Origin of the sequence: Cellulomonas sp. (assembly GCF_036279715.1) — a bacterium.
Taxonomy (GTDB): Bacteria; Actinomycetota; Actinomycetes; order Actinomycetales; family Cellulomonadaceae; genus Cellulomonas_A.
In genome coordinates this window covers 1-42,108 of sequence record NZ_DASUIR010000086.1, presented here as the reverse complement: position 1 = coordinate 42,108, position 42,108 = coordinate 1, and the positions used below count along the sequence as shown (strand labels likewise).

The 42,108-nt window shown below is 73.0% G+C and carries 43 protein-coding genes and 1 riboswitch; of the genes, 40 read left to right on the top strand and 3 right to left on the bottom strand.

The features are described 5' to 3' along the window. The 5 genes from VFW79_RS08980 to VFW79_RS08960 form a co-directional block, all read left to right on the top strand. Window positions 1-445 (top strand): chorismate synthase (locus VFW79_RS08980; RefSeq protein ID WP_329676969.1); only part of this gene is annotated, 445 nt, incomplete at its 5' end. Between the two features lie 76 nt (window positions 446-521). After that, window positions 522-2,384, top strand: a complete 1,863-nt coding sequence (locus tag VFW79_RS08975) for a hypothetical protein (protein WP_329676968.1) — start codon at window positions 522-524, stop codon at window positions 2,382-2,384. Window positions 2,385-2,412: 28 nt separating this feature from the next. Then, window positions 2,413-3,009, top strand: a complete 597-nt coding sequence (locus VFW79_RS08970) for a shikimate kinase (protein WP_329676967.1) — start codon at window positions 2,413-2,415, stop codon at window positions 3,007-3,009. Continuing rightward, on the top strand, window positions 3,006-4,148 hold the full coding sequence (gene aroB / locus VFW79_RS08965) for a 3-dehydroquinate synthase (RefSeq protein ID WP_329676966.1): 1,143 nt from the start codon (window positions 3,006-3,008) through the stop codon (window positions 4,146-4,148). Before VFW79_RS08970 ends, aroB begins: the two co-directional genes overlap by 4 nt. A gap of 25 nt (window positions 4,149-4,173) precedes the next feature. Then, window positions 4,174-4,617, top strand: a complete 444-nt coding sequence (locus VFW79_RS08960) for a type II 3-dehydroquinate dehydratase (protein ID WP_329676965.1) — start codon at window positions 4,174-4,176, stop codon at window positions 4,615-4,617. Window positions 4,618-4,651: 34 nt separating this feature from the next. Here the strand turns inward: VFW79_RS08960 and VFW79_RS08955 are convergent, their stop codons facing one another. Then, the gene (locus VFW79_RS08955; RefSeq protein ID WP_329676964.1) at window positions 4,652-5,569 is read right to left on the bottom strand and encodes a type IV toxin-antitoxin system AbiEi family antitoxin domain-containing protein; all 918 of its coding nucleotides are present in this window, start codon (window positions 5,567-5,569) and stop codon (window positions 4,652-4,654) included. 214 nt (window positions 5,570-5,783) lie between these two features. On the opposite strand from VFW79_RS08955, the gene VFW79_RS08950 reads away from it, so the two are divergent. From VFW79_RS08950 to nusB, 4 genes are all read left to right on the top strand, one after another. Next, complete coding sequence (locus VFW79_RS08950; RefSeq protein WP_329676963.1) at window positions 5,784-6,464, top strand: hypothetical protein; 681 nt, start codon at window positions 5,784-5,786, stop codon at window positions 6,462-6,464. Then, window positions 6,461-6,937, top strand: a complete 477-nt coding sequence (locus tag VFW79_RS08945; protein ID WP_329676962.1) for a hypothetical protein — start codon at window positions 6,461-6,463, stop codon at window positions 6,935-6,937. The genes VFW79_RS08950 and VFW79_RS08945 overlap by 4 nt, the downstream gene beginning before the upstream one ends. 138 nt (window positions 6,938-7,075) lie before the next feature. Next, window positions 7,076-7,639, top strand: coding sequence for an elongation factor P (gene efp / locus VFW79_RS08940; RefSeq protein WP_329676961.1), 564 nt, complete (start codon window positions 7,076-7,078; stop codon window positions 7,637-7,639). Between the two features lies 1 nt (window position 7,640). Next, window positions 7,641-8,057, top strand: coding sequence for a transcription antitermination factor NusB (gene nusB / locus VFW79_RS08935; RefSeq protein ID WP_329676960.1), 417 nt, complete (start codon window positions 7,641-7,643; stop codon window positions 8,055-8,057). Here the strand turns inward: nusB and VFW79_RS08930 are convergent. Next, window positions 8,035-10,380 carry a putative bifunctional diguanylate cyclase/phosphodiesterase gene (locus VFW79_RS08930; protein ID WP_329676959.1) on the bottom strand — a complete coding sequence of 782 codons (2,346 nt, stop codon included), beginning with the start codon at window positions 10,378-10,380 and terminating at the stop codon, window positions 8,035-8,037. The genes nusB and VFW79_RS08930 overlap by 23 nt on opposite strands. Window positions 10,381-10,539: 159 nt before the next feature. On the opposite strand from VFW79_RS08930, the gene pyrR reads away from it, so the two are divergent. The 24 genes from pyrR (at window position 10,540) to VFW79_RS08810 (ending at window position 35,154) form a co-directional block, all read left to right on the top strand. After that, a complete protein-coding gene (gene pyrR / locus VFW79_RS08925; RefSeq protein WP_329676958.1) occupies window positions 10,540-11,124 on the top strand; it encodes a bifunctional pyr operon transcriptional regulator/uracil phosphoribosyltransferase PyrR in 585 nt (194 codons plus the stop codon). Beyond that, complete coding sequence (locus VFW79_RS08920) at window positions 11,121-12,107, top strand: aspartate carbamoyltransferase catalytic subunit (RefSeq protein WP_329676957.1); 987 nt, start codon at window positions 11,121-11,123, stop codon at window positions 12,105-12,107. Before pyrR ends, VFW79_RS08920 begins: the two co-directional genes overlap by 4 nt. Then, a complete protein-coding gene (locus VFW79_RS08915; RefSeq protein ID WP_329676956.1) occupies window positions 12,104-13,453 on the top strand; it encodes a dihydroorotase in 1,350 nt (449 codons plus the stop codon). The genes VFW79_RS08920 and VFW79_RS08915 overlap by 4 nt, the downstream gene beginning before the upstream one ends. Further along, window positions 13,453-14,004: a hypothetical protein gene (locus VFW79_RS08910; protein WP_329676955.1), complete on the top strand. Its 552-nt coding sequence runs from the start codon at window positions 13,453-13,455 to the stop codon at window positions 14,002-14,004. Before VFW79_RS08915 ends, VFW79_RS08910 begins: the two co-directional genes overlap by 1 nt. Then, a complete protein-coding gene (carA, locus tag VFW79_RS08905; protein WP_329676954.1) occupies window positions 14,001-15,209 on the top strand; it encodes a glutamine-hydrolyzing carbamoyl-phosphate synthase small subunit in 1,209 nt (402 codons plus the stop codon). The genes VFW79_RS08910 and carA overlap by 4 nt, the downstream gene beginning before the upstream one ends. Further along, on the top strand, window positions 15,209-18,541 hold the full coding sequence (gene carB, locus VFW79_RS08900; RefSeq protein ID WP_329676953.1) for a carbamoyl-phosphate synthase large subunit: 3,333 nt from the start codon (window positions 15,209-15,211) through the stop codon (window positions 18,539-18,541). The genes carA and carB overlap by 1 nt, the downstream gene beginning before the upstream one ends. Continuing rightward, window positions 18,538-19,431, top strand: coding sequence for an orotidine-5'-phosphate decarboxylase (gene pyrF, locus VFW79_RS08895; protein WP_329676952.1), 894 nt, complete (start codon window positions 18,538-18,540; stop codon window positions 19,429-19,431). The genes carB and pyrF overlap by 4 nt, the downstream gene beginning before the upstream one ends. Before the next feature lie 78 nt (window positions 19,432-19,509). Further along, on the top strand, window positions 19,510-19,821 hold the full coding sequence (gene mihF, locus VFW79_RS08890; protein WP_109132614.1) for an integration host factor, actinobacterial type: 312 nt from the start codon (window positions 19,510-19,512) through the stop codon (window positions 19,819-19,821). A gap of 90 nt (window positions 19,822-19,911) precedes the next feature. Then, window positions 19,912-20,481, top strand: a complete 570-nt coding sequence (gmk, locus tag VFW79_RS08885; RefSeq protein WP_329676951.1) for a guanylate kinase — start codon at window positions 19,912-19,914, stop codon at window positions 20,479-20,481. 38 nt (window positions 20,482-20,519) lie between these two features. Further along, window positions 20,520-20,792, top strand: a complete 273-nt coding sequence (gene rpoZ / locus VFW79_RS08880; RefSeq protein WP_109132616.1) for a DNA-directed RNA polymerase subunit omega — start codon at window positions 20,520-20,522, stop codon at window positions 20,790-20,792. Between the two features lie 43 nt (window positions 20,793-20,835). After that, window positions 20,836-22,038 carry a bifunctional phosphopantothenoylcysteine decarboxylase/phosphopantothenate--cysteine ligase CoaBC gene (gene coaBC / locus VFW79_RS08875; protein ID WP_329676950.1) on the top strand — a complete coding sequence of 401 codons (1,203 nt, stop codon included), beginning with the start codon at window positions 20,836-20,838 and terminating at the stop codon, window positions 22,036-22,038. 40 nt (window positions 22,039-22,078) lie between these two features. Continuing rightward, window positions 22,079-23,281 carry a methionine adenosyltransferase gene (metK, locus tag VFW79_RS08870; protein WP_329676949.1) on the top strand — a complete coding sequence of 401 codons (1,203 nt, stop codon included), beginning with the start codon at window positions 22,079-22,081 and terminating at the stop codon, window positions 23,279-23,281. Between the two features lie 89 nt (window positions 23,282-23,370). Beyond that, on the top strand, window positions 23,371-25,578 hold the full coding sequence (locus VFW79_RS08865) for a primosomal protein N' (RefSeq protein WP_329676948.1): 2,208 nt from the start codon (window positions 23,371-23,373) through the stop codon (window positions 25,576-25,578). Window positions 25,579-25,627: 49 nt separating this feature from the next. Further along, window positions 25,628-26,242, top strand: a complete 615-nt coding sequence (locus tag VFW79_RS08860; protein WP_329676947.1) for an HAD family phosphatase — start codon at window positions 25,628-25,630, stop codon at window positions 26,240-26,242. Between the two features lie 10 nt (window positions 26,243-26,252). Then, entirely contained in the window at window positions 26,253-27,203 is a 951-nt protein-coding gene (gene fmt, locus VFW79_RS08855) for a methionyl-tRNA formyltransferase (protein WP_329676946.1), read from the top strand. Then, window positions 27,200-28,762, top strand: a complete 1,563-nt coding sequence (locus tag VFW79_RS08850) for an RsmB/NOP family class I SAM-dependent RNA methyltransferase (RefSeq protein WP_329676945.1) — start codon at window positions 27,200-27,202, stop codon at window positions 28,760-28,762. Before fmt ends, VFW79_RS08850 begins: the two co-directional genes overlap by 4 nt. An 18-nt stretch (window positions 28,763-28,780) precedes the next feature. Continuing rightward, window positions 28,781-29,461 (top strand): ribulose-phosphate 3-epimerase, encoded by a 681-nt coding sequence (rpe, locus tag VFW79_RS08845; protein ID WP_329676944.1) that lies wholly within the window; start codon window positions 28,781-28,783, stop codon window positions 29,459-29,461. Window positions 29,462-29,553: 92 nt separating this feature from the next. Next, window positions 29,554-29,689, top strand: a riboswitch (FMN riboswitch). A gap of 174 nt (window positions 29,690-29,863) precedes the next feature. After that, window positions 29,864-30,961 (top strand): bifunctional diaminohydroxyphosphoribosylaminopyrimidine deaminase/5-amino-6-(5-phosphoribosylamino)uracil reductase RibD, encoded by a 1,098-nt coding sequence (gene ribD / locus VFW79_RS08840; protein WP_329676970.1) that lies wholly within the window; start codon window positions 29,864-29,866, stop codon window positions 30,959-30,961. Continuing rightward, window positions 30,961-31,584 (top strand): riboflavin synthase, encoded by a 624-nt coding sequence (locus VFW79_RS08835; RefSeq protein ID WP_329676943.1) that lies wholly within the window; start codon window positions 30,961-30,963, stop codon window positions 31,582-31,584. The genes ribD and VFW79_RS08835 overlap by 1 nt, the downstream gene beginning before the upstream one ends. Next, window positions 31,581-32,996 (top strand): 3,4-dihydroxy-2-butanone-4-phosphate synthase, encoded by a 1,416-nt coding sequence (gene ribB, locus VFW79_RS08830; protein WP_329676942.1) that lies wholly within the window; start codon window positions 31,581-31,583, stop codon window positions 32,994-32,996. The genes VFW79_RS08835 and ribB overlap by 4 nt, the downstream gene beginning before the upstream one ends. Beyond that, window positions 32,993-33,472, top strand: a complete 480-nt coding sequence (gene ribH / locus VFW79_RS08825) for a 6,7-dimethyl-8-ribityllumazine synthase (RefSeq protein ID WP_329676941.1) — start codon at window positions 32,993-32,995, stop codon at window positions 33,470-33,472. The genes ribB and ribH overlap by 4 nt, the downstream gene beginning before the upstream one ends. Continuing rightward, entirely contained in the window at window positions 33,469-33,732 is a 264-nt protein-coding gene (locus VFW79_RS08820; protein ID WP_329676940.1) for a phosphoribosyl-ATP diphosphatase, read from the top strand. Before ribH ends, VFW79_RS08820 begins: the two co-directional genes overlap by 4 nt. Before the next feature lie 71 nt (window positions 33,733-33,803). Continuing rightward, window positions 33,804-34,649 carry an ATP phosphoribosyltransferase gene (gene hisG / locus VFW79_RS08815; protein ID WP_329676939.1) on the top strand — a complete coding sequence of 282 codons (846 nt, stop codon included), beginning with the start codon at window positions 33,804-33,806 and terminating at the stop codon, window positions 34,647-34,649. Window positions 34,650-34,665: 16 nt separating this feature from the next. Then, the gene (locus VFW79_RS08810) at window positions 34,666-35,154 is read left to right on the top strand and encodes a PH domain-containing protein (protein WP_329676938.1); all 489 of its coding nucleotides are present in this window, start codon (window positions 34,666-34,668) and stop codon (window positions 35,152-35,154) included. A gap of 19 nt (window positions 35,155-35,173) precedes the next feature. Here the strand turns inward: VFW79_RS08810 and VFW79_RS08805 are convergent, their stop codons facing one another. Continuing rightward, window positions 35,174-36,376: a DUF3866 family protein gene (locus tag VFW79_RS08805; RefSeq protein ID WP_329676937.1), complete on the bottom strand. Its 1,203-nt coding sequence runs from the start codon at window positions 36,374-36,376 to the stop codon at window positions 35,174-35,176. 33 nt (window positions 36,377-36,409) lie between these two features. On the opposite strand from VFW79_RS08805, the gene VFW79_RS08800 reads away from it, so the two are divergent. The 7 genes from VFW79_RS08800 to VFW79_RS08770 all read left to right on the top strand — a co-directional run. Continuing rightward, on the top strand, window positions 36,410-37,429 hold the full coding sequence (locus tag VFW79_RS08800; RefSeq protein WP_329676936.1) for a helix-turn-helix transcriptional regulator: 1,020 nt from the start codon (window positions 36,410-36,412) through the stop codon (window positions 37,427-37,429). Continuing rightward, window positions 37,422-38,402, top strand: a complete 981-nt coding sequence (locus VFW79_RS08795; RefSeq protein WP_329676935.1) for a helix-turn-helix transcriptional regulator — start codon at window positions 37,422-37,424, stop codon at window positions 38,400-38,402. Before VFW79_RS08800 ends, VFW79_RS08795 begins: the two co-directional genes overlap by 8 nt. Window positions 38,403-38,411: 9 nt before the next feature. After that, on the top strand, window positions 38,412-38,735 hold the full coding sequence (locus tag VFW79_RS08790) for a hypothetical protein (RefSeq protein WP_329676934.1): 324 nt from the start codon (window positions 38,412-38,414) through the stop codon (window positions 38,733-38,735). 86 nt (window positions 38,736-38,821) lie between these two features. Further along, window positions 38,822-39,097, top strand: coding sequence for a Sec-independent protein translocase subunit TatA (tatA, locus tag VFW79_RS08785; RefSeq protein ID WP_329676933.1), 276 nt, complete (start codon window positions 38,822-38,824; stop codon window positions 39,095-39,097). A gap of 45 nt (window positions 39,098-39,142) precedes the next feature. Further along, window positions 39,143-39,916: a twin-arginine translocase subunit TatC gene (tatC, locus tag VFW79_RS08780; protein WP_329676932.1), complete on the top strand. Its 774-nt coding sequence runs from the start codon at window positions 39,143-39,145 to the stop codon at window positions 39,914-39,916. Next, the gene (locus VFW79_RS08775) at window positions 39,913-40,827 is read left to right on the top strand and encodes a diacylglycerol/lipid kinase family protein (protein WP_329676931.1); all 915 of its coding nucleotides are present in this window, start codon (window positions 39,913-39,915) and stop codon (window positions 40,825-40,827) included. Before tatC ends, VFW79_RS08775 begins: the two co-directional genes overlap by 4 nt. A 37-nt stretch (window positions 40,828-40,864) precedes the next feature. Further along, window positions 40,865-42,108 (top strand): DEAD/DEAH box helicase (locus tag VFW79_RS08770; protein WP_329676930.1); only part of this gene is annotated, 1,244 nt, incomplete at its 3' end.

Below are 42,108 nucleotides of genomic sequence, written 5' to 3'. Positions count from 1 at the left end.
CGCCGGCGCCCTCATGGGCATCCAGGCCATCAAGGGAGTCGAGGTCGGCGACGGCTTCCGGACCGCGACCCGCCGGGGCTCGCAGGCGCACGACGAGATCGAGCGGGACGCGTCGGGCCGGATCGTGCGGCGGACCAACCGTGCCGGCGGCCTCGAGGGCGGCATGACCAACGGGGAAATCCTGCGGGTCCGTGCGGCGATGAAGCCCATCTCCACGGTTCCGCGCGCTCTCGACACGATCGACACGACGTCGTCGGAGCCCGCCAAGGCCCTGCACCAGCGGTCCGACGTGTGCGCAGTGCCGCCTGCTGCGGTCGTGGCCGAGGCCATGGTCGCGCTCGTGCTCGCGGACGCTCTGCTCGAGAAGTGCGGCGGTGACCCCGTGGTTGAGGTGCGGCGCAACCTCCGCGCGTACCTCGACGCCATCCCCGAGCTGCAGCGCTGAGCCGCACGTAGGCGCCAGGCGCAACCCGTCCGGCGAAGGTCTGTCGCTCGACCGGGCAGACCGGGATGATCGGGACGTGCGCGACACGACCAGGCCACGGGTCCCCGAAGCTCACGGGGACGTCGATGTCCCCGAGCTGAGCCTCGTCGTCGTGCACGGAATCGGCAGCCAGGCCGCCGGTGCCACCGCGCGCGAGTGGGCGCAGTCCGCCGTCGAGCTGCTCACGCGTAGCGGCACGCCCGCGCGGATCACCGACGTCGTGCCGCCCGGGATCGGGGCGCCGCCCGCATACACGGTGGAGGTGAACGCCCCGGGCGTCGTCGCAGGTCCGCCGGTCGTCCGCCTGCAGTTCGTGGACGCGTACTGGGCGGACGCCTTCCCGGCGCCGAGCATCAAGAAGGTCGTGCGCTGGCTGTTCACGCTCGGCCCGAACCTCGCCGTCGCGCAGGCCGTGCTGTCCGCGCACCGGGACGTCCCGTCGCAGCCGGCGCCCCCGGGCGGGAAGGGGGCACGACGGGCCGCTGCGGCCGCGCGCGTGGTCCGCCGGTGGGGCGCCCTGGCACGCATCCTCCCGGTGACGTTCCAGCTCGTCTCGGTCGCGCTGCTGGCGCCTGTGCTGGCCGTTCTCGCTCTCGGGCTGCTCGTGGTGACGGTGCTGCCGATCCCGGGGCTGCGTCGAGCGGTTGCGGGCGGCCTCGGCTTCCTCAGCGCGGGCGTCGGCGACGTCACGACGGCACTGCAGGACCCGACGTCGCTCAAGGCGATCCGCGGGCGCGTCCGCTGGGCGATCGACCACGAGGTGACGCGTCTCGGCGACCCCAGCCGGGTCCACGTGCTCGCGCACTCCCAGGGCGGCTCGATCGCCTACGGAGTCCTTGCGGGTATGCCGCCCGACGCGCGCCCGAGGCGGTTCACGACGGTCGGCGCCGCGACCGGACGGCTCAACGACCTGCGTCACCTCGATCCCTTGCCCCGCTGGGCGACCGCCGCAGGAAGCTCGAGCGCCGTGGCGGCCCTCGCGATCCTGCCGCTGTTCGGACTCCACCCGGCGCTCGTGCTCGCGCCCGTCGCGTGGATCTGCGCGATCGGCGCGCTCCAGTGGGTCTACTGGTCGCGGCGGTTCGCCGGAGCCGGCGCGATCCCTCACCTCGACCCGCTCACGGGCGTCGACTGGCTCGACCTGTGGGCACCGTTCGACCTGGTCCCGAACGGACGGCCGGTCGAACGCGGAGTGGCCGGGTACCGCGTGACGCTCGTGCCGGGCGGCATGTCGGCGCTCCATGACCACGTGTCGTACGCGTCGGACCTCGCCGAGACCGTCCCACGAGTGCTGGCGCACGCGAGCGGTGCGCTGCCGCGCATCCCCGAGCTCGCGCGACGGCCCGGTGCTCTGGCGCCTGGCGGAGCACAGCTCGGCGCGCGCCGCGCCCTGCGAGCCAGGCCCGACCTTCACGACCCCAGCGGCACCGGGGACAACTGGATGCCCTGGGAGGGCCGCGACTGGCTGTCCCTGGCTCTGCGTGCCGTGACCTGGCTCGGCGCGGGGACGCTCCTGGTCGCCTTCCGCTGGACCCACCTCGCGGCATGGGGGAGCTGGGCGCGGCAGCTCGGAGCGGTCGACTCCGTCGCCGTCGTCGTCGACCGCTGGCTCACGTGGGCGACCGGACTGCTGGGGCCGACGGGACCCCACTGCTGCACCTCCGCGTCGCCGATCGTCGGTGGGGGCTTGGTGATTGTCGGAGCGGCCGTGCTCGCGGCACTCGCCTGGCGTGCAATCGCAGCAGTCCAGGGCCGATCGCTCGTGCGTTGGCTGGCGACAGGTCTGGTGGAGCGCAGCGTGGCGCAGGTGTCTGGCCCGATCGTGGCGGTCGTGCTCGCGTGGTTCGCCCTCGCGGTCGTCGCGGTCGTCGTTCTCGTGGGCGGTCCACCGGGGACGTGACGCGACGGGCGGGAGGTACGGTTCCCCTGTGCCTGACGACCTCCCAGCCGTGCGCTCCGGTGGCGGCCCCCGCATCGTGCTCATCGGACCCCCCGGATCGGGCAAGTCGACCGTGGCCGCGGCGCTCGGCGACCGCTGGCAGCTCGCCGTCCGGGACACCGACGACGACATCGAGCGAGCCGCCGGCAAGACGATCAGCGACATCTTCGTCGACGACGGCGAGCCGGTCTTCCGGGAGCTGGAACGGGCGGCCGTGTCAGCCGCGTTGACCGAGCACGACGGCGTGCTCGCGCTGGGCGGTGGATCGGTCCTGGACGAGGCCACGCAAGCGGCCCTCGCGGCCTACACCGCAGGCGGCGGGGTCGTGGTGTTCCTCGACGTCTCCCTCGCTCATGCGGCGCCCCGCGTCGGGTTCAACACCGCCCGCCCGCTGCTGCTCGGCAACCCGCGCGCGCGATGGGCGGCCCTCATGGAGCAACGGCGCCCGGTGTACGAGCGGGTCGCCACGCTGCGCGTGCCCACGGACGGGGTGACTCCGACGGAGATCGCCGAGGAGATCGAACGCGGACTGAGCCGGCTCAGGCTCGGTCGCGGCACCGAGGTCGGGAACGAGGGCCAGGCATGACCGGCACTGCGGCGAACGACGGCGCACGGATCGTGAGCGTCGCGGGGGACGCGCCGTACGACGTCGTCATCGGCCATCACCTGCTCGGCGAGCTGCCGCGCCTCCTCGGCGACCGCGTGCAGCGGGTTCTCGTCATCCACGCGGCCGCGCTCGCGACGTCGGCGGACGCGATCCGCGACGACCTCCTCGCGCACGGGTATGAGGCACTGCTCGCTGAGGTGCCCGACGCCGAGGCCGCGAAGACCGCCCAGGTCGCCGCCTTCTGCTGGCAGGTGCTCGGTCAGGCCGACTTCACGCGGAGCGACGCGATCGTCTCGCTCGGCGGTGGTGCCACGACGGACCTGGCCGGGTTCGTCGCCTCGACGTGGCTGCGCGGCATCCGGGTCGTGCATGTCCCGACGACCCTGCTCGCGATGGTCGACGCCGCCGTCGGCGGCAAGACGGCCATCAACACGGTCGAGGGCAAGAACCTCGTCGGCACGTTCTACGCTCCGGCCGGGGTGCTGTGCGACCTCGCGTCGCTCGAGACGATGCCGCGCTTCGACTACGTCGCGGGCCTCGGCGAGGTCATCAAGACCGGCTTCATCGCCGACCCGCGCATCCTCGAGATCGTCGAGGCGAACCCGGCGCTCGTCGCCGACCCGATCCGTGCGGCAGGCTCCGCCGAGCTGCTCGAGCTCATCGAGCGGTCCGTCGCCGTCAAGGCACGCGTCGTGGGGGAGGACCTGCGCGAGGCCGGTCTGCGCGAGATCCTGAACTACGGACACACCTTCGGCCATGCGATCGAGCAGGTCGAGCGGTACTCGTGGCGTCACGGTGCGGCGGTTTCGGTCGGCATGGTCTTCGCAGCCGAGCTCGCACGGCTCGCGGGCCGGCTCAGCGACGCCGACGTGGAGCGCCACCGGTCGGCCCTGACCTCGGTCGGGCTGCCCGTGACATACCGCGGGGACCGCTGGGACCAGCTGCTCGCCGCGATGCGCCGCGACAAGAAGACACGCGGCGACCTGCTGCGCTTCGTGGTGCTCGAGGGGATCGGGCGGCCGACCCGCCTGGAGGGTCCCGACCCGACCCTCCTCGCTGCGGCATACGCCGAGGTCAGCGAGGGTGCCGCCGCGCCGAGTCGCGCGATCTCGCTCTGAGCGTCGCGTCCCCTAGGCTCGGCGCATGACGCGTGTCCTGGTGCTCAACGGTCCCAACCTCGGCCGTCTCGGTGTGCGCGAGCCTGAGGTCTACGGCTCGGCGTCGTACGCCGACCTCGTCGCCGCGGGCGCCCGCTGGGGCGCTGAGCTCGGGCTCGACGTCGAGGTCCGTCAGACCGACTCCGAGTCCGAGCTCGTCAGCTGGCTCCACGAGTCCGTCGACGCCGGCACGCACGTCGTGCTCAACCCGGCCGCGTTCACGCACTACTCCTACGCGCTCCGCGACGCGGCGGCCCAGGTCACGAAGGCCGGCCTCGTGCTCGTCGAGGTGCACCTGTCGAACCCGTACGCCCGCGAGACGTTCCGGCACACGTCGGTGATCGGCGGCGTCGCCACGGGAACGGTGGCGGGCTTCGGCTTCGAGTCGTACCACCTGGCACTGCTAGCGGTGGCCTCCCGGCTCCCCTGAGCCCCCTTCCCAGAGGAATCGGTGCGTCTGACGCTCAGAATCCTCTGGAAAGGGCACGCAGTCGCCGGAGAGACGCCTCGATCTGGGCGATGACGGCTGCCGGGCGGTGCGTCAGGTCCTCCCACGTGAAGCGGAGGACGGTGCACCCCGCGCCGACCAGCAGGTTCTGGCGGGTCCGGTCCGCCTGGAAACGGTCGGGGCCATGGAAGGCCGCGCCGTCGATCTCGATGACGAGGCGCACGTCCGGGAAGTACACGTCGGCGCTGGCGTAGAGGCCCAGATGACCGCTCAGAGACTCGTTCGGCAGCCAGCCGGTCAACCCCGCGCCGCGAAGGAGTCGATGAAGGCGGCGCTCGGCCGGGCCTGCCGCACCCGCCCGCATGTCGAGGAGAGCGCGGCGACGGCGCACGTTGCCCCACGCGCCCGGTCGCGCGGCGATGGCGCGGTCCAGCTCGTCGGGGCCGAGGAGCCGTCGGGTCAGCACCCAGGTGGTGAGCGCCTCCGACTGGTCGTCCGGCAGCCGTCCGAGGCAGTCGACCACGGTCCGGCGGCGGGTGGTGACAGCTGCCTGACCGAGGCGGGTCACATCGCCGGGCCCGAGCGGGAACTCGTGCCTGGTCAGCGCACCTCTCGATGCGCGCGGCGATGGCACGACGACGTGAACGAGGCCGTCGTCGGGCACGGGAAGGCGATGCAGGCGAGCCGCGGTTCCGAGGCACACGACGGAGTCCGGCCAGGTGAGACAGGCGGCATGCGCCTGCTGCCAAGGACTGATCTCAAGCGCGGAATCAGCCAGCGCGCCACCGACGACGCGCACCCAGCGCCCCGTGTCGATCCGTCTCCGAACCTGGGCGGCCGTCAGCCCCTCGGCAAGCGCCTGGCGCGCGGTGAACACACCGCCCTGCCCGCGAGCTGCGTCGGGCACCCAGTCCCGCGAGACGCTGATAGCCACGACGACACTGTGATCCCCGAGCAGCTGCCCCTCCCGCCCCCACCCACCCCTGCGGTAAGCCGCCAGCCGCCGGCCCGGCCTGTGGGTGCCCCGCCCACGATGCTCGCGATCCAGAGGAATCTGTGCGTCTCGCGCGCGAACTCCTCTGGATCCCGGCGCCGATCGGTGGCAAGCGGGACTTGTTACGGCAGGCACAAGTCGGTAGCCTTGTCACATGTGGGTGATGACGGTCGACCAGCAGGGGAGCCAGGTCGTCGGCGACCGGGTCGACGCGTTCCTGACCGAGATCGCACCGTACATCGCGTCACCGGAGCGAAGGGCCGGCGTCGTCCGCCCGTTCGAGCGCACGGTCGGGGACGAGGTGCAGGCGGTCTTCGCCGACACCGCCCTGGTCGTCGAGCTGACCCTCCACGTCCTGCGCCTCGGCGGCTGGAGCGTCGGGATCGGCGGGGGAGAGGTCGACGAGCCGCTGCCCGAGTCAGCCCGCGCAGGCTCCGGCTCGGCGTTCGTCCTGGCCCGGGCGGCCGTCGAGGCCGCCAAGAGTCGCATGCGGGTCGTGCCGCTGGCGGTCCGCGGCACTGATCCTGATGCGGCGGCTGAGGCCGAAGGCGTCCTGATGCTCCTCGGGGCGAGCGCGGCGCGCCGCACGGCGGCGGGCTGGGCCGTCATCGACGCCCTCACCGCGGGCGACCCCGGCCTCCGCCAAGAGGATGTCGCGGCGCGGCTCGGCATCACACAGCAAGCCGTGAGCCAACGGCTGCGCACTGCGCTGTGGTCGGAGGAGCTCGCGGCACGGCCGGCCGCGGCGCGCCTGTTGTCCCTCGCAGCCGGCACCGGGGAGGATCGCGACGTCCGGGCAACCCCGGGCGCCGTCCGGACCCCGGAGCGTTCATGAACCCGTTCGTCCAGCTGCTCGTCGTCGTGCTCATGCTGGTCGTGAGCGTCGTCGGCGGCTGGGTCCTGACGAGCACCGTGCTGCGCCTCGCGGGTCGCTCGCCCGACGCAGGCTCTCCGGACGCGACCAGCCTCGAGGACACGCCCGACGACGCGGACACGGTGCTCGCAGGCCAAGAGCTACCCCCTGGGCCCGCGCGAGCCACCGTGTCCGACGGTCCCGACGGGGCGCGGGCCCGTGCCGTGCTGCGCGGGGGCACGTGGATCGGCATCCTCGAACGCATCGCGGTCACGGGGTGCTTCCTCGCGGGGGACGTGACGTCGGTGGCGCTGGTCGTCGCGGTCAAGGGGCTGGGGCGGTACCCGGAGCTGCGGGAGAACCCCGGTGCGTCGGAGCGGTTCGTGATCGGCACGCTCTCCTCGATGATCTGGGCGGCGCTCGTCGGCGTGGCCGGACGGCCGTTCCTCACCTGAGGCCGCCCGCGACGCTCAGCGCCCGACGCGGTCGCTCGGCGCAGGCGCTCGGCGCGGTAAGATCGACGGCGGTCTGCCGCCGCCCCCGCGCGGGGCGCGCCGGCACGCAGATTCTCAACTCGACAGGAAGCAGCGATCGTGGCGACCACCAACGACCTCAAGAACGGCATCGTGCTCAAGATCGACGGGCAGCTTTGGACCGTCATCGAGTTCCAGCACGTCAAGCCCGGCAAGGGTGGCGCGTTTGTCCGCACCAAGCTGAAGAACGTCCTGTCCGGCAAGGTCGTCGACCGGACGTTCAACGCCGGTCTCAAGGTCGAGACGGCGACCGTCGACAAGCGCGACATGCAGTACCTGTACAAGGACGGCACGGACTACGTGTTCATGGACTCCGCGACGTTCGACCAGCTGCCGGTCTCCGAGGTGACGGTCGGCGACGCGGCGCACTTCCTGCTCGAGAACCAGAACGCGCTCGTCGCGACCCACGAGGGTGTGCCGCTCTACGTCGAGCTGCCGCCGTCGGTCGTCATCGAGATCACCTACACCGAGCCGGGCCTCCAGGGCGACCGCTCCACGGGCGGCACGAAGCCCGCGACGCTTGAGACCGGCTACGAGATCCAGGTGCCGCTGTTCCTCGAGGCGAACACCAAGGTCAAGGTCGACACCCGCGACGGCAGCTACCTGGGCCGCGTGAACGACTGACGTGGGAGCTCGCACCAAGGCACGCAAACGGGCGCTGGACGTCCTCTTCGAGGCGGAGCAGCGCGAGCTGGACCCCGTGAGCCTGCTCGCCGAGCGCATCGTCCAGCCCGGCACCGAGGCGGCGCTCCCGCAGTACTCGATCGAGCTCGTCGAGGGTGTGTGCGAGAGGCTGGGCCGCATCGACGAGCTGCTCGCGACGCACTCGCACGGCTGGACCATCGAGCGGATGCCCGCCGTGGACCGTGCGCTGCTGCGCCTGGGCACGTGGGAGATCCTGTTCAACGACGACGTGCCCGACGCCGTCGCGGTGGACGAGGCGGTCGAGCTGGCCCGGAGCCTGTCGACCGACGAGTCGCCCGTGTTCATCAACGGCCTGCTCGGCCGGATCGTCGATCTCAAACCGACGCTGCTGGCCTGACTGCGACAGTCTCGGTCGAGCCGGTCGGCGCGCCACTGGACTCCCCGCTGCGGGTCGTCGTGCGGGTCGGCCCGTGCTTGCGTCGCTCTGTGGCCGTTGCCGGGGGTCGCGCCTGTGGGAACCGCACCGGGAGGCTCGCGCTGGGCCGGCCGAGCAGGTTGCCCTGCACGCGGGTGACCCCGAGCTCCACGAGGCCGGTCAGCTCGGAGACCCGCTCGACGCCCTCGGCGATGACGTCGAGCCCGTGCGCCTCGGCCAGCGCGAGGATCGCGCGGAGCACGGCGAGGCCCCGCTCGGTGCCGATCTCCCGGACGAACGACTGGTCGATCTTCAGCACGTCGACGGGCAGCAGCGCGAGCCGGGAGAGCGAGCTGTAGCCGGTCCCGAAGTCGTCGAGCGAGATCCGCACCCCGCGAGCGCGCAGCTCGACGAGCTTGGCCCGCGCATCGGCGCGGTCGTCGAACAGAGCGCTCTCGGTGACCTCGACGGTGAGCTGGTCCCAGTCGCTGTCACCCCACGCCTGCTCGAGGTGCTCGATGAAGTCGGGCTCGGCAAGCTGGCGTGCGGCGATGTTGACGGCGACCGGCAGGGCGAACCGGTCGAACCCGGCGCGCGAGCTCTCGAGCAGCGCACGCCCGATCGGCACGATGAGGCCCGACTGCTCGGCTCGCAGCAGCCACTCGCCCGGGAGCAGCGTGCGCCCGCCGTGCGTCCAGCGAGCGAGCGCCTCGAGCTCGACGACCTCGAGCGTCCGGGCATCGACGATCGGCTGGAAGTGGCTCGCGAACTCGCCGAGCCCGACACCCTGCTCGAGCGACTCGAGCAGCCGCGCGTCCGTCAGCACCCGGGTGCGCAGCGCCCGGTCGAACAGCGTGACTCCGGCGTTCGTGCGCTGGGCCTCACGGGTCGCGGTGTCGGCGTTCGTCAGCAGGGCGTCGGGATCGATCGGTGCCCCCGGCGTCCACGACGCCACCCCGACGTTGAGCACGGGGGCCACCTGCTCGGGCCCGCGCCCGGCGGGCCCGCGTCCGGCGAGCCCGTCGCGGATGTGCCGTCCCAGCTGGACGAGGCTCTGGTCATGGCCCGCGCGCGGCACGACGACGACGAACTCGTCGCCACCGGTGCGGGCGACGATGCACTCGCCGTCGACGACCGAGCGGAGGTGGTCGGCGACCTGCACGAGGACGGCGTCGCCCCACGCGTGCCCGTTGCGGTCGTTCGCCTTCTTGAAGCCGTCCACGTCGCAGTGCACGAGCCCGACCCGGGTGCGCTCGACGTCGGCCCGCTCGAGGATGCTCCGCAGCTGCTCGTCGAGCGCGTGCCGGTTGGGCAGGCGGGTCAGCGCATCCGTCGCGGCGGCACGTCCGAGCCGCGAGGCGAGCTCCTGACGTTCCGCCACCGCCGAGACGACGAATGCGAGGTCCATCAAGAACACCCGCTCGCGGGTCGTCACCGAGCGACCGTCGCGGGAGTACAGCTCGGCGACGAAGCGATGGCGCGGCAGCGGGCGCAGCGAGCCTTCGATCGACGGGTCGTCGAGGAGGACTCGGCTCTCGTCGCGTGCGCGCACGAGCAGCACCTCGGGGTCGGTGAGGAACCAGGCGGCGTTGGAGATGCGTGCGGTCGCATCGCGCATGAGGTGCTCGAGCCGCGCGGCGCGCTGGGTGCCGCGCAGGCGGTGCAGGGCGAGCAGCTCGAGCCCGACACCCAGCGGCAGCGGCCAGAGCGCGGTGAGCAGTGACACCTGGGACCCGGGTTCGATGAGGAAGCCCGCGACGAGTGTCACGACGGACAGTGCCGCCGACGCCAGCAGCAGCAGACCGATGCCGCTGACTCGCGCGCTGCCGGCCGCGACCGCGACGTACGTGATGACGACGGCGACCGCGAGCACCACCAGCGGTCCGTCGAGCGGTCCGGGGCCCGACATCATGGATCCCGGCGGGTCCCGCACGACGAGGTCTGTCCCGAACCACAGGGCGGCGCGCAGCGTGAGGACGGCTCCAGCGGCCACGACGTACCACCGGACGCGCGGACCTGACGTGTAGGCCCGGGTGGCAGGAAGCGCCACGACGACCGCCCCGGCCCCAAGGAGCGCACCGACGAACATCAGGCCCGCCCGCACCGGCCCGACGGGCGTCAGGATGAGCGTCCCGCTCGCCGCGAACCCGAGGCCCACGATCCCCGACCAGGCCAGCGTCCACGCCGCGCCGGCGACCCGGAGCTCACCGCGCCACCACAGCCATTCGAGCACGCAGAAGCCGCCGACGAGCCCGGCTGCGAGGAAGTGCAGCGCGGCCGCCCACATCGCGACAGTCCCGTCCATTACCCACCCATCGGCCCGGGGCAGGGTGAAGGTGAGTCGGCATTCGGGTGAGACGCGTGGTGGACCGGTGCGCTGAAGGGCGCAGCGAGCGAGTAGCATCCGGGCTCGACAGACATTCCTTTAAGGCCCGTCCAGTGAGGCGGGGAAGGAGGTCGCCGGATGAGCTCTGGCACCGGTGCGCCCGCTGGTCGCGCGCACGACGAAACCCTTGTTCTCGGGGTCCCCGAGATCGCGCGAGCGCTGACGCGCATCGCCCATGAGATCCTCGAACGCAACCGCGGCGCCGCCGACGTGGTCCTGCTCGGCATCCCGACCCGTGGTCTCCCGCTGGCGCGCCGCCTCGCCGCCCGGCTGGCCGAGGTCGAGCCGGCGCTGGACGTCGACGCGCTGCTCGGCAGCCTCGACGTGACCATGTACCGGGACGACCTCGCGCACCATCCCACGCGCACGATCGGCGCCACCCACCTGCCGCCCGGCGGCATCGACGGCAAGATCGTCGTCCTCGTGGACGACGTCCTCTACTCCGGCCGGACGATCCGCGCGGCCCTGGACGCGATCAGCGACCTCGGTCGACCCCGTGGCGTACAGCTCGCCGTCCTCGTCGATCGCGGGCACCGCGAGCTGCCGATCCGGCCCGACTTCGTCGGCAAGAACCTGCCGACCGCGGCCGCCGAGCGCGTCCGCGTGCTGCTCGAGGAGATCGACGGCCGCGACGCCGTCCTGATCGAGGGGGCCGTGCTGTGAAGCATCTCCTGTCCGCTGCCGACCTCGAGCGGTCCGAGGCGATCGAGATCCTGGACACCGCGGCGCAGATGGCCGCGACGCAGTCGCGGGAGATCAAGAAGCTCCCCACCCTGCGTGGTCGCACCGTGGTCAACCTCTTCTTCGAGGACTCGACGCGCACCCGGATCTCGTTCGAGACCGCCGCGAAGCGGTTGTCGGCCGACGTCATCAACTTCTCGGCGAAGGGGTCGAGCGTCTCCAAGGGCGAGTCGCTCAAGGACACCGCGCTGACGCTGCAGGCGATGGGCGCGGACGCGGTGGTCATCCGCCACCAGTCGTCCGGGGCGCCGCACACGCTCGCGCATGCGGGGTGGACCGCGGGCGCGGTCATCAACGCGGGCGACGGCACGCACCAGCACCCGACGCAGGCCCTGCTCGACGCGTTCACGATGCGACGGCACCTCGTCGGCGACGGTGGGCGGGCCGACGTCACCGGCCGCGACCTCGCAGGCCTGCACGTCGCGATCGTCGGCGACGTGCTGCACAGCCGCGTGGCGCGGTCGAACGTCCAGCTGCTCCAGACGCTGGGGGCGCGCGTCACCCTCGTGGCACCGCCGACGCTCGTCCCGGTCGGCGTCGGCTCCTGGGGAGCGGACGTCTCCTACCACCTCGACGAGGTCCTCGCCGAGGGCCCAGACGCGGTCATGATGCTGCGCGTGCAGCGCGAACGGATGTCCATGGCGGGCGGCGGGTTCTTCCCGAGCCCGCTCGAGTACACGCGCGGCTACGGGCTCGACGCCCGGCGGCTCGCCACCTTGCCCGATCACACCATCGTCATGCACCCCGGGCCGATGAACCGTGGCCTCGAGATCTCGGCGGACGCGGCGGACTCGCCGCGCGCGGTCATCGTCGAGCAGGTCTCCAACGGTGTCGCGGTCCGCATGGCGGTGCTCTACCTGCTGCTCGCGGGAGAGACGACGAACACGAAGGCGGTCAGCGAGTGACGACGACGAGTTTCCTGCTGCGGTCGGTCGCGCCACTCGGCGGCGAGCCGGTCGACGTGCTGGTCGCGGACGGCAAGGTCGCCGCGATCGGCTCCGACGCCGCGACCCGCGCGGGCAGCGACGCGACCGTCGTCGAGGGCGCCGGGCTCGTGCTGCTGCCCGGGCTCGTCGACCTGCACACGCACCTGCGCGAGCCGGGCCGTGAGGACGCCGAGACCGTTCTCTCGGGTACTCGTGCTGCGGCGCTCGGCGGGTTCACCGCGGTGCACGCGATGGCCAACACCACGCCCGTCCAGGACTCCGCGGGCGTCGTCGAGCAGGTGTGGCGACTCGGCCGCGACGCCGGCTGGGTCGACGTGCACCCGGTCGGTGCGGTGAGCGTCGGGCTCGCGGGGGAGCACCTCGCGGAGCTGGGCGCCATGGCAGCCTCCGCGGCGCACGTCCGGGTCTTCTCGGACGACGGCAAGTGCGTCCACGACCCGGTCCTCATGCGCCGCGCGCTCGAGTACGTCAAGGCGTTCGACGGCGTCGTCGCGCAGCACGCGCAGGAGCCGCGGCTCACCGAGAACGCCCAGATGCACGAGGGCGTCGTCTCAGGAGAGATCGGGCTCGCAGGCTGGCCGTCGGTCGCCGAGGAGGCGATCGTCGCGCGCGACGTCCTGCTGGCCGAGCACGTGGGCTCCCGGCTGCACGTGTGCCACGTCTCCACGGCCGGCTCGGTCGAGATCGTCCGCTGGGCGAAGTCGCGCGGGATCGACGTGACCGCCGAGGCGACCCCGCACCACCTCGCTCTCACCGACGAGCTCGCGCGCGGCTACGACCCGGTGTTCAAGGTCAACCCGCCGCTGCGCACGGCGACGGACGTCGAGGCCGTCCGAGCCGGCCTTGCCGACGGCACGATCGACATCGTCGGCACCGACCACGCACCGCACCCGCGCGAGGACAAGGACTGCGAGTGGTCCGCGGCGGCGTTCGGCATGACCGGCCTCGAGACGGCGCTGTCGGTCGTCCAGGAGACGATGGTCGACACCGGCCGGATGACCTGGGCGGACGTCGCGCGGGTGCTCTCGAGCACGCCGGCCGCGATCGGTCGGGTCGCTGACCAGGGGCGTCCGATCGCCGTGGGGGAGCCCGCCAACCTCACGCTCGTCGACCCCGCCGCACGCTGGGTCGTCGTCCCGCACGAGCAGGCCACGGCGAGCGACAACTCGCCGTTCGCAGGTCGCGAGATGCACGGACGGGTCGTCGCGACCTTCCTGCGGGGACGCGCGACGGTGCTGGACGGACTCGCGCAGGACGACACCGACGGGTCGCACCGCGCTGCAAGCCGGACGGAGACCTACTGATGCGCACCCCCCTCTCGATCGGGATCGTCCTCGTGCTCGGTCTGCTCGCGCTCTGGGGCATGCGGCGCGGGTGGCTCCGCCGCGAGACGACCAGCGTCGCCTGGGTGCCGGATCTGCCGTCGGTGCCCGCCGACGGGGACCTCGGGGTCCCGCGTTCCGAGCCGTTCACGGCCACCTACGTGTCCTCGACGCGCGCCGGCGACTACCTCGACCGCATCGTCGCGCACGACCTGGGCGTGCGCAGCGCCGCCGTCGTGCAGGTCTTCGACGCCGGGATCCGCATCACGCGGATCGGGGCGAGCGACGTGTTCGTTCCGGCGGCGTCGCTGCGGGCCGTCGGGACCACGAACGGCATCGCGGGGAAGTTCGTCGGACGCGACGGCATCGTCGTGCTGACGTGGCTCGCGGGGCCCGCCGACGAGCGCGGCATCGACACGGGCCTGCACCTGCGCCACCCCGCCGACCGGCCGCGGCTCCTCGCCGCGGCTACCACCCTCATCGCCGAACCGCCATCGCCGACCGCGCACGCGGCCACGAAGGAGCACTCATGACCGACGCAGTCCTGATCCTCGAGGACGGGCGGACCTTCACCGGCGAGGCGTACGGGGCGACCGGCGCGACCGTCGGCGAGATCGTCTTCAACACCGGCATGACCGGCTACCAGGAGACGCTCACCGACCCGAGCTACCACCGCCAGATCGTCGTCATGACGGCGCCGCACATCGGGAACACCGGTGTGAACGACGAGGACTCCGAGTCGGCCCGCATCTGGGTCGCCGGGTACGTCGTCCGCGACCCCGCACGCCTCGCGTCGAGCTGGCGGTCGCGGCGAGCCCTGGACGACGACCTCGTCGCGCAGGGCATCGTCGGGATCTCGGGCATCGACACGCGCGCGCTGACCCGACACCTCCGTGAGCGGGGCGTCATGCGCGCGGGCATCTTCTCGGGCGACGCGCTGCACGTGGCGGCGGGTGGCCGGCGCTCCGACGACGAGCTCCGCGCGAGCGTGCTCGCCGCACCCGCGATGCAGGGCGCCGACCTTGCGGGCGAGGTCTCGACCGACGCCGCCTACGTGGTCGAGGCGCTCGCGCCCGACGGCTCGACGCTCGCCGAGCCCGTCGCCGTCGTGGCCGCGCTCGACCTGGGCATCAAGGCCATGACACCGCAGCGGCTCGCCGAGCGCGGCATCCGCGTCCATGTGCTGCCGTCCCGCTCGACGATCGAGGACGTGCTCGCCTGCGAGCCCGACGGCGTCTTCTTCTCGAACGGCCCGGGTGACCCGGCGGCCGCGACGCACGAGGTCGAGCTCCTGCGGGAGGTCCTGGACCGCAAGATCCCGTTCTTCGGCATCTGCTACGGCAACCAGATCCTCGGACGCGCGCTCGGCTACGGCACGTACAAGCTCGCCTACGGCCACCGCGGGGTGAACCAGCCGGTCGTCGACCGTGCCACCGGCAAGGTCGAGATCACCGCGCACAACCACGGCTTCGCGGTCGACGCGCCCCTCGAGGGCGAGTCGGTCGCGCCGTACGACAGCGGACGCTACGGGCGCGTCGTCGTCTCGCACGTCGACCTGAACGACGACGTCGTGGAGGGCCTCGCGGCCCTGGACCTGCCGGCCTTCTCGGTGCAGTACCACCCGGAGGCCGCCGCGGGCCCGCACGACGCCGCGTACCTCTTCGACCGTTTCCTCGAGCTCATGCAGGGTGCCGGCGCAACGCCGCACCTGCCGACCACGAAGGGTGCTGACGCCTGATGCCGCGCCGCACTGACATCACCAGCGTCCTCGTCATCGGGTCCGGCCCGATCGTCATCGGGCAGGCGTGCGAGTTCGACTACTCGGGGACGCAGGCCTGCCGGGTCCTCCAGGAGGAGGGGATCCGCGTGATCCTCCTCAACTCCAACCCGGCCACGATCATGACCGACCCCGAGTTCGCCGACGCGACCTACGTCGAGCCGATCACGACCGACGTGCTGACGTCGATCATCGCGAAGGAGCGCCCCGACGCGGTCCTCGCGACCCTGGGCGGGCAGACGGCGCTCAACGCCGCCATCGCGCTCGACGCGGCCGGTGTCCTCGAGAAGTACGGCGTCGAGCTCATCGGGGCGAACATCGCCGCGATCCAGAAGGGCGAGGACCGCCAGCAGTTCAAGGAGGTCGTCGCGAAGAGCGGGGGAGAGAGCGCCCGGTCGGAGATCATCCACACGATCGACGAGGCGGTCGCCGCGGCGGACGTGCTCGGGTACCCGATGGTCGTGCGGCCCTCGTTCACCATGGGCGGCCTCGGCTCGGGCATCGCGTACGACGAGCGTGACCTGCGCCGCATCGTCGGGCAGGGCCTGCACCACTCGCCGACGACCGAGGTGCTCCTCGAGGAGTCGATCATCGGCTGGAAGGAGTTCGAGCTCGAGCTGATGCGCGACAAGGCGGACAACGTTGTCGTCGTCTGCTCGATCGAGAACGTCGACCCGGTCGGCGTGCACACCGGCGACTCCGTCACGGTCGCCCCGGCGCTGACCCTGACGGACCGGGAGTACCAGCGGCTGCGCGACATCGCGATCGCCGTGATCCGCGAGGTCGGCGTCGACACGGGCGGCTGCAACATCCAGTTCGCCGTGCACCCGGACACCGGGCGCATCGTGGTCATCGAGATGAACCCGCGGGTGTCCCGCTCGTCCGCGCTCGCCTCGAAGGCGACGGGGTTCCCGATCGCGAAGATCGCTGCGCGGCTGGCGATCGGGTACACGCTCGACGAGATCCCCAACGACATCACCGGCTCGACGCCGGCATCGTTCGAGCCCACGCTCGACTACGTCGTCGTCAAGGTGCCGCGGTTCGCGTTCGAGAAGTTCCCGGCGGCCGACGACACGCTCACGACGACCATGAAGTCCGTGGGCGAGGCCATGGCGATCGGACGCAACTTCACCGAGGCGCTCGGCAAGGCGCTGCGCTCGATCGACAAGAAGGGCTCCGTCTTCCACTGGGACGGCGACGTGGCGACGGGGGAGGAGCTCGACGAGCTCGCGGCGAGCGTCTCGCGCCCGACCGAGCACCGGCTCGTCGACGTCCAGCAGCTCCTGCGGGCCGGCGCAAGCGTCGAGGACGTCTACGAGCTCACCGGGATCGACGCCTGGTACCTCGACCAGGTCGTCCTCGTCAACGAGGTCGCCGCGGCCACCGCGGCGGCCCCGTCGCTGTCGCGCGACGTGCTGCGGCGCGCGAAGCGGCACGGGCTCTCGGACGCCCAGGTCGCGTCCCTGCGGGGCACCACCGAGGACGCCGTGCGCAACGCGCGCTGGGCGCTCGGGGTGCGACCGGTGTACAAGACCGTCGACACCTGCGCCGCGGAGTTCGACTCGCACACGCCGTATCACTACTCGTCATACGACGAGGAGAGCGAGGTCGAGCCCCGGGAGCGGCCCGCGGTCATCATCCTCGGCTCGGGACCGAACCGGATCGGTCAGGGCATCGAGTTCGACTACTCGTGCGTCCACGCCGCCGAGGCGCTCAAGGGTGAGTTCGAGACCGTGATGGTCAACTGCAACCCCGAGACCGTCTCGACCGACTACGACACGGCCGACCGGCTGTACTTCGAGCCGCTGACGTTCGAGGACGTGCTCGAGGTGTACGAGGCCGAGCTCGCCGCCGGACCGGTCGAGGGCATCATCGTGCAGCTCGGGGGCCAGACGCCGCTCTCGCTCGCACAGCGCCTGGCCGACGCGGGGCTGCCGATCCTCGGCACGTCGCCCGAGGCGATCAACTCGGCCGAGGACCGTGGGGTCTTCGGCGAGGTGCTCGCCGCCGCTGGCCTCCCGGCCCCGGCGTTCGGTACCGCGACGACGCTCGCGCAGGCGCGCGAGACCGCCCAGTCGATCGGGTTCCCGGTCCTGGTGCGGCCCTCGTACGTGCTCGGCGGACGCGGCATGGAGATCGTGTACGACGACGGGCAGCTGACCGAGTACGTCGAGCGCGCGCTCGAGGCGGCCGTCGACCACACGGGCCGTGCCGGCGCGCTCCCTCCGCTGCTGATCGACCGCTTCCTCGACGACGCCATCGAGATCGACGTCGACGCGCTGTACGACGGCACCGAGATGTTCCTCGGGGGCGTCATGGAGCACATCGAGGAGGCCGGGATCCACTCGGGCGACTCGGCGTGCGTGCTGCCGCCGGTGACGCTGTCGGTCTCCGAGCTCGAGCGCATCCGTCGGTCCACCGAGGCCATCGCGCAGGGCGTGGGAGTCCGCGGACTGATCAACATCCAGTTCGCGCTCGTCTCCGACGTGCTCTACGTGCTCGAGGCGAACCCGCGCGCGTCACGCACCGTGCCGTTCGTCTCGAAGGCGACCGGTGTGCCGCTCGCGAAGGCCGCCGCGCTGATCATGGTGGGCCACACGATCGCGGACCTGCGCGCCTCGGGCGTCCTGCCTGCCCAGGACGCCAGCGTGCTCGACCTGGACGCGCCGATCGCGGTGAAGGAGGCCGTCCTGCCGTTCATGCGGTTCCGGACCTCCGAGGGCATCGTGGTCGACACGGTCCTCGGGCCCGAGATGCGGTCGACGGGCGAGGTCATGGGCCTCGACGTCGACTTCCCGACCGCCTTCGCCAAGTCCCAGGCTGCCGCGTTCGGGGGCTTGCCGACGTCCGGCACCGCGTTCATCTCGGTCGCCGACCGCGACAAGCGCTCGATCGTGTTCCCGGTCAAGCGCCTCGTCGAGCTCGGGTTCGAGATCCTCGCCACCGAGGGCACAGCGGTGGTGCTGCGCCGCAGCGGCATCGCGTCCCGGACGGTGCGCAAGTACTCGCGCGGCGTCGGGGAGGACGGCGAGCCGACGATCGTCGACCTCATCACCGACGGCAAGGTCGACATCGTCGTCAACACCCCGTCCGGACGGGGCAGCCGCCGCGACGGCTATGCGATCCGTGCGGCGACGACCGCGGCCGACAAGGCGATCGTGACGACCGTGCAGCAGCTCGACGCGGCCGTGCAGGGCATCGAGGCCACGCTGTCCGGGCCGTTCTCTGTCACGAGCCTCCAGGAGCACAACGCCGCCGCCGACGCGCGTCGCACGGCCCGGACGAGCGCATGAGCGCCGACCGCGCGGCCGGGCCCGGGGGAGCCGTGACCACGTTCGGCGCGCGGCTCGCGGCTGCCATGGAGGCCCACGGCCCGCTCTGCGTGGGGATCGACCCACATCCGGCGCTGCTGGCCGCATGGGGCCTGCCCGACGACGCGCACGGCCTGCGCGAGTTCGCCCGCACGGTGCTCGACGCGGTCGGCGGCGAGGTCGCAGCCGTCAAGCCGCAGTCGGCGCTGTTCGAGCGCCACGGCTCGGCCGGGATCGCGGTGCTCGAGGAGCTGATCGCGGCGGCGAGGGCGACGGCGACGCTCGTGATCCTCGACGCGAAGCGTGGCGACATCGGGTCGACGATGGCGGCCTACGCCGACGCGTACCTGCGCGACGGCTCGTCGCTCGCCGTGGACGCGCTCACGGTGTCGCCGTACCTGGGTTTCGGATCGCTCACGCCGGCCGTGGACGCCGCGGCCTCGTCAGGTCGCGGACTCTTCGTGCTCGCGCTCACGTCGAACCCCGAGGGTGCGGCCGTCCAGCACGCCCGGGACGCCGAGGGCGTCGCCGTCGCGGCGCGCATCGCGGCGCACGCCGCGGAGCTCAACGCGCGCGAGATCGCGGTGTCGGGCGCGGTGATGGGCTCCGTGGGACTGGTTGTCGGCGCCACGATCGGTACCGCAGCCCAGCGCCTCGGCATCGACCTGGCGGCCGTACGCGGCCCGTTGCTGGCACCCGGGGTCGGAGCCCAGGGGGCGGGCCCGACGGAGCTCAGGGCGGTCTTCGGGGGCGCACGAGGCACGGTGCTGGCGTCGTCCTCCCGCGGGGTTCTTGCCGCGGGGCCGGATCGGGCATCGTTGCTGGCAGCGGCGAGAACCGCGGCGACCGAGGCGCGCACCGCACTGAGTTGACGTTCGCGTTGCCGAGGTCACCACATGGTCGCTAGGTTCGGATCACGATCACGTCCCGCTGACGAGAAGGTGACTCGCGTGGCACTCCCCCCGCTGACTCCTGAACAACGCACAGCTGCGCTCGCCAAGGCGGCCGCCGCCCGGCAGGCCAGGGCCGAGGTGAAGAACCGCCTCAAGTACTCCCAGGGAACACTCTCCGAGGTGATCGCACAGGGACAGAAGGACGAGGTCATCGGCAAGCTCAAGGTGCTCGCGCTGCTCGAGTCCCTGCCGGGTGTCGGCAAGGTCAAGGCGCACGCGATCATCGCCGACATCGGCATCTCCGAGACCCGTCGTGTGCGGGGTCTCGGGCCGCACCAGGTCAAGGCACTCATCGAGCGCTTCGGCTGAGAGGGCCGCGGGGACGTACCCTCAGCCCCCAGGCACCAGCCGGACCCGTCGGCGCAGCAGACGGGCTGACCCAGGAGATGCGCACCACCTATGACGACGACGCCTGCCCGGCTCACCGTTCTCGCCGGACCGACCGCCGTCGGCAAGGGGACGGTGTCCGCTGACCTGCGGGTCCGGTACCCCCGGGTATGGCTGTCGGTGTCCGCCACGACCCGCCCGCCGCGACCGGGGGAGGTCGACGGCGTGCACTACCACTTCGTCAGCCCGGAGAAGTTCGACGCGATGATCGCCGACGGCGAGCTCCTCGAGTGGGCCGTCGTCCACGGGCGCAACCGGTACGGCACTCCGCGCGGGCCGGTCGAGGAGCGGCTCGCGGCGGGCGAGCCCGCGCTGCTCGAGATCGACCTGCAGGGCGCGCGTCAGGTGCGGGCCACGATGCCGGAGGCTCGCTTCGTCTTCCTCGCGCCGCCGTCGTGGGAGGAGCTCGAGCGCCGGCTCGTGGGGCGCGGCACCGAGGACGCCGCCGAACGGGAACGGAGGCTCGCGACGGCGCGCGTCGAGCTCGCCGCCGAATCTGAGTTCGACCATGTGATCGTCAACGACGACGTGCACCGGGCCACCGACGAGCTGATCCAGGTCATGGGCCTGCCGACCAGGTAAGATCAACGAAGCCCACCCTCGACCTGCGGGAGTCATACGTGTCTGGAACCATCGCCAACCCGATCGGCATCACCAAGCCGCCGATCGACCAGCTCCTCGAGCGCGCCGACTCGAAGTACCAGCTCGTCGTGTTCGCGGCCAAGCGTGCGCGCCAGATCAACGCGTACTACTCGCAGCTCAACGAGGGTCTGCTCGAGAACGTCGGGCCGCTCGTCGACACCCGCCCGCAGGAGAAGCCTCTGTCCATCGCCATGCGCGAGATCGACGCGGGTCTGCTGACGATCGAGACCGTCGAGGCTCCCGAGGCCTGAGCGGGCGCCGCCTCGCGGCACCGCTCCGAGCGTCCGGTCCGGCATGCGCATCATCCTCGGCATCGCAGGCGGCATCGCGGCCTACAAGGCCGCTCTGGTGCTGCGCCTGCTCACCGAGGCGGGCCACGACGTGCGCGTCATCCCGACCCGCGCATCCCTCGAGTTCGTGGGCCGGGCCACCTGGGAGGCCCTGTCCGGTCAGCCCGCTCCGTCTGACGTCTTCGAGGACGTCTCGCACGTCCCGCACGTCGAGCTCGGCAAGGGCGCCGACCTCGTCGTGGTGGCACCGGCGACGGCCGACCTGCTCTCCCGCGCAGCCACGGGCCGGGCAGACGACCTGCTCACGGCCGCGCTCCTGACGGCACGCTGCCCGGTGCTGCTCGCCCCGGCGATGCACACCGAGATGTGGGAGCACCCCGCGACGCGCGCGAACGTCGCCACGCTGCGCTCTCGCGGTGTCCACGTGCTCGAGCCGGCGTCCGGTCGGCTCACCGGTGCGGACACGGGCCGCGGACGTCTCCCCGAGCCCGCGGACATCGTCGCGGCCGCGCTCGCGCTCGTCGACGGTGGCGACACCCCGCACGACCTCGCCGGTCAGCACGTCGTGATCTCCGCCGGCGGCACCCGCGAACCGATCGACCCGGTGCGCTTCCTCGGGAACCGCTCGTCGGGCCGGCAGGGCTTCGCTCTGGCCGAGACCGCCCTGGCGCGAGGAGCCCGGGTGACGCTCGTGGCGGCCAACGTGACACTTCCCCCGCCGGCGCGCGCCGACGTGGTCACCGTCGAGACGACCGCCGAGCTCCGCGACGCCGTGCGTGCCGCGGCGAAGGACGCCGACGTGGTCGTCATGGCGGCGGCCGTCGCCGACTTCCGTCCGGCCACGACAGCCGAGACCAAGATCAAGAAGCGGACGGACGGCTCGGCGCCCGTCCTCGAGCTCGTCGAGACCACCGACATCCTCGCGGAGCTCGCGGCCGACCGGCTGCGGCCCGGTCAGCTCGTGGTGGGGTTCGCAGCCGAGACCGGCGACTCCGAGGCGAGCGTCCTCGAGCACGGGCGCGCCAAGGCACGACGCAAGGGCGCCGACCTCCTCGTGGTCAACGCGGTCGGAGACGGTCGCGGGTTCGGGACGGCCGACAACGCCGTGACGATCCTCGATGCGCACGGGGACGCCGTCGCCAGCGCCGCGGGCAGCAAGGCCGCGGTCGCCCACGCGGTCTGGGACGCGGTCGCCACCCTGCGGTAGGCCGACCCGGCGCTGCTGCTCAGGGCACTAATCTGTGCCCATGACTGCACGCGACCTTCGTCTCTTCACGTCCGAGTCCGTGACCGAAGGGCACCCCGACAAGGTCTGCGACCAGATCTCCGACGCGATCCTCGATGCGATGCTCGAGCAGGACCCGTCCGCGCGCGTGGCCGTCGAGACGATGGTGACGACCGGTCTGGTCCACGTCGCAGGCGAGGTCACGACGAGCGCGTACGTCGAGATCCCGCAGATCGTGCGTCAGGTCGTCCGGGCGATCGGCTACACCTCGTCCCGGATCGGCTTCGACGGCGACTCGTGCGGCATCTCCGTCTCGATCGGCCAGCAGTCGCCGGACATCGCCCAGGGCGTCGACAAGGCGCTCGAGGTGCGGGTCGACAGCTCCGACCACGACCCCCTCGACCTCCAGGGCGCAGGCGACCAGGGCCTGATGTTCGGCTACGCGAGCGACGACACCAAGAGCCTGATGCCGCTGCCCGTCTGGCTCGCGCACCGGCTCGCGGAGCAGCTTGCGCTCGTCCGCAAGGAGGGCGTCATCCACGGCCTGCGCCCGGACGGCAAGACGCAGGTGACCATCGGGTACGACGGCGACCGGGCTGTCCGGCTCGACACCGTCGTCATCTCGACGCAGCACGACCCCGACATCCAGCTCGAGACGTACCTCGCCGGAGCGGTCGCCGAGCACGTCGTCGCTCCCGTCCTGGCGACGGTCGACCTGGACGTGCGCGGGCACCAGCTTCTCGTCAACCCGACCGGCACGTTCGTCGTGGGAGGCCCCCAGGGCGACGCCGGCCTGACCGGTCGCAAGATCATCGTCGACACGTACGGCGGCATGGCGCGGCACGGCGGGGGTGCGTTCTCCGGCAAGGACCCCTCGAAGGTCGACCGCTCTGCGGCCTACGCGATGCGGTGGGTCGCCAAGAACGTCGTCGCGGCCGGCCTCGCGCGGCGCTGCGAGGTCCAGGTCGCGTACGCGATCGGCAAGGCACACCCCGTGGGCCTGTACGTCGAGACGTTCGGCACCGAGACGGTCCCCGTGGACCGGCTCACCGCCGCGATCCGTGACGTCTTCGACCTGCGTCCGGGTGCGATCGTCCGCGACCTCGACCTGCTGCGACCGATCTACCAGCGCACGGCGGCCTACGGACACTTCGGCAGGGAGCTGCCGGAGTTCACCTGGGAGCGCACCGACCGGGTCAGCGACCTCCAGTCGGCCGTCGGCTGACACCACCGCTCGCGTCCCAGCTCGGGGGACGACCGCCACGCTGGGGACGACCGGCTCGCCAGGTCGCCGCCGGGTGATGAGATGGGCGCGTGGACGTGACGGGGGAGCCGGTGGCGCAGGGTGCGGACGCGTGGGGTGAGCAGCTGACCCTCGCGGGCCTGTCCGCAGCGGCACCCGGTGGTGCCCGCCGGTCCGCCGACCGTGCTGACGCGGTCCAGGCCGCCGACCGCCCGGTGGCACGGGTCTGCATCGACCTGCCGGTGCCGCACCTCGACCGGCCGTTCGAGTACCTGGTGCCGGAGACGATGTCGGACGGTGCCCAGCCAGGGACGCGGGTCCGGGTCCGGTTCGCCGGCCAGGACGTCGTGGGGTACGTCCTCGAACGTGTCGACCGTGCCGAGCACGAGGGCCGGCTCATCCCGCTGCGGCGCATCGTGTCGGCCGAGCCGGTCCTCACGCCCGCCGTGCGCGACCTGGCCCGAGCCGTGGCCGACCGGTACGCCGGGACCCTGGCCGACGTCCTGCGGCTCGCCATCCCGCCGCGCCATGCGCGCGTCGAGAACGAGCCACAGCCGGAGGCGGCCGCGCCGGGCCATGGACCGGGCACGCTGAGTGCCACCGCATGGCTGCCGTACCGCGGCGGCCCGGCGTTCCTCCAGCACCTCACGGCCGGTGGGGCGCCACGGGCGGTCCTGACCGCCCTGCCGGGGCCGGAGGGCGAACGGTGGCCGGACGCCGTCGCGCAGGCGGTGGCGGCGTGCGTCGTCGGAGGGCGCGGGGCGCTCGTCGTCGTTCCCGACGCGCGCGACGTGGCGCGCGTGTGTGCCGCACTCGACCTGGCCGGGGTGTCGGCGTGGACGCCGGGAACCTCCGGCGGGTACGTGCGCCTCACGGCGGACGACGGCCCGGCCCCCCGGTACCGGGCCTACCTCGCGGCGCTGCGGGGGCATGCGGACGTCGTCGTCGGGACGAGGGCGGCCTCGTTCGCACCGGTCGCCCGGCTCGGCCTCGTCGTGTGCTGGGACGACGGCGACGACCTGCACTCGGAGCCGCGCAGCCCGTACCCGCACGTCCGCGAGGTGCTCATGCTGCGGTCGGCGCACGAGCACGCGGCCTTCCTCGTCGCCGCGCACGGGCGGACCGTCGAGGCGCAGGCGCTGGTCGAGTCCGGCTGGGCCCGCGAGGTCGCCGCCGACCGGACGACGGTCCGCGCTCGCACCCCCCGGGTCCGCGCGCTCACGAGCCTCGAGCTGGCCCGCGAGGGCCCCGCAGCGGCGGCGCGGCTCCCGGGTGAGGCGTGGCGTGTCGTGCGCGACCAGCTCGCCAGCGGCCCCGTGCTCGTCCAGGTGCCGCGATCCGGGTACCTGCCGGTCGTCGCTTGCGGACGATGCCGCGCGATCGCGCGATGCGGCACCTGCCACGGCTCGCTCGCGCTCGAGTCGGCCGCCGGCGCTCCCCAGTGCGAGTGGTGCGGGCGCCTGGCAACTGACTGGCGCTGCGGGGAGTGCGGCTTCGCGTCGCTGCGGTCGGTACGCGTGGGGTCGAGCCGGACGGCCGAGGAGCTCGGCCGGGCGTTCCCGGGCGTCCCTGTGCGGTCGTCCGGAGCACGGGCCGAGGGCGGTGTCCTCGCCACCGTGCCCGACACCCCGGCGCTCGTCGTCGCGACCCCCGGCGCAGAACCCGTCTGCGCGTCGGGCTACGCGGCGGCCGTGCTGCTCGATGCCGGCGTCGCGTCCGCGTCCACCTCGTTCCGCGCGGGGGAGGAGGCCGTCCGCCGCTGGCTCGCGGCCGCAGCACTCGTGCGGGGCAACGACGCGGGCGGTCAGGTGCTGCTCGTCGGCGACGGCGCGCCCGGGCCGACCCAGGCGCTCGTGCGCTGGGACCCGGCCGGGTTCGCGGCGCGGGAGCTCGCCGAGCGTGCCGAGCTCGCGCTGCCTCCTGCGGTCCGGGTTGCTTCCCTGACCGGGACGCGAGAGGCCGTCCAGGCAGTCGTCGACCGCCTGGAGCTCCCGCCCGGTGCCGACGTCCTCGGGCCCGTGCCGCTGGCCACCGACGCAGGGGCGCAGTCCGCGGACGCGGCAGGAACCGGGCCGGCCCGAGGGACCGGCCGACGGCTCTCGGCTGCTCGAGCTCCCGCTCAGGCGTCGTTCGACCCGCAGGTGCGGGTCCTGGTCCGCGCACCTCTCGCTGCGAGCGCGGCGCTCACGCGGACGCTCGCTGCCTCCGTCGCCGTGCGCAGCGCCCGCCGCGAGGGTGGCAGCGTCAGGGTGCGTGTGGACCCCGAGGAGCTCGCGTGAACGGCGACCACGTCACGACCGAGCGGACCAAGGACAGGCTGATGACCCGATGACAGTGGATGCCGTGGTGTTCGACCTGGGCAACGTGCTCGTGCGGTGGGACCCGTACCTGCCGTTCGTCGGGCGCATGGACCGGGCCGAGGTCGAGGCCATGTTCGACGAGATCGACTTCCCGACGATCAACCACGGCCTCGACGCCGGACGGCCCTGGGCCGAAGCCCGTGCGGAGGTCTTCCGCCGCTACCCGCACCGGGTCGACGCCTTCGACTTCTACCGCGAGCACTTCGCGGACTCGATCCCCGGCCCGGTCGACGGTTCCGCGCGGCTCGTCCGAGACCTCGTCGGTGCCGGCATCAGGACGCTGGGACTCACGAACTGGTCGGCCGAGACGTTCCATCACGCCGAGCCCGCGGCGCCCGCCATCGGGCTCCTCGAGGACGTGCTGGTGTCGGGGGAGGTGGGCGTCGCGAAGCCGGACCGCCGGATCTTCCGGCTGCTCGCGAACCGCTTCCAGCTCGACCCCGGACGCACCGTGTTCACGGACGACTCTGCGCCGAACGTCGCCGCGGCGGCTGCCGAGGGCTACGTCGCCGTGCTGTTCACCGACGCCGATGACCTGCGCACCGACCTCGTCCGCCGAGGGCTGCCCATCCCCGCCGCCTAAGATCGACGCCATGCGACTGCTCTTCGCCGGAACCCCTGCCGTGGCGGTGGCGTCGCTCGACGCGCTCCTCGGTTCGCGCCACGAGGTCGTCGCGGTGCTGACGCGACCCGATGCCCGTGCCGGCCGCGGGCGCCAGCTGCACCCGAGCCCGGTCAAGGAGCGCGCCCTCGAGGCAGGTCTCGAGGTCCTCACACCTCTGACCCCGCGCGACGAGGCCTTCCGGGCACGGCTCGCGGAGCTCGACCTCGATGCTGCCCCTGTGGTCGCCTACGGCGCGCTCCTGCCGTCTTCGGTGCTGGACGTCCCCCGGCTCGGCTGGATCAACCTGCACTTCTCCGTGCTGCCGGCCTGGCGCGGCGCCGCGCCCGTGCAGCACGCGATCATCGCGGGCGACGAGGTCACCGGCGCGAGCACCTTCCGCATCGAGCAGGGGCTCGACACCGGCCCGGTGCTCGGCATGCTGACGGAGACCATCCGCCCTCGGGACACTGCGGGCGACCTGCTCGCGCGGCTGGCCGGCGCCGGCGCAGACCTCCTCGTGCGGACCCTCGACGCGCTCGAGGACGGCATCCTGCGTGCCGTGCCGCAGTCGTCCGACGGGATCAGCCACGCGCCGAGGCTCGAGGTCGACGACGCTCTCGTCGAGTGGCGTCGTCCCGCGCACATCGTCGACCGACTCGTCCGAGGCTGCACCCCCGAACCCGGCGCCTGGACGCGGCTGCCGGACGGTGAGCGGCTCGGTCTGGGGCCCGTGGTCCCCGATCCCGAGGTGACCGACCTCGCGCCCGGTGAGCTGCGCGTCGGCAAGCAGTCCGTCCACGTCGGGACCGGCTCGCACGCCGTGCGGCTGGGCGAGGTCACGCCGGCCGGCAAGCGGACGATGCCCGCAGGGGACTGGGCACGCGGTGCTCGCCTGGCTGAGGCCACGGTGCTCGGCGCGCACGGGGTCGGTGCCGCATGACCGGCGACCAGGGTCGACGTCGGGCGCCTGGCGTGGGCTCAGAGGGCTCCCGAGGTGACGCTCGGCGTGACCGCGGCGGCCGTGAGCGCGGTCCGGCTCGCGCCGCGGGCCAGCAGCAGCGAACGGCGGCCGCACCGTCCGCGCGCCGCAAGGGCGCCGACGTGCCACGCGGTGTCGCGTTCGACGTGCTGCGGGCCGTCGCAGCCTCCGACTCCTACGCGAACCTCGTGCTCCCCCCGATGCTGCGGGACCGGGGTCTGCAGGGTCGGGACGCGGGCTTCACGACCGAGCTCGCCTACGGGACGCTGCGCTTGCACGGCCGGTACGACGCGATCATCGAGCTGTGCGCGGCCCGCTCGGCCGACTCCATCGACGGGCCGGTGCTGGACCTGCTGCGCCTCGGCGTGCACCAGCTTCTCGGCATGCGGGTCCCGGCGCACGCGGCCGTCTCGGAGACGGTCGGGCTGACGCGTGAGCGTGTCGGCACCGGCGCGTCCCAGTTCGTCAACGCGGTCCTGCGGGCGGTCAGCAAGGTTCCCCTGGAGACGTGGCTCGAGCGGATCGGTGACACGGCGGACCCGGACGGCACCGACCCGCTGGCGCGGCTCGCCGTCACCCAGAGCCACCCGGCATGGATCGTTCGCGCGATGCGCGAGGCGCTGGTCGGTGCAGGCCGCACCGCCGACGAGCTCCCGGCGCTGCTCGAGGCCGACAACGCTCCGCCGCACGTCACGCTCGTCGCCCGGCCCGGCCTCGTCACCACCTCGGAGCTCGCGTCGACCCCGGCGGCGGCCGCGAGCCATCCTGGGCGCTGGGCCTCGACCGCACTCGTGCTCGACGGCGGCGACCCTGCAGCGCTCGACGCGGTGCGGGACGGGCGCGCGGGCGTCCAGGACGAGGGGAGCCAGCTCGTCACGCTCGCCCTCGCAGACGCACCCGTGGACGGGCCCGACGAGCGGTGGCTCGACCTGTGCGCGGGCCCCGGCGGCAAGGCGGCGCTCCTCGGGGCCCTGGCCGCCCAGCGCGGCGCACGGCTGGTCGCCAACGAGGTCCTGCCGCACCGGGCCCGACTCGTCGAGCACGCCCTGGCGGCACTGCCTGCCGATGCCGTCGAGGCCGTGCGGACCGGTGACGGCCGAACCCTCGGGGAGGAGGAGCCGGGAGCCTACGACCGGGTGCTCGTCGACGCCCCGTGCACGGGTCTCGGCGCGCTGCGTCGTCGCCCGGAGTCGCGGTGGCGCCGTACCCCGGCGGACCTCGCGGTGCTCGGCGACCTGCAGCGGGCGCTGCTCACGTCGGGCCTCCAAGCCGTCCGGCCCGGTGGCGTCGTCGCCTACGTCACGTGCTCCCCGCACCTCGCGGAGACCCAGCTCGTGGTCAAGGACGTGCTCCGCGCGGCTGCTCGGCGGGGCGACGCGATCGAGGTCGTCGACGCACGCGAGACCCTGCGCTCCCTGGCGCCCGGGCTCGAGCTGGCGGACAGGCCCGACGTGCAGCTCTGGCCGCACGTCCACGGGACCGACGCGATGCACCTGACGCTCCTGCGCCGGAAGGCGTAGCGCGGATACGCTGGCGCGGTGCCCGCTCTGATCAGCCCCAGCATCCTGTCGGCAGACTTCGCCAACCTCGAGCGCGACCTGGCCGTCATCGCCGGTGCGGACTACGCGCACGTCGACGTCATGGACAACCATTTCGTGCCCAACCTGACCCTCGGGCTGCCCGTCGTACGCCGGCTCGTCGAGGTGTCGCCCGTCCCGATCGACGTGCACCTCATGATCGACGACGCCGACCGGTGGGCGCCCGCGTTCGCGGAGGCCGGGGCTGCGTCCGTGACGTTCCATGCCGAGGCGACGCAGGCGCCGGTCCGGCTCGCCCGTGAGCTGCGCAGGCTGGGCGTGCGCGCGGGCGTCGCGGTGCGGCCGGCAAGCCCCGTCGAGCCGCTCCTCGACCTGGTCGACGAGTTCGACATGATCCTCGTGATGACCGTCGAGCCTGGGTTCGGCGGCCAGTCGTTCATCGAGGGGACGCTCGCGAAGATCCGTCGTGCGCGCGCAGCGATCACCGCTGCCGGGGCCGCGACCTGGATCCAGGTCGACGGGGGGGTGTCCCGGGACACGATCGGGCGCATCGCCCAGGCCGGCGCCAACGTGTTCGTCGCCGGTTCCGCTGTCTACGGCGCACCCGACGTCGCCGCCGAGATCATCGCGCTGCGCACGCTCGCCGAGGCTGCGAGCGCCTCGGCCGTCCAGGTCCGGTAGGGCCGGCGCCCCCGCGGGCACGGGGGCACGCGGGCACGGGGGGAATGCTGGTTGTGGCAAGATCGTTGGGCAGTACGCATACAGCACTACGCACACGTGCTCCGGGGTCGGTGCAATTCCGAGCCGGCGGTGACAGTCCGCGACCCGTGCGTCCCCGTGAGGGGACAAGCGGTTGACCTGGTGAAACTCCGGGACCGACGGTGAAAGTCCGGATGGGAGGAGACGTGGCGGCGCGCTCGGCCGGACAGGTCGTGCTCGCCGTCGGCGTGGGTGACCCTCGGGTCACCTCCGACCGCACCCCGGGGCCCCAAGGCACGGGAGGTAGCGGTGAGCGACGAGCTCCTGACTGACGCAACGCCGGTGGCGTCGCTGCGTGCTGCCTCCCTCACCGAGCTCGAGGCCATGCGACGAGCGGTCGACCTCGCGCGACGCGGCCCCGCTCACGGCCCGAACCCGCGGGTGGGCTGTGTCATCCTCGCGGGCGACACACCCGGCGCGCCTGCCGAGCAGGGCGCGCCCGGCGGGCGTGGCGAGACCCAGCGGGCCGTCCTCGGCGAGGGCTGGCACCGCGGCGCAGGGACCTCGCACGCGGAGGTCGCCGCCCTGGCCGACGCGCGGGGACGTGGGGCCGACGTGCGCGGCGCGACCGCCGTCGTGACCCTCGAGCCGTGCGACCACACCGGCCGGACCGGCCCCTGCAGCATCGCGCTCCTGGAGGCCGGCATCGGGCGCGTCGTGATCTCGGTCCCGGACCCCAACGTCGCCGCGACCGGCGGTGCCGACCGGCTGCGCAGCGCTGGCGTCGACGTCGTCGAGGGGCTCCTCGAGGAGCAGGGGATCGAGGTCCTCGGCGCATGGTTCCCGGCCCTCGAGCGCGGTCGACCGTTCGTCACGCTCAAGCTCGCCTCGTCGCTCGACGGACGGGTCGCCGCGGCCGACGGCACGAGCCGGTGGATCACGTCGGACGTGGCCCGGGCGCACGCGCACCGCCTGCGCGCCGAGGTCGATGCGATCGCGGTCGGCACAGGCACGGTGCTCGCCGACGACCCGTCGCTGACCGCTCGGACAGCGAGCGGGGAGCTGACCGAGCACCAGCCGTTGCGCGTCGTCGTGGGCCTGCGGGACGTGCCGTCGGGCGCCCGCCTCCATGGTCCGGGCGGCGAGCTGGTCCACGTCCGGACCCACGACCCCGCCGAGGTCCTCGCCGTGCTCGCAGCCCGCGAGGTCCGCCACCTGCTGGTCGAGGGCGGTCCGCGGCTCGCTGCGGCATTCCTCCGCGCGGGCCTCGTCGACGAGGTGCATGCGTACGTCGCGCCCGTCCTGCTCGGCTCGGGGCTGACTGCCGTCGCCGACCTGGGGATCACCACGATCGCCGACGCGGTCCGCCTCGTGCCGCGCGAGGTCGTGCACCTCGGACCTGACATCCTGCTCGTCGCCACGCCGACCACGAACGTGCCGCGCACCGGCCTGCCGGGTACGGCCGAGACCAAGGAGAAGTGATGTTCACCGGGATCGTCGAGGAGATCGGCACGGTCGAGGAGCTCGAGCGCGGGCCCGGCATACCCGGCGACATGCCCGACGCCCGGTTGACCGTCCGCGGTCCGCTGGTCGCGTCGGACGCACGGCTCGGCGACTCGATCGCTGTCAGCGGTGTGTGCCTGACGGTCACCGACCTGCCGGGCGACGGCACGTTCACGGTCGATGTCATGCCCGAGTCGCTGCGGCGCACGGCGCTGGGCGACCTGTCGGTCGGCAGCCCGGTCAACCTCGAGCGTGCAGTCCGCGCTGACGGTCGGCTCGGGGGCCACATCGTCCAGGGCCACGTCGACGGCGTGGGCACGATCGTGCGCCGGACACCCGGGTCGCGCTGGGACGACGTCGAGATCGACCTCGCACCCGAGCTTGCCCGGTACGTCGCCGAGAAGGGCTCGGTCACCGTCTCGGGCGTCTCGCTCACCGTCACGCAGGTGCGCGACGACGGGTTCGGCGTCTCCCTGATCCCGACGACGCTCGAGGCCACCACGCTCGGCGGGCTGGCACCCGGTGCCCACGTCAACATCGAGGTCGACGTCCTCGCCAAATACGTCGAACGGCTGCTCGCGACAGGTGGGGTGACACGATGACGCTCGACACCGACCGGTTCGTCGATGCGACGTTCGGGACCATCGAGGAGGCCCTGGACGCGCTGCGCGCAGGACGTCCCGTCATCGTCGCCGACTCGCCCGACCGGGAGAACGAGGTCGACGTGATCCTCGCGGCCGAGCTGGCGACCCCGGAGTGGGTGGCCTGGACGATCCGGCACTCGTCGGGCTACCTGTGCGCCCCCATGCCCGCTTCGAGGGCCGACGCGCTCGGGCTGCCGCTCATGGTGCCGCAGAGCCAGGACCCCCGCCGGACCGCGTACACGGTCTCGGTCGACGCGGCCCGGGGCGTCACCACGGGCATCTCGGCGAGCGACCGCTCGCACACGCTCCTGACTCTCGCCGACCCGTCGTCCGGGCCGGAGAGCCTCATCCGACCGGGTCACGTCCTACCGCTGCGCGCCGTGCCTGGCGGGGTGCTGCACCGCGCCGGACACACCGAGGCGGCGGTCGACCTGTGCCGGCTCGCCGGGCTCGCCCCTGTCGGGGCGATCGCCGAGCTGGTGAACGACGACGGCACGATGGTGCGGCTCGAGGCCGCCGCACGCATCGCGGTGGACAACGGGCTCGTCCTGGTCACGATCGCCGACCTCATCGCGTGGCGGACATTGCACGGCGACGTCGTCGAGGCCAAGGACGCCGCCGCCGACGAGCTCGGCACCCAGCCGCGCGTGCACGAGACCCACACGGCCTACCTCCCGACCAAGCACGGGGACTTCCGGATCCACGGGTACCGCGACCTGCGGACCGGCGCGGAGCACGTGGCCCTCGTCGCCACTCGTGGTCTGGCGGACCAGCCGGTGGTACGCGTGCACTCCGAGTGCCTCACGGGCGACGCGTTCGGCTCGGCGCGCTGCGACTGCGGCCCGCAGCTCGACGCGGCGCTCGCGATGGCCGCCGAGCAGGGCGGCGCGGTCGTCTACCTGCGCGGCCACGAGGGTCGCGGCATCGGGCTGCTCGCCAAGGTGGCGGCCTACGCGCTGCAGGACCAGGGGCGGGACACGGTCGAGGCGAACCTCGACCTGGGGTGGGAGGCCGACCGGCGCGAGTACGGCGCAGCCGCCGCGATCCTCGCCGGGCTGGGCGCGCACCGGATCACGCTCCTGACCAACAACCCCGCCAAGGTCACGGGCCTGCGCGCCCACGGCATCGACGTCGCCGAGATCCGCGGGCTCGAGGTGGGCCGGACCCCCCACAACGCCGCCTACCTGCACACCAAGGCGGTCTCGATGGGCCACGTGCTGCACCTCGAGCCCGGGATCCACCAGGGCGCCCCGATCCACCTCGACCCCGTCCAGGCGGCGCCCGCCGCCCCGGACATCGACACCGCCGACCACATCCTCGACGGCCAGATCACGGCCGTCGACCCCACGAACCAGGAGACCACCGCATGAGCGGCGCAGGCGCACCCACCTTGACGGTCGACGGGACGGGGCTGCGGGTGACCGTCGTCGCCGCGAGCTGGCACACCGTCGTCATGGACGGTCTCCTGGCCGGAGCCAGCCGCGCCCTCGCCGAGGCGCATGTCGACGACGTCACGATCGTCCGCGTGCCGGGCACGTTCGAGCTGCCGGTCGCCGCCAAGCATGCCGCCGACCACGGCGCGGATGCCGTCGTGGCGCTCGGCGTGGTCATTCGCGGCGGGACCCCGCACTTCGAGTATGTCTGCGAGGCTGCGACGCTCGGGCTCACGCAGGTCGCCGTGCAGAGCGGCATCCCGGTGGGTTTCGGGTTGCTGACCTGCGACGACGAGCCCCAGGCCCTCGACCGAGCGGGGCTGCCCGACTCCCACGAGGACAAGGGCGCGGAGGCGGCCCAGGCGGCCGTCGCGACGGTCGTGGCTCTCCGGGCGTCTAGGCTCGGGGCGTGAAGACGTTCGACTCGCTGTTCGCGGAGCTCGCCGAGAAGGCCATCACCCGTCCCGTCGGCTCCGGCACGGTCGCCGAGCTGGACGCCGGCGTCCATGCGATCGGCAAGAAGATCGTCGAGGAGGCCGCCGAGGTCTGGATGGCCGCCGAGTACGAGGGTGGCGTCCGCACGGCCGAGGAGATCTCGCAGCTGCTCTACCACCTGCAGGTGCTCATGGTCGCGAGCGGACTGAGCCTCGAGGACGTCTACACCCATCTCTGAGCGGCCCTGGGCCCTCGGGCATCACAGCCGCAGCTTCGACCCCACCGCTTCGACCCACCCGTGAGGATCACGTGCTGAGGATCGCTGTCCCCAACAAGGGCTCCCTGTCCGAGCCTGCCGCCGACATGCTGCGCGAGGCGGGCTACCGCCAGCGCCGGGACTCGCGCGAGCTGGTCCTGCCCGACCCCGACAACGACGTGGAGTTCTTCTTCCTGCGCCCGCGCGACATCGCGGTGTACGTCGGTGCGGGCACGGTCGACGTCGGCATCACGGGCCGCGACCTGCTGCTCGACTCCGCGTCGGCCGCGACGGAGCACCTCGAGCTGGGGTTCGCGCGGTCGACCTTCCGGTTCGCCGCACCCGCCGGCTCGATGACCGACGTCTCTCAGGTCGAGGGGCGCCGGGTCGCGACGTCGTACCCCGTGCTCGTGCAGGCCTACCTCGGCGAGCGGGGCGTGCGCGCCTCCGAGGTCGTGCGGCTCGACGGTGCGGTCGAGACGGCGATCCGGCTGGGTGTCGCCGACGTCATCGCCGACGTCGTCGAGACGGGCACGACGCTGCGCGCCGCGGGCCTGGAGATCTTCGGTGAGCCGTTGCTGCGCTCCGAGGCGGTCCTCGTGCGCCGCACCGGCGCGGAGCCGGCCGGTCTCGACGTGCTGACCCGACGGATCCAGGGCGTCCTGACGGCCCGCGAGTACGTGCTCATGGACTACGACGTGCCGCTCGCGCTCGTCGAGCAGGCGGTCGCGATCACTCCCGGCCTCGAGTCGCCGACGGTGTCGCCGCTCCACAACCGCGACTGGGCGGCCGTGCGGGCGATGGTCCGACGGGTCGACACGAACCGCGTCATGGACTCGCTGTACGACGTCGGGGCGCGCGCGATCCTGGTGACGTCCATCCACGCCTGCCGACTCTGACCTGAGGGTTCGACGCGTGGGTGAGGAGTCCGGCACCGGCAGGACGGCGGACGGTGCGCGCGCGGAGCTGCATGCGCCGTTCCGGCCGCACGCTGCGCGCCTGGTGACGCTCGGTCTCGCGGTGCTCGTCCTGCTGCTGACGGCCGTCCTCGTGGCAGCCGTGCCGAGCATCGCCGCCGAGTACGGACCCGGTGACCAGGCCGGCATCGCGCTGCTCGGGCTGGCCATCACCTGGTTCTGCTGGCGCCAGGCGTCCGTCTCGGCGCGCCCCGACGAGTCCGGGCTCACCGTCCGCAACCTCGTGGTGTCGCGCCGGGTCGCGTGGGCGGAGATCGTCTCGGTGCGGTTCGGCGGCGGCCGACCGTGGGTCCAGCTCGACCTCGCCGACGGGGACACGCTCGCCGTGATGGGGATCCAGCGCGCCGACGGTGCCCGCGCCGATGCCGAGGCGCGCCGACTGGCGACGCTCGTCGAGCTGCACTCCCGGACCGCTCGCGACGACTGAGACGGCCCCGGGGGAGTCGTCAGGGCGCGGCGAGTCGTTGGGCGTGCACGCCGGCCACGGCGGCCGCGAGGAAGGCCGCGGGGTCGGTCTCGAGGCCGCGCCCCATCGTCGACAGCCTCACCGGTGCGCCGGCGAGCGCTCCGAGGAGGTCCGCACCCGCGTCGACCTCGACCAGGTGGTGCCGTCCGTGCGGCGTGACGAGCGTCAGCGCCTGCGCACGGATGCGTCGGCCCAGCGCCTCCAGCGACCCGTCGACCACGGTCGGGGCGCCGTCCGGATCCGGCGGGCCGGCGGCCGGACCCGCCGCGAAGACCGGCACGACGACGTCCGCGGGAGAGAGCGCGACCCGTCCGTACGCGGTCAGCGAGTGGTGCGAGACCCCGAGATGACGCGCGCGCGAGTCCGTCCCCGACACCCTCAGCGACGCCACCGGGCGACCACCCAGGACCGACGTCGCGTTGACCGCCTCACCGGCGGCGACCCCCGAGAACCCCCACCGTGTCCCGGTGCCGAGGTTGCCCGGCCCCTGCGCGACGACGACGAGGTCCGCGCCCACGACGAGCCGCGCAGCGAGCAGCCCGGTGTGCACGGTCACCGCCTCGAGGTCACCGCCGAACGACTGACCGGTCGTGATGCACGCATCGATCCAGCCGGCATCGGCGAGCCCGGAGACCGTCCGGGAGAACCCCGCAGGCAGCGCGCCGCCGTCGGTCATCACGTAGGCGACCCGTGGCGCGGGCCGGCCGTGCAGCGCGGCACTGAAGCGGGCGCCCGCGATGATCGCCGGCAGGGCCGAGTGGAGATCCGCCACGACGACCGGCAGCCCCGCGAGGTCGTCGGCGTCCCGGAGCACCTCGTGGTGCTCGGACTCCTGGTCGTCGACGCCGAGCACCATCGCCTGCAGCGGGGTGTAGCGCGCCTTGACGAGGTGGCCGGGGGACGGCGGGGGATCGGCCGGGAGAGGGTCGGTCGGGGCCACGACGAGGGCGTACCCGCCCGTGCCCAGCCCCCGGGCGAGGGCCGTGACGTTGAGCAGGACCCGCGTCCCGACGTCGGGCACACCCACGAGCGACGGGTACGCCAGCGCCCGCACGAGGGCACCCGACGCGAGCCCAGCGGCACCGTCGATGTCGAGTGCCGTCTCGAGCTCCACGACCAGCTCCACCGCCCCGCGCCACCGTGGACCGTGCGACACCACGACACCTGCACGCCACGTGATCACGCGCTCACGCTACCGGCCACTACCGTTGACCCGATGCCCGACCAGATCCATCCCGCAGAACGGCTGCTCAACCTCGTCATCGCGCTCGTCAACACGTCGGCGCGCATGACGAAGGAGCAGATCCGTCGCAGCGTCGCCGGTTACGCCGACGCTGCCTCCGACGACGCCTTCGAGCGGATGTTTGAGCGCGACAAGGACACGCTTCGTGAGCTCGGCATCCCGATCCTCACCGTCACGGGATCGGGCCACGGCGACGACATCGGCTACCGGATCGACCAGGAGGCGTACGCGCTCCCGCCCATCGACCTCACGGCGGCCGAGCTGGGTGTCCTGTCGCTCGCGGCTCAGTTCTGGCAGGACTCGTCGGCTCGGGTCGACACGTCGCGGGCCATCACCAAGCTGCGCGCCGTCGGGGCAGCACCCGAGGCGACCGACCTGGTCGCCGGTCTCGCTCCGCGCGTGAGCGCCGGTGGGGACGCGTTCGCCCCGCTGCTCGACGCGGTGCAGGCCCGGCAGGCGGTGACCTTCCGGTACCGCGCGGCGAGCAGCGGCGAGGTCCTCACGCGCGTCGTCGAACCCTGGAAGCTGCTCGCGCGGCGCGGTGGGTGGTTCGTCGTCGGGCGCGACCGTGACCGGGAGGCGCCGCGGTCGTTCCGGCTGAGCCGCATCGAGGGCCGGGTCCGCACCGTCGGACCGCCCGACGCGTTCGGCGAGCCCGATGCCGCGGCGCTGGCGGACGTCCTGGCGTCGTGGAGCGCAGGGGAGTCCCGCGTCGCCACGCTCGCCGTGCGCCCCGAGCGGGCCGAGGCCCTGCGGGCCCGTGCGGTGGACGCGACCGACGAGCTCGACGTCACCGACCCGTGGCTCGCCCGGGTGGTCGCCGACCGTGACCTCGTGCACGTGCCGTTCACGTCGGCGTGGGAGCTCGCCGAGGAGGCCGTCGGCTACGGCGACGCCGTCGTCGTGCTGGCGCCCCCCGCCGTCCGTGAGACGGTGCTCCGGCTGCTGCGCGTCGCCACGACCCTGGACGAGCAGGGGGAGTCCCATGGCTGAGCGGGCGAGCGACCGGCTGCTGCGCATGCTGGGGATGATCACCTACCTCGACCGGCACGCCGGCGTCCCGGTCGAGCAGATCGCCGAGCACTTCGCGGTGACCCCCGGCCAGGTGCTGAGCGACGTGGACACCCTGTGGATGACGGGGACCCCCGGCTACTTCCCGCACGACCTCATCGACTTCGACGCCGCGTCGTACGAGCAGGGCGTCGTTCGGCTGACGGAGTCGCGCGGCATGACCCGACCGCTCCGGCTGGGCACCCGAGAGGCCGTGGTGCTCGTGGCGGCCCTGCGCGCGATGGCTGCCGCGCTCGGTCCGAGCCTCGACCCGGAGCGTGCCCGTGTTCTCGGCTCGGCGCTCGAGAAGCTCACAGCTGCGACCGGTGAGGCTGCGGCCGCCGTCGACGTCCGGCTCGCTGTGGACGGCTCACCGGCGGTCGTGGCGGCGATCGGGACCGCGCTGCAGACCGGTCGTCGGCTGCGGCTCCGGTACGTCAACGCTGCGGACGTCACGAGCGAGCGCGACGTCGACCCGATCCGGCTCATCACCGACGACGAGCGGTCGTACCTGCTCGGCTGGTGCTACCGCGCGGGCGCCGAGCGGCTGTTCCGGCTCGACCGCGTGCTCGGCGCCGAGGTGCTCGACGACCCGATCGACGCCGGCCACGCGGCGGGCGCCCGCTCCGTCGAGTTCCACCCGGACCCCGCGGGCGGCCTCGTCACGCTGCACCTGACGAGCCGGGGCCGCTGGGTTGCCGAGAGCGTCCCCGTGGAGGACGTGCGGAACCTGGCTGACGGCACCTTCGAGGTCGACCTCCGGGTCGTCGACCAGGCCTGGCTCCGCCACCTCGTGCTCCAGGCGGCCGGGGCGATCCTCGAGGTGCGGCCCGCCTCCGTGGCGCGCGACGTCGCCTCGGTCGCTCGCTCGGCGCTCGCCGCCTACGGCCTGCTCGCCGAGCCCGACCGCGGCTAGGCTGCGCTGATGCTGTGGTTCGCGGTGTGGACCGTCCTCGTGGTGGGGACGGTCGTCGGTGCGTTCTTCCTCGGCCGCGACCTGTGGCGCAAGGCGTCCGCGCTGCTGAGCGAGCTGGGCCGAGCGGCGGACGCGCTCGGCCGGCTCGGCGACGCGGCGGCGCAGTCCGGGGGAGCCGACGACGTCCCGCGGATCCGCGCCCAGCTGTTCGACGACCGCGACGCGTTGCGGGCGCGGGTCGACGAGCTGCAGCGAGCGCGCCGCGACCGGGCTCTGCGCCGTTCCGAGCGTCACGTCGCGACGTTCGCGCGATGGCGGGCCTACAGTCGGTGACCGCCTGACCTCGGCGCGTTCGGGACCGCCCGCTGGACCCGGTTAGTATCTTCGCAGCACCGATCGAGTCCGATGGAGAGTCCGTCATGAATGCGCTGAAGCCGTGGCATGTCCTCGTCCTGCTCGTCGTCGTCCTGCTGCTGTTCGGGGCGAAGAGGCTTCCGGACCTCGCCAAGAGCGTCGGTGAGTCGCTGAAGATCTTCAAGAGCGAGCTCAAGGACCTGACCGAGGACGACAAGCCGGCGACCCCGGTGACACCTCCCGTCGCCACGCCTCCCGCTGCGACCCCCGACACGGCGCCGCCGGCCACGTTGCCGCCGCCGTACGAGGGCTTCGACGGCGGCACCCCGCCGCGCACCTGACCCGCGGTGCCACCTGAGAGCCGTCGAGGCGATCTCGACGGTCGGATGCCGTTGCGGGAGCACCTGCGCGAGCTGCGCAAGCGGCTCTTCCTCGCCGCGTGCGGCCTGGCCGTCGGTGCGGTGCTCGGGTGGATCCTGTACGACCCGGTGTTCACCGCGCTCCAGCGGCCGCTCCTCGACACGGCAGCCCATCGCGGCGGCTTCGTCTCGGTGAACTTCTCGGGCCTCGCGACAGCCTTCGACATGAAGATCAAGGTGTCGCTGTTCCTCGGGATGATCGTCACGAGCCCGTGGTGGCTCTACCAGCTGTGGGCGTTCATCACCCCGGGCCTGACGCGGCGCGAGCGGACCTACGCGATCGGCTTCCTCGGCGCTGCGGTCCCGCTCTTCCTCGCGGGCTCCTGGCTCGCCTGGTGGACGCTTCCGACCGCTGTCCGGGTCCTCACGGACTTCACGCCCAAGGGCGCTGCCAACCTCATCGACGCCCAGGTGTACCTCAGCTTCGTGATGCGGTTCGTCATCGCGTTCGGGCTCGCGTTCGTGCTGCCCGTCGTGATGGTCGCGGTGAACTTCGCCGGCCTCGTCCGAGCCCACTCGTGGGCCAAGGGATGGCGCTGGGCGGTCCTGCTCTCGTTCGTGTTCGCGGCGGTGATGACCCCGACCCCGGACGCGATCACGATGGTCGTCATGGCACTGCCCATCGTCGTCCTGTACTTCGCTGCGCTCGGGATCTGCCTCGTCCACGACGGGCGGATCGACAAGAAGCGGGTCGCCGACGGGCTGCCGAGGCTCGACGGCACACGCGCGGACGGCGGATGACGACCCTGGGGGTCGTCGTCAACCCGACCGCGGACCGCGGTCACGGCCGACGCGCGGGAGTGCACGCGATCGAGGCGCTCAGACGCCGCGGCCATCGGGTCGAGGACCTCTCCGCGACGGACCTCGAGATGGCGACGGCACGGGCCCGCCACGCCGCGGTCGACGGCCTGGACGCCCTCGTGGTCGTCGGTGGCGACGGCATGGTCCACCTCGGCGCGAACGTCGTGGCGGACACCGGCCTGCCGCTCGGGATCATCGCGGCAGGGACCGGCAACGACCTGCCGCGCGCCCTGGGACTCCCTCTCGGCGACGTCGACGCCGCGGTGACCGCGATCGAGCACGGCCTGGCACACGGGCCGCGCGCGATCGACGCCGTGAGCGTTCGCCCTCCGCTCCACTCGGCCCACGAGTGGTACCTCGGGGTGCTCTCGTGCGGGATCGACGCGGCCATCAACGCCCGCGCGAACGCCCTGACCTGGCCGCGCGGTGGAGCCCGCTACGTGCGGGCGCTCGCGACCGAGCTCGGCCGGTTCCGTCCCTACGGCTACCGGCTGACCCTCGACGACGTCGTGTGGGAGTCCGCCGGGACCCTCGTGGCCGTCGCGAACACCCCGTGGTTCGGCGGCGGCATGAAGATCGCCCCGGACGCCCTCATGGACGACGGCCTGCTCGACGTCGTGGTGGCGGGACCGTTCACGAAGCGTGGCGTCGTCCAGATCTTCCCGAGCATCTACTCGGGACGCCACGTCCACCACCCGGCCGTCCAGGTGTTCCGGTCCCGGACGGCCCTGATCGAGCCGATCGCAGCGCTCGGGGGCACGCCTCCGGATGCGTTCGCCGACGGGGAGCGGCTCGGCCCGGTCCCGCTGCTCGCGCAGGTGCACCCCGGCGCCGTCCACGTGCTCGCCTGAGGGCCGTGCGTCCGTCAGGTCACCTAGGGTGAAGGACGTGGCACCGACGACGAGCAGGCAAGCACCGGACCCCGCGCAGGGGTCTCCTGCGGAGCGGTACGCCAGCTCCCGGCGACGCGAGTCGGCCGCACGCACCGAGCTGGCGATCTTCCGGGCGGGACTGGAGTTCGAGCTCGACGACTTCCAGGTCGAGGCGTGCGAGGCGGTCGAACGCGGCAGCGGCGTCCTGGTCGCGGCGCCCACCGGCGCCGGCAAGACCGTCGTCGGTGAGTTTGCCGTTCATCTCGCGCTCGCGACGGGCCGCAAGGCGTTCTACACGACGCCGATCAAGGCGCTGTCGAACCAGAAGTACGGCGACCTCGTCCGTCGCCACGGTGCGCCGAACGTCGGGCTGCTCACGGGCGACACCACCGTCAACGGCGAGGCGCCGGTCGTCGTCATGACGACCGAGGTCCTGCGCAACATGCTCTACGCGGGTTCGCCGACGCTCGACGGCCTGGGTTTCGTCGTCATGGACGAGGTGCACTACCTCGCCGACCGCTACCGCGGCCCGGTCTGGGAAGAGGTCATCCTTCACCTCGCCGACGACGTCCAGCTCGTGTCGCTGTCCGCGACGGTGTCCAACGCCGAGGAGTTCGGGGACTGGCTGACGATGGTCCGTGGCGACACCGCGGTCGTCGTGAGCGAGCACCGCCCCGTGCCCCTCAGCCAGCACGTGCTCGTCCGCGGAGAGCTCCACGACCTGTATGCCGGCCCGGTCGACCCGACCGACCCGGGCGTGCACCCGCCGATCAACCCCGAGGTCGCGCACCTGCTGCACCGGGTCGAGCGCGAGGAGGGCCCCCTGCACCGTGGCCGACGCGGGGCGGGTGACCGCGGCGCGCGTGGGCACGGCCGCGGACCGGGTCCCGGCATCGGCCGCCCGACCCCGCGGTTCGCCGTCGTCGACCTGCTCGAGGACGCCGAGCTGCTGCCCGCGATCTTCTTCATCTTCTCGCGCATCGGCTGCGAGGCGGCCGTCTCGCAGTGTCTCGCCGCAGGGGTGCGCCTCACGACGCCGGCGCAGGAGGCGGAGATCCGGCACACCGTCGAGGAGCGGTGCGCGACGATCCCGCACGAGGACCTCGACGTCCTCGGGTACTGGGCCTTCGTGGAGGCGCTCTCACGCGGCGTCGCGGCCCACCACGCCGGGATGCTCCCGCTGTTCAAGGAGACCGTCGAGGACCTGTTCGCGAGGGGCCTGGTGCGAGCCGTCTTCGCGACCGAGACGCGCGCGCGCGG

Excerpts from the sequence above, each read along its gene's own strand:
- aroB (WP_329676966.1), top strand. The coding sequence starts at position 3,006 with ATGACCGGCACTGCGGCGAACGACGGCGCACGGATCGTGAGCGTCGCG.
- VFW79_RS08960 (WP_329676965.1), top strand. The coding sequence starts at position 4,174 with ATGACGCGTGTCCTGGTGCTCAACGGTCCCAACCTCGGCCGTCTCGGT.
- VFW79_RS08950 (WP_329676963.1), top strand. The coding sequence starts at position 5,784 with ATGTGGGTGATGACGGTCGACCAGCAGGGGAGCCAGGTCGTCGGCGAC.
- VFW79_RS08945 (WP_329676962.1), top strand. The coding sequence starts at position 6,461 with ATGAACCCGTTCGTCCAGCTGCTCGTCGTCGTGCTCATGCTGGTCGTG.
- VFW79_RS08930 (WP_329676959.1), bottom strand. The coding sequence starts at position 10,380 with ATGGACGGGACTGTCGCGATGTGGGCGGCCGCGCTGCACTTCCTCGCA.
- pyrR (WP_329676958.1), top strand. The coding sequence starts at position 10,540 with ATGAGCTCTGGCACCGGTGCGCCCGCTGGTCGCGCGCACGACGAAACC.
- VFW79_RS08910 (WP_329676955.1), top strand. The coding sequence starts at position 13,453 with ATGCGCACCCCCCTCTCGATCGGGATCGTCCTCGTGCTCGGTCTGCTC.
- carA (WP_329676954.1), top strand. The coding sequence starts at position 14,001 with ATGACCGACGCAGTCCTGATCCTCGAGGACGGGCGGACCTTCACCGGC.
- carB (WP_329676953.1), top strand. The coding sequence starts at position 15,209 with ATGCCGCGCCGCACTGACATCACCAGCGTCCTCGTCATCGGGTCCGGC.
- pyrF (WP_329676952.1), top strand. The coding sequence starts at position 18,538 with ATGAGCGCCGACCGCGCGGCCGGGCCCGGGGGAGCCGTGACCACGTTC.
- gmk (WP_329676951.1), top strand. The coding sequence starts at position 19,912 with ATGACGACGACGCCTGCCCGGCTCACCGTTCTCGCCGGACCGACCGCC.
- coaBC (WP_329676950.1), top strand. The coding sequence starts at position 20,836 with ATGCGCATCATCCTCGGCATCGCAGGCGGCATCGCGGCCTACAAGGCC.
- metK (WP_329676949.1), top strand. The coding sequence starts at position 22,079 with ATGACTGCACGCGACCTTCGTCTCTTCACGTCCGAGTCCGTGACCGAA.
- VFW79_RS08860 (WP_329676947.1), top strand. The coding sequence starts at position 25,628 with ATGACAGTGGATGCCGTGGTGTTCGACCTGGGCAACGTGCTCGTGCGG.
- fmt (WP_329676946.1), top strand. The coding sequence starts at position 26,253 with ATGCGACTGCTCTTCGCCGGAACCCCTGCCGTGGCGGTGGCGTCGCTC.
- VFW79_RS08850 (WP_329676945.1), top strand. The coding sequence starts at position 27,200 with ATGACCGGCGACCAGGGTCGACGTCGGGCGCCTGGCGTGGGCTCAGAG.
- ribD (WP_329676970.1), top strand. The coding sequence starts at position 29,864 with ATGCGACGAGCGGTCGACCTCGCGCGACGCGGCCCCGCTCACGGCCCG.
- VFW79_RS08835 (WP_329676943.1), top strand. The coding sequence starts at position 30,961 with ATGTTCACCGGGATCGTCGAGGAGATCGGCACGGTCGAGGAGCTCGAG.
- ribB (WP_329676942.1), top strand. The coding sequence starts at position 31,581 with ATGACGCTCGACACCGACCGGTTCGTCGATGCGACGTTCGGGACCATC.
- ribH (WP_329676941.1), top strand. The coding sequence starts at position 32,993 with ATGAGCGGCGCAGGCGCACCCACCTTGACGGTCGACGGGACGGGGCTG.
- VFW79_RS08800 (WP_329676936.1), top strand. The coding sequence starts at position 36,410 with ATGCCCGACCAGATCCATCCCGCAGAACGGCTGCTCAACCTCGTCATC.
- VFW79_RS08795 (WP_329676935.1), top strand. The coding sequence starts at position 37,422 with ATGGCTGAGCGGGCGAGCGACCGGCTGCTGCGCATGCTGGGGATGATC.
- VFW79_RS08790 (WP_329676934.1), top strand. The coding sequence starts at position 38,412 with ATGCTGTGGTTCGCGGTGTGGACCGTCCTCGTGGTGGGGACGGTCGTC.
- tatA (WP_329676933.1), top strand. The coding sequence starts at position 38,822 with ATGAATGCGCTGAAGCCGTGGCATGTCCTCGTCCTGCTCGTCGTCGTC.
- tatC (WP_329676932.1), top strand. The coding sequence starts at position 39,143 with ATGCCGTTGCGGGAGCACCTGCGCGAGCTGCGCAAGCGGCTCTTCCTC.
- VFW79_RS08775 (WP_329676931.1), top strand. The coding sequence starts at position 39,913 with ATGACGACCCTGGGGGTCGTCGTCAACCCGACCGCGGACCGCGGTCAC.